The following is a 44,562-nucleotide window of genomic DNA, read 5'->3' on the forward strand; positions in this document are numbered from 1 at the left end:
CTCGTCCGCCGGTTTGATTCCCAATACGGGTTTTTTGTTCTTCATTAGCTGCTTTAGCTAATAACAATTGACAGGAACCCTCTCCCACAGGTTTTACTATCACCCAGCGTTTCGAAGGACTCATGATGGTGTCCTCCACTAAATCAAAACCGAGCTTTTGCGTATAAAAAGCAATGGCTTCATCATAATCATCTACTACCAACGAAATTTGTGCAATCCTTTGATTCATTAGCTTAGTTTTCGTCTCTTCCAACGAAATTAAATGGAGATATTAATAACAATTCAGCTTTAATAGCATCTGAAACGGCTAATCCATGAATAAACTGTTGGAATACTGCTTGATCTATCTTACCATGATGACGAGTAAGCTCTTTTAGAGCTTCATAAGGTTTTGGATAAGATTCCCGGCGTAAAACTGTTTGTATGGCTTCCGCAATCACCACCCAATTTTCCTCTAAATCTTGATGTATTTTAGCTTCATTCAGCTCCAATTTTCCTAGCCCCCTTTGTAGCGAAGTTAAGGAAATAAGGATATGAGCTAATGGAGTTCCTACATTTCTTAGAACGGTAGAATCGGTCAAATCTCTTTGCAAGCGTGAAATAGGCAATTTAGCTGATAAAAATTCCAATAAAGCATTGGCAATAGCAAGGTTACCTTCCGCATTTTCAAAGTCAATGGGATTCACCTTGTGAGGCATGGCAGAAGAACCAATTTCACCAGCTTTGATCTTTTGCTTGAAATAGCCCATGGAAACATAGGACCAAACATCACGAGCCAAATCCACCAAGATGGTATTTAGGCGCTTTAATCCATCAAAATAAGCCGCTAAATTATCGTAATGTTCAATTTGAGTGGTGTATTTACTACGTTGTATTCCAAATTTATTTTCCAATAAATTAGCCCCGAAAGCTGGCCAATGAATCTTAGGAAATGCTACATGATGCGCATTAAAATTACCTGTTGCACCACCAAATTTCCCTGTAAAAGGCACTTGAGTTAAAAGATCCAATTGCCTTTCTAGGCGTTCAACAAATACTTGGATTTCTTTCCCCAAACGCGTTGGAGAAGCCGGCTGCCCATGGGTATGTGCCAACATAGGAATGTCCTTCCAATCGCTTGCTACTTGAGCCAATTGCTCTTTAACTCGTAAATAAGCAGGTAAAATAACGGCCCGATGGGCTTCCAAAATGGAAACAGGAATCGCGGTATTATTAATATCTTGAGAAGTTAAACCAAAGTGAATAAACTCCAAGTATTCGGTTAAGTCGCCAAATTGAGTAAAACTAGCAATCTGGTCTTTAATAAAGTATTCAACCGCCTTCACATCGTGATTGGTTTCTTTTTCTTTTTCTTTAATCCAAAGTGCGTCATGCTCTGAAAAATTTTGGTATAGAGCACGTAATGCAGGGATGGCTGCCGCAGGAAAACTTAGTAGTGGAGCCAAAGGAATTTCGCATAAAGCAATGAAATATTCGATTTCAACTCGAACACGGTATTGAATTAATCCAAATTCAGAAAAATAAGGAGATAAGACTTCCGTTTGTTTTCGGTAACGACCATCTACAGGAGAGATAGCACTTAAGCGATTTAATTCCATGGGATTTTTTGTAAAGCGTAAAGGTACAAAAATGTGCGTAAAACCTGATTATCCTAAAACAATTGGGCGCATGATTCCCCAAAAGAAATATAAATTGTAACTTGAAAACAAAAAACAGCATGTTAAGCCCTAGATACCTTTCCTTATTATTGGCCTTTGTGATTGCTGGGGTTTGTACCTCCTTCCTTTCTTTTTTACCCAACACAGACTTTACCATACTTTTTATTAGTTTCATTAGCTCCTTTATCTTTGGAAGTGCCGTCATTTATTTTGCCTTAGACAATCTAGTCTTTAAAGAAGTCAATAAATTATACGACCGTATCAAACAAATTAAAAAGAAGAATTTTTCTGTCATTCCGCGCAAACTATTAATAGAAAAAGAAAACCCCATCGAGTTGTTAAAGGAAGAGTTGAACTCCTATGTGACTACTAAAGAAGATGAAGTTAAGGAACTAAAGAAGGCTGCTAAATACCGACAGGAATTCTTAGCTGATGTTTCACACGAATTAAAAACACCCATTTTTGCAGCACAAGGATTTGTTCATACTTTATTGGACAATCCAGATGAAGAACCAGAAATTAGAAAACGATTTTTAGAAAAGGCCGCTAAAAGCTTGGATGGACTGGATATCCTAGTAAAAGATTTATTAACCGTATCTCAAATTGAAACAGGGGCCATCAAAATTGATAAAAGAGCCCTTGATTTAAAGCCTTTGGTCATAGAGATCTTTGAACAATTAGAAGCCAAAGCCAAATCAAAAAACGTCGAATTAAAGCTAATTGGTCACAATGGCCCCGTACTTGTAAAAGCTGACTATCAACGAATTAGTCAAGTATTGGTTAATTTAATTGATAATGGAATTAAATATGGCCACCAAGATGGTAAGGTAAGCGTCCATTTGGAAGAGAAGAAAAAAGCATTTTTAATTATGGTGAAGGATAATGGGCCAGGCATACCGGCAGAACACCTTCCTCGTTTATTTGAAAGATTTTATCGGGTAGATAAAAGTCGGGCAAAAATGAGCGGGGGATCTGGCTTAGGTTTATCGATTGTGAAACACATCATCCAAGCTCATAACAGTAAGATCGCCGTTTTCTCCAAAATAGATAAAGGAACGTCTTTTCAGTTCAAATTAGAAAAGGCCTAAAAATCTTAACGCTGTCAAGGTTTAGAACCTTGACAGCGTTGGCGGTTTAACAATTTTTTAGGCAATTTGGTTTCTCTTTTTTAACCAGTTACTTGATAATAAAAACAGCCCTAGGTTTTCACCTAAGGCCGCTTTAAATGGATATCATTTACTGCTTTTACATCGAACCTTCTTTCAATCGTTCCGCATTTTCAGCAATTCGTAATTGCTCAATAAATTCAGCTATTTCACCATCCATCACCACGGGTAAATTATACACCGTTAAACCGATACGGTGATCCGTTACACGACCCTGAGGATAATTATAGGTTCTGATTTTATCTGATCGATCACCTGAACCTACCATTGATTTTCTATTTCCAGCAATCTCGGCATTTCTTTTATCTAACTCAATCTCATATAACCTAGAACGTAACACCGTCATGGCCTTATCGAAGTTTTTAATTTGAGATCTTTCATCTTGGCATTGCACCACCAAACCTGAAGGTATGTGCGTTACACGTACGGCTGAATAGGTCGTATTTACCGACTGGCCACCTGCACCAGAAGAACAGAATGTGTCTTTACGAATATCATTCATATTAATCTGAACATCCACTTCATCAGCTTCTGGCATCACCGCTACTGTGGCAGCTGAAGTGTGAATTCTTCCTGCAGATTCCGTAGCAGGAACCCGCTGAACGCGATGAACTCCTGATTCAAACTTTAATTTGGCATAGACATCCTCTCCTTGAACGGAAACAATAATCTCTTTAAACCCTCCTGCTGTACCTTCCGTAAAATCCATAATTTGAAAAGCCCAACCCATCTTCTCCGCATACCGCTGATACATGCGGAACAAATCCCCTGCAAAAATTGACGCCTCATCCCCACCAGTTCCACCACGTATTTCCAGAATACAGTCTTTAGAATCATTCGGGTCTTTAGGAATTAACATTTCCTTCAACTCCTCTTGCTTTTCCTTTTCTTGTGGAACTAAAGTCTCCAATTCCGCTTTAGCCATATCTCTAAAATCCTCATCCTTTTCCGTAGCTATAACGTCTTTTGCTTCTTCAATGGATTTTAATAAATTTTGATAGGCCATATATTGATCTACAATCTTCTGTAAATCCTTGTATTCTTTACTTAAAGTTTTGAATTTCTTTAAATCAGAAACGATTTCAGGCATGGCAATTTGTTGCTCTACCTCTAAAAATCTTTCCCTAATAGCCTCCAGCTGCTCCAACATACTCGTATAATATTTTTAAAATTCCCCGCAAAGATAACAATTAAATTCATTGCCCTTTCTGCTTGGATGGAATACCTTTGTACATCAAATCAATCTCATGAAAAAATCGCTCTTTTTATCTTGCTTAGTTTCTATCATACTTTTGTTTCAATCATGTGATTTCTCCAAACGCATTGATACGACAGCAGCGGTCAAGGAAATGAAAAGCCGACAAGTGAAACGGATTCTTCCGCAGGACATTACCAATAAAGCTGATACCTGGGGGCAAGAAATCCAAGCCGTGATAGATAACCCATCGAATACATTGAGTTTGGATAGTATTTCTAAACAATTTCAGATTCGGATTCAATCAGGAAAGGCCTTATCTCTAAAACAACAAAATAAGGATAAGAAGATTCAAGAGGTCTTGGATGCCTTGGATTATAGCTTATCCTTAAAACAAGAAATCCCTCCGAGTATCCAGAAAAACACGACTGGGGATAGCTTATTCTATATATTTATCAATAAAAAACAAGAAGTGATTCTATTGGGATTTAGTAAATCTCAAATTGTCATGAACATTGATAAACCTTTAATTAAGTAGTCTTTACAATTTGTTGGACCATATTTCGATAAACTTCTTGCAGCTCCACAGTCGACAAAAAACCTTGTTGTTCAAACATCAAACGCCCATCTTGTAAAGCATTGGCTTCAATTTGATTGGATACTGGTAAATTCTTGAAATACGACTGTACATAGTTTTGAATCAAACCCTGGAGCAGGGATGTATCTAGTTCAATAGAGTGTAACAAACGACTCGCTTCTGCCCAAAGCTGTTGTGTAAATATACCTGCCAAAAGCATGGATAGGTAAATTTTTTTACGCTCTTCCCCATTCACCAAATACATGGCATCTGTAATATCACGAGCCAGCTGAACCAATACCTGTTCGGTTTCTTCCACCATCACTTCTAGGCAAATGGGCATGTGACCCAAATTGATTTTTCTTCCACTTTGCAAATGTTGTACCGGAAAAAAAATGGCAATTTGATTCGTACTTTCTCTGGCTGGATCATACCAAATAGAGGCTTCAGCCAGTAAGACTGTTCCTGATACCAATAATAAGGTGGCGTATTTAGGAAGTATTAATTCCTTCAAAACAGTCGAATAAGCATTATCTGGGACACAGAAAAAGAAGACAGTGGATTTAGATTCGGAGAAATCTAAATGCTCCTGCACTTTGGCATTGTATAAATAACTGACTAAATCTTTGGCTTTAGCTGGGTCTCGACTAAAAACTTCTTGAACACTATGTCCCGCATTTTCCAGTGCCTGCGTCAAATGCCAGGCCACATGACCAGAACCAATAAAAGAAATATTCATGTTTAAACGATTTGCTCCATTTTAGATCCGACAAATGGAATCCATTGTTGATCCAAAATTCCAGAAAAATTACGCAAAAACATAACAAAGGATGGTTTAAATGGTCGCCTCCTCAATGTCATCCCTGCCTCTTCTGGCGTATGATCTCCTTTTTTTGAATTACAATATTTGCAAGCTGTTGTTAAATTATCCCACGAAGTCCTCCCTTGCCGGGATTTAGGCATCACATGGTCAAGAGTTAAATGATCTTTTGAACCACAATATTGACACATATTGTCGTCCCGTTTAAAAATATTTTGCCTACTTAACATCACTCCCTTGTAAGGAAAATAAACATAACGATTCAAGCGAATCACTGAGGGAAAAGGGAAGGTTTGTGAAATAGAATGAAGTTTTTCGGTAGTCGATTCGGCCACCAATTCCGCCTTATTGAGGTAGACCAAGAGAAAGGCCTTGGGCATGGAACAAATGGTTAATGCACTATAATCTTGGTTTAAAACTAAAACTTTCCGACTCATAGGACAAAAGATTAAAGGTGAATAAGCTCCTACACATCCCTTGTCTTTAAAGTTAAGAAAAAAACTCTTTGAAGCAATATTTTGTAGATTTGTAAAAAATTAAATCTTATTATGTCGAGCCTTCTTAAAAAGATACAGGAACTAGCTGAGCAACAGGCTCATGCGAATATCGCCGCACGCCGTCATTTGCATTCCCACCCCGAACTCTCCTTTCACGAATTCGAGACTCAGGTGTATGTGGAAAAACAATTGCATGAACTAGGAATTCCGACACAGCGTGTAGCCAATACTGGAGTAATCGCCATGATTGAAGGGAAAAACCCTCATAAAAAAGTGGTTGCTTTACGGGCCGACATGGATGCATTGCCCATCCAAGAAACCAATGATGTTCCGTATAAATCTCAGAACCCAGGTGTGATGCATGCTTGTGGACATGACGTGCATACTTCTTCTTTACTTGGAACGGCTCGCATCCTGCAATCTGTCAAAGAGGAGTTTGAAGGAACCATTAAATTACTCTTCCAACCTGCCGAAGAAAAAGCGCCTGGTGGAGCCAGCATCATGATTCAAGAAGGTGCTTTACAAAATCCGAGTCCGACAGGTATTTTGGGTCAACACGTAGCCACCAATATCCCAGTTGGAAAAGTTGGATTTAGAGAAGGTATGTACATGGCTAGTGCGGATGAATTGTATTTAACCGTAAAAGGTAAAGGAGGACATGGTGCTATGCCAGATCAATGCATTGACCCTATTTTGATCGCTTCTCATATCATCATTGCGATGCAACAAATCATCTCAAGAAATAAAAATCCAAGATTACCTTCCGTACTGAGCTTTGGGAAGTTCATTGCTGAAGGAGCAACCAATGTCATTCCCAATGAAGTGAAAATTGAAGGAACTTTCCGAGCAATGGATGAAGAATGGAGGGCGGATGGTCTGGCAAAAATGAAAAAGCTTGCGGAAGGAATCGCCGAATCCATGGGTGGTTCCTGTGATTTTTTTGTTCTAAAAGGCTATCCATTTCTAAAAAACAACCCCGAATTAACTCTTCGCATGAAAGAAGCCGCCATTGTCTATATGGGAGAAGATAACGTAATTGACTTAGATATTTGGATGGCGGCAGAAGATTTCGCCTTTTACACCCATCACGTAGATGCTTGCTTTTATCGATTAGGAACAAGAAACGATGACAAAGGAATAGTCAATGGTGTTCATACGCCCAATTTCAATATTGACGAAAAGGCACTTCATGTAGGGCCTGGTTTAATGGCTTGGTTGGCCATTCAGGAGTTAAGCTTAGCTTAATTTTCAATAGGAAATGATAAAGGATCTGGGTATTGAAACGAATAATTCAATGCCTGAATTAGTTTATCCGAGCTGACCACTTTAATTGCGTCTTTATCATTGAGGTATTCCAAAGGTAGGGCCAATCCTCGTCGATCGCATTCTGATTTGACTACATCAGATTTGATGGGATGCTGAGGAGCTACTACATTATAAATGCCTTTGAGTTGACTTTTTATGCTTTGGCTGATAATTTCAAGCACGTCCGTTCGATGTACATAATTTACTGGATGGTTGGCTGCAGGAACATGCTTACCTGCATAATATTTGGCCACATAACGTTCCCCTCCCATTAATCCACCCAACCTTAGCATGAGTAATGGACTTTGAATCCTATGTAAGATTTCCTCCGTCTGTGTCACTAAATTATATTCCAATACAGATTCTTCCGTTACCAGATTATTTTCTGCTTGATATACCGAAGTAGAAGAAAGGAAAATTACTTGTTGATAGCTTTTTTGATTCAACAAACAAACAAAATCCCTTAACACATCTAGGTAAAAATGATCTCCATTTACTTTTCGACGAGGGGGAATGGTCCAGATAATTGTCTTTGCATTCAAGATTGATTCCCAGGCTTCATGGGCTAAATTCACTTCTGCCCGCCATTGAATTAATTTAATGTGGGGATTTTGAATTTTTCCAGTTTGAGAAGACTGGCTTATTTGTACGGAATAACCCTGTTTAGCTAGTTTTTCTGCCAAAGGGATACCAACCCAACCACCTCCAAGAATAGAAATATCAAACATATACGTTTATGTGGGAACAAAATCCACTTGTTAGCCGTTAATTCAGCAAATTAACGAGGATTATCATGGGATAAACACCGCTTATCCAAATTATTTTTGATTTTCTCAAGCTTTGATTGTATTTGCCACTCTAAATTAAGCCATGAATAAATTAGTATTTATCCCCATCATGAGTTTGGTCATACTTGTCATTGATTATTATGTATGGCAGGCGTTCAAAACGGGCTTTCAACAACAGAATCAATCTACTCAGCAAATCATTCGATGGGTGTATTGGAGTATTTCTGCAAGCATCATTTTAGGAATCATCGGATATAATTTTCTTCCATTGGAATATTGGAACAAAACGATTCGTACTTTCTTTATGGCGAGCGTGATGATTACAATTGTTTCCAAACTATTTGTCGTTATATTTTTGTTCATTGAAGACATTACTCGCATCATTCGTTGGGCTTTTGCCAACAAAAATCTGGATATCATTCCGGGTGAACCTGCACCTGGCCAGATTAGTCGAAGTGAGTTTTTATCCAAAACAGCTTTGGTGGTAGGCGCTGTACCCGCGGCTACTTTTACGTTTGGAATACTTTCAGGAGCACATGATTACCGTGTGGAAAAGATTAGCTTAAAAATACCCAACTTACCTAAGGCATTTGATGGTCTACGGATTGCACAGCTTTCTGACATCCATTCGGGTAGTTTTTACAATAAAAGAGCAGTGCAAGGTGGAGTGGATATGGTAATGAAAGAAAAGGCCGACTTACTCTTTTTTACGGGAGATTTGGTGAACAATGAGGCTACCGAAGTGGAAGATTATTTCCAAATGTTTTCCAAATTACATGCTCCTATGGGAGTTTACAGCACGTTAGGAAACCATGATTATGGAGATTATGTCAAGTGGAAGACGCCACAGGCGAAGAAACAAAACCTTCAAGATTTGATGAAAGCACATGAATTAATGGGCTGGAATTTGATGATGGATGAAAATAAAATCATCGAAGAGTCAGGTGAGAAATTGGCTTTGATTGGGGTTCAGAACATCGGCGTGGGTCGTTTCCCTTGGTATGGAAATTTGGCTAAAGCACATCAAGGTACAGAGGAGGCAAGCACCAAACTATTACTTTCTCACGACCCCACACATTGGAATGCCGAGGTTACAACAAAATACCCTGATATAGATGTGGCATTTGCTGGACACACCCATGGTACGCAGTTTGGTGTCAAAGTAGGTAATTTCAAATGGTCTCCTGCTCAATATGTGTATAAGCAATGGGCAGGTTTGTACCAAGAAGGAAAACAACAATTATATGTTAACCGGGGCTTTGGGTATATAGGTTATCCGGGGCGCGTGGGGATGCCACCTGAGATTTCGGTGTTTACTTTAACAAGAGGGTAATCGACTAATTCATCCCAACAAAGGGAGGAATCTATGTAAGATAAATGCTTGGCGAGATAGGCGTTCATTACCTTAAAACCTAAGGTTAAAGGACTGGTTTTGGCTTAAAAACAATTTTTTATCCGATTCTATACCCTTAACAAATAAAAAACACTTGGCATTTTAACAAAAATGACCTAATTTTGTGTCCCCAAAACGATGGTTTCGTGGCCGAGTGGCTAGGCAGAGGTCTGCAAAACCTTCTACAGCGGTTCGAATCCGCTCGAAACCTCCAAAAACCTCCCAGATTGGGAGGTTTTTTTATGCAAAATCGATTATATACAATTTATTATCAAAATATTTAAATTTCAAGATTGGCTTATTTTGAAAAATTCTAAATAGAAGGGTAAAGCTTAAAAATTCCTGAAATTGAATGGCAAATAAATTGTTTCCTAAAAATTCGAATTGTAGTTTTGCGGACTGAATAAATAGGAGATTTTCAAACATGAATCGCAAAAATTTTACGCTCGTTAAGTTCCTTTTCTCTTTTCTGTTTTTGTTTGCATCAGCATATGCGACTTTAGCGCAAGACGCTGCAGAGGGGGAAACATTGTTTAAAAACAACTGTGCTGCTTGCCATAGTAGCTCGGATGAAGTACTTGTAGGACCAGGTTTAAAAGGTATTGGAGAACGCAGACCGATCGAATGGATCGTGAAATGGGTTCATAACCCACAGGCAGTTATTGCTTCTGGAGACAAATATGCCAATGAATTGTACAACAAGTTCAATAAGGTGGCTATGACACCATATCCTAACATCTCTGAAAGTCAAATCAAGAGCATTGTCGCTTATATAGATGCGTCTAACGCCGCTCCAGCCGCTCCGGCCGCTGGTGCTGCTCCAGCAGGTGCTGCTGCGCCAGCTGCTGCTAGTTCAGGCGGAATGATGGAAGTATTATTGGTTGGATTATTGGTAATCATGGTTTTTGTATTGATTGCTTTACTGTCTATAGTTAGCACTTTAAGCAAATTAAGCGGTGGAGAGGTTGATTCAGAAGCTCCTTTGATGAAAAGAATTGCTGAAAACGCGAAGAAATTAGCGGCTAATTCAGCTGTTAAAACAGGTATCATCATTTTCGCTTTATTATTAGGTGGTAAAGCAACCATTGATGCGGCCTACGGTGTAGGTATCCATCAAGGATATGCTCCAGAGCAACCAATTAAATTCTCTCACAAATTACACGCAGGTCAGTATCAAATCAATTGTAATTACTGCCATACAGGTGTTTATGAAGGCAAAGGTGCTAACGTCCCTTCCGCCAACATTTGTATGAATTGCCACAATACCATCAAAAGAGAATCACCAGAAATTCAAAAAATTTATCAAGCACTTGAAAATGACGAGCCAATTCAGTGGGTTCGTGTACATAACCTTCCTGACTTAGCTTATTTCAATCACTCACAACATACCAATGTGGGTAATTTGGAGTGTAAGAACTGCCATGGAGATATTGAAAAAATGGAAGTAGTAGAGCAACGTTCTACATTAACCATGGGATGGTGTATTGATTGCCACCGAAATACGGACGTTAATGCTAAAGGAAATGCCTATTACGATAAGTTGGTTGAAGTTCACAACAAGGACAGCAAAACACCCCTTAAAGTACAAAACATTGGCGGTTTAGAATGTTCTAAGTGCCACTATTAATAGTATACGCGTCATAAAAGATTCAATTTTAGTCTGAATAAGAAAGATTATATGGAAAATTCGAACAAGAGGTATTGGAAAGGGATTGAGGAGTTAACCAATGAACCATCGTTTGTAAAAAATATCCACAACGAATTTGGCAATATGCCATCGGAGAACGATTCTAAAGGGGAAGCCCTCGTGGATGGTTCGGGAACACATCGTCGTGATTTTCTCAAAATGTTGGGATTCGGTGTTGCAGCCGTTTCATTAGCTGCATGCGAGGCTCCAGTAAAGAAAACCATTCCTTACTTGAACAAACCAGTTGATGTAGAACCTACCATTGCGAACTGGTATGCTTCAACGTATACAGATGGTGGTGAATACGCTTCTATCTTAGTTAAAACAAGAGAAGGTCGTCCAATCAAAATTGAAGGAAATAAACTTTCTGCTGTTTCTAAAGGAGTTCTTTCTGGTAGAGCACATGCTTCCGTATTAAGTCTTTATGACAACGAGAAATTAAAAGGTCCACAAATTGGTGCAAAAGCTGCTGATTGGGCTCAATTAGATAAAGAATTCACAGCTAAATTAGCGTCAGTAGCAGCTAAAGGAGGACAAATCAGAATTGTATCCAATACGATTCTTTCTCCAAGCACGAAAAAAGTAATTACTGAATTCACAGCAAAATACCCAACTACACAACATGTCGTGTACGATGCAAACCCCGCTTATGGTTTAACACAAGCACACGGTGGCATCTTACCTAGTATCGATTTCAGCAAAGCAAAAACCATTGTTTCTGTTGGTGCTGATTTCTTAGGTACATGGGTGGCTCCTACCGAGTTTGCGGCACAATGGGCTGAAACTCGACGTGTAGGTTCTGCAAAAGATGGTAAAAAAGAAATGTCTCGCCATTATCAGTTTGAGACGATCTTATCCAATACAGGTGCAAATGCCGACTACCGTGCTGCTTACAAGCCTTCACAAGAAGGTTTAGTGGTTATTAGTTTATACAACGCAGTAGCAAAATTAACTGGCGCAGCTGCCTTAGCAGGAGCATCCGTTAAATTAGATCACTTAGATAAAGCTGCTAAAGATTTAGTAGCTTCCAAAGGAGCATCTATTGTAGTAGCGGGTTCTAATGACCCAGAAGTACAAAAAGTAGTGGTTGCCATCAATGCCTTAGTTGGCGCTTATGGTTCAACCATCAACACAGGAATAGCTGTTCATTACCGCCAAGGTAATGATATGGCGATGGCTAATTTCATTAAAGAAGCTGGTGCAGGAAAAATTGCAGCTGTTATTTTCTATAATGCCAATCCAGTATATAATCACCCAATGGGTGCAGCTTTAGCAGCTGCTTTACCTAAGGTTGAAGTGAGTTTAGCGACCAACGATCGTGCCGATGAAACAGCTTCCTTGTGCCAGTTCATTGCTCCTGATTCTCATTATTTAGAATCATGGAATGACGCAGAGCCTAAAACAGGATTCTACTCATTAACTCAACCAACCATCTCAACTATATTCAAAACGCGTCAAGCACAATCAAGTTTATTAACTTGGGCTGGTTTGAACGGGGATTATGCTGCCTATTTAGAGCGTAATTGGGAATCCAATATCTTGAAATCAGGTGCTGTACAATGGAAAAACGCCTTACACGATGGCGTATTTCAACCGAATGCAGTAACTGTATCTACTGCTGTACCTACCGTAGATGCTAATGCAGCAGCAGCGGCTATATCAAAAGCTTATTCAGCTAATTCAACTGGATTAGAAATTTCAGTATATGAAAAAGTAGGTTTAGGTACAGGTTCACAAGCAAACAACCCTTGGTTACAAGAATTCCCTGAACCAATATCTAAAGCATGCTGGGATAATTATGCATCCATTTCACAGCCAACGGCAACTAAATTAAACTTGAAACAAGGTGATGTAGTTAAAGTAGCAGGAAAAGGTTATGAAGTAACATTACCTGTATTAGTTCAACCAGGTCAGGCTCAAGATACAGTAGCTATTGCGATTGGATATGGTAGAACAAAAGCTGGAAAATCAGCAGATGGAGTAGGTGTTAATGCCTATCCATTTATATCAGAAATCAATGGTGCTTGCGTAGGTACTTGTACTACAGGAGTTACGATCAGCACAACAGGAGAAAGTAAAGACATTGCTCAAACGCAAACTCACCACACGGTGATGGCGCGTCAGGCAGTTGTTCAAGAAACAGTTTTAGGAGAATTTGTTAAGAATCCTCAATCGGGACGTTTCAACCCAACTGTTGCCACATCAGAAGGCAAGAAAAATGCCACAGATTTAACACTTTGGAATGGTCACCAATACAACAACCACGCATGGGGTATGGTGATTGACTTAAATACATGTACGGGTTGTTCAGCTTGCGTAATTTCATGTTCGGCTGAGAACAACGTGCCGGTAGTGGGTCGCCAAGAGGTTATTAACCGACGTGAAATGCACTGGATGCGTATTGACCGGTATTATTCATCTGATGCTGAGGTAGAAGATTTGAAAGGATTAGAAGTTGCTTCAGATAATCCTGAGGTGGTATTCCAACCAATGCTTTGCCAGCACTGTAACAATGCTCCATGTGAGACTGTTTGTCCGGTATTAGCTACGACCCACTCAACAGAGGGTTTAAATCAAATGACTTATAACCGTTGTATTGGTACTCGTTACTGTGCTAACAACTGTCCTTATAAAGTTCGTCGTTTCAACTGGTTCCGTTACTACCAAACAGATGAATATGATTTCCACTTCAATAATGACTTAGGTCGTATGGTGATCAACCCAGACGTAACGGTTCGTTCACGTGGGGTAATGGAAAAATGTTCGATGTGCGTTCAACGTATCCAAGAAGGTAAGTTGACTGCGAAGAAAGAAAAGAGAAGACCAGTCGATGGAGAGATCCAGGTTGCTTGTGCTCAATCTTGTCCTACCAATGCGATTACCTTTGGTGACATGAACGATCCTGCTTCTGAAATTTCTAAATTATTAGCTGTTGAGAAAGAAGGAAGAGCTTACGGAGTAATCGAAGAGATTAACGTAAAGCCAAACATATCTTACTTAATGAAGGTTCGTAACAAGGACGTTAAAAAAGAAGCATAATTTTTCAATCGTATTAAAAAGTAAATAAAAATATGTCGCACGTTGTATCACCCATAAGAGAGAAACTAGTTACTGGTGGCAAATCTTATTCCGATGTTACCCACGATATTTGCAAGCAGGTAGAAGGGGAACCCACCAAAGAATGGAAATGGGCCTTCGGTATATCTTCTATTGTATTTATCTATGGAGCTTACTGTCTATTCTATACCTGGTGGCAAGGTATTGGTGTTTGGGGTTTAAATAAAACAGTAGGTTGGGCATGGGATATTACCAACTTCGTATGGTGGGTTGGTATTGGTCACGCCGGTACATTGATTTCCGCCGTATTATTATTATTCCGTCAAAAATGGAGAACATCCATTAACCGTTCAGCGGAAGCAATGACTATTTTTGCCGTACTTTGTGCTGCATCTTTCATCTTGGCTCACATGGGTCGCCCTTGGTTAGCTCATTGGGCTTTACCACTTCCAAATGCATTCGGTTCTCTTTGGGTTAATTTTAACTCACCGTTGGTTTGGGACGTATTTGCTATCTCGACGTATTTATCTGTTTCTTTATTATTCTGGTACATGGGTTTAGTACCTGATTTGGCTTCTATCCGTGACCGTGCTACCACTAAAGGACGCAAATTTTGGTATGGTTTGTTCAGCTTAGGTTGGACTGGATCTTCGAAGACTTGGGCTCGTTATGAATACATGTCTTTGATTTTGGCAGGTATCTCTACCCCCTTAGTACTTTCTGTACACACCATTGTATCCATGGACTTTGCTACTTCCGTAATTCCAGGATGGCACACGACAATCTTCCCTCCATATTTCGTGGCAGGTGCGATTTTCTCAGGATTTGCCATGGTTCAAACACTCTTGTTAATTACACGTGTGGTATTCAAATTAGAAGATTATATTACGATTGAACATATCGAAATGATGAACATTGTTATCACGGTAACAGGTTCTGTCGTAGGTATTGCTTATTTAACTGAATTCTTCATTGCGTGGTACTCTGGAGTAGAATATGAAAGCTACGCCTTCATTAACCGCGCTACTGGTCCATATTGGTGGGCCTATTGGATGATGATGACATGTAATGTAATCTCTCCACAATTATTCTGGTCAAAAGCAATCCGTACCAATTTAATGGTGAGTTTCATCTTATCAATCGTAGTAAACGTAGGTATGTGGTTTGAGCGTTTTGTGATTATCGTAACATCTTTACATAGAGATTACTTGCCATCTTCTTGGGCCATGTTCTCTCCAACCATGTATGATATTGGTGATTACATTTTCTCTTTTGGTTTATTCTTTACACTATTCTTCTTGTTCGCTAAATATTTACCTGTCGTTAATATGGCTGAGGTAAAAGCGGTCATGAAAGGTGTATCAAGTAATTTCCCTGAAAAGAAAAAAGCAACGAAAAAAACCGAAGAATAATTTATTAGCAATTCGAAATTAAAACAATATGAGTTCGACAACTAACTACATTTTAGGTGTATACGATGATGAGGATGAGGTGTTACACGCAGTTAGCGAGGTAAAATCGAGAGGCATCAAAATTGAAGACGTATTCACTCCTTTTCCGATTCACGGATTGGATCGTGCTGTAGGGCATGAGCGTACACGCTTACCTATTGCAGCCTTCATGTTTGGTGTATTAGGATTAACCTGTACTTTAGCATTAATAAGCTACACTATGGTTTTTGATTGGCCTATGATCATTGGAGGTAAGGACTTCTTTGCGTTACCGAACTGGATTCCTGTCTCTTTTGAAGGAACCGTATTGTTTACCGCATTTGGATTGGTTACTACTTTTTGTATTTCCAATAACCTATATCCAGGTAACCAACCGGATTTATTAGATCTTAGAATCACGGACGACAAATTTGTTATGGCAATCAATGTTGACAAAAACAAAAAAGTAAGTGCCGATGATATCAAGAAAGCCTTGAAAGATTCAGGTGCGATTGAAGTAAATGTTAAATAATTAACCAAGAACAATTGTTCACGAAGAAGCATAACAAAATGTTGAATCCAAGATACCAATTCGTTTTATTTGCTGGTTTAGCCCTAGGCTTATTGTCCTCTTGTAGTGACGACCACAATGATACAGGAACAGAATTTGCTCCAAACATGTACCATTCCGTTGCTTATGAGCCAATGACTCAAACTGATGGCGATACCAATACCATCAATCCTCATGGCATGAACATGCGTCAACCAGTAGCAGGTACGGTAGCAAGAAGCAAATACACAGGAAGCGATTCCTTACAAAAAGAATTCTTACATCAAGATTTGATTTCAAGAACTATTCCAAACGATAGCATTACCTATTCAGCTGCAGCTTTGAAAAATCCATTAGCTGCTACTCCTGAAAATATCGAAGCAGGAAAATTACAATATGAAAGATATTGCCAGCACTGTCACGGTGAAACAGGTAAAGGAGATGGTTTGGTAGCTAAAATGTACAAAGGGGTTCCCGTATATTCTAGTGACGCACTAAAAACCTTGAACGATGGCCATATCTACCACGTGATTACACATGGTAAAGGAAGAATGTGGCCTCATGGCTCACAAATCACTTCAGCCAATCGTTGGAAAATTGTACTTTATGTACATGAATTGCAAAAACAATAGTTCAATTATTAAAAATTAAAATACCAGATAAAATGGCGGGACACTCACATTTTTCCCCAGCAAACGTTGAAGAGCATTTTGAATTCACTTCTGAAGGCAAAAAAAGAGTTATTTATGCTTTCATTGCCGGAGTAGTAGCTTTAGTGCTTGGAATATATCTTTTATCCAAAGGTGAGGCTGGTGGCCACGAAGTTGCCAATGCAGGACATGAAGCTGTAAAAGCAGGTCACGAAGCTGCCTCAGAACATCTTTCAGGCGGAGCGGTATCCCATCAACCTGCTACAGAAGAACATTATGATTGGACAAATCGTATTTGGGCTAACGTATGGTTAAATGCTGTTTTCTTTACTGGTATTGCCATCATTGGTATGTTCTTTGTTTCATTACAATACTTAACTAAGTCTGGTTGGTCATCCGTAATGAAGCGTGTACCTGAAGCATTCCCTAAGTTTTTATACATCACGCTCCCTATTCTATTATTAGTATTCTTCTTCAAAGGAGATACTATTTTCCATTGGATGCACCATGGAGTTACTGAAGTAGGCAGTGAAAACTACGACAAAATCATTGCTGGTAAATCAGGCTATTTGAACAAAACATTTTTCTTGGTTCGTTTAGTTGGATTCTTTGCCCTATGGATAGGTCTATGGATCGTTCTTCGCAAGAAATCACTAGAGGAGGATTTAATTGGAGGTACTGATTTATTTACTCAAATGGTACGTATATCTACTGCTTTTATTGTTGTATTCGGAGCTTCTAGTTCTATGTTTGCTTGGGATTGGGTTATGTCAATAGATACCCACTGGTTTTCAACTATGTTTGGATGGTACATGTTCTCTTCTTGGCATGTTACAGGTCTAGCTGTAATTACTTTAACGATCTTATTATTAAAAGACAAAGGATATATGGCCTATGTAAATGAAAACCATTTACACGATTTAGGTAAGTTGATGTTCGCTTTCTCGATCTTCTGGACTTACGTTTGGTTTGAGCAATTCTTGTTGATCTATTATGCCAATATGCCTGAAGAAATCATCTATTTCTTAGAGCGTTGGGAAGGTCACAACAAAATTTATAAAACTTCAGAAATTTTGATGGTTTTCTTAAACTTCTTCTTCCCTTTCCTAGTTCTTATGACACGTGATGCTAAAAGAACTCGCATTTTCTTGAAAATCGCTGCATTCTTAATCATCGTTGGACATTACATAGATTTTTACCAAATGATTATGCCAGGCGTTTTAGGAGGTCATGCAGGTTACGGTTTAGTTGAGTTTGGAATGGTTACTATTTTTGCTTCTGCGTTTATTTACATCGTTAGTGATGAGTTAACAAAGGCTTCACTGATAGCAAAAAACCACCCATTCTTACCAGAAGCAGTTCACCACGATATTTAATATTTAAAAGCAAGATTCTAACAAATAAAACATATGAATTACCTAGTTGGTCTTTTATCCGTTGTATTCTTCATCTTAGCGATTACAGTAATCAGCAAGAGTTTGAAGCTTAACAAAAACCTGAGTGGTGAAAATGAGTCAGATTCTGCTCTTGATTCACATAATAATACCAATGCCGTTGGATTCTTACTCTTCTGGCTTTTTGGAACAATTGCTGGTGTTTGGTCATTCTTACATTCACAACCTGATTTCCTTCCAGAAGCAGCTTCCGCTCATGGAGTAAAAACAGATTCCATGTTCTGGATTTCGATGGCAGTTGTAACATTTGCCTTTTTTATAACCAACTCTTTGTTGTTCTTTTTTGCATTTCAATATCGCAACGATAAAAATAGAAAAGCAACGTTTTACCCAGTAAACCATAAGCTTGAAATTATCTGGACAATTATCCCAGCTATTGTCATGGCTATCTTGGTATTCACAGGATGGAGAACTTGGAGAGATATTACCTCTCAAGCACCCAGTAATGCCGTAGTGATTGAATTAACAGGTCACCAATTTGGTTGGTATGTACGTTATGCGGGCAATGATGATAGCCAATTGGGGAACATCAACTATAAATTAATTGACGAAACCAATAGCTTGGGTTTAGATTTTACCGATAAAAACACATTTGACGATTTTACTGCTAGTGAATTACACCTTCCAAAAGGTGTACCTGTCTTGTTGAAAATCAGAGCTCAAGATGTATTGCACTCGGTATATTTACCTTTCCAACGTGTTAAAATGGATGCTGTACCAGGTATGCCAACCAAATTCTGGTTCACTCCCACTATATCTACTGACGAAATGCGTGTCAAGTTAGGTAAGAAAGATTTCAATTTTAAATTAAACTGTACGGAAATTTGCGGACGTGGTCACTTCGGTATGGCCATCACCGTTTTTGTGGATGAGCCTGCAGATTACAAAAAATGGGTATCGGAACAAAAACCATTCTTAACCATGAATCCGGCGTACTTATCAAAAGTACCTGAGAATTTAAAAGCGAAAGCAAGTAAATATATTCCAGCTGAGCCAATCGAAACAGATAGCACTGCTGTCGAAGCTGTTAGTGTCAAATAATTAGAAAGAATTTAGCAAAAATAATACCTATGTCAACAGCCGTATCAACTACTGAAGAAGTACACGCTCATGGACACGATCATGGTCATGATCACGAGCATGAACATCATGAACTTGGTTTTATCCGTAAGTACATCTTTTCAGAAGATCATAAGACGATTGCAAAACAATATTTAATTTCAGGTATCCTATGGGCATTCATTGGAGGATCATTATCGATCATCTTCCGTTTGCAATTAGGTTTCCCAGATATGAGCTTAGAATGGTTAAGACCTATTTTAGGTGAGTGGATTGATGAGTCAGGAAAATTAGATAAAGAATTCTATTTAGCCTTAGTAACCATGCACGGAACGATCATGGTGTTCTTTGTATTGACAGCAGGTCTATCGGGTACTTTCTCTAACTTTTTGATTCCATTGCAAATTGGTGCACGTGACATGGCTTCTGGCTTTATCAATATGTTATCCTATTGGTTCTTTGCCTTGTCGTCTGTAATCATGTTCTCCTCATTATTCATTGAAACTGGTCCAGCTTCTGGAGGTTGGGTGATTTATCCTCCATTAAGCGCATTACCACAAGCTATGCCGGGTTCTGGATTAGGTATGACTTTATGGCTAACCAGTATGGCCTTATTTATTGTGTCACAATTAATGGGTGGTATCAACTACATTTGTACCATCATTAACTTGAGAACACGTGGTATGACATTCACCAAAATGCCATTAACCATCTGGTCATTCTTCTTTACAGCAGTACTAGGATTACTATCATTCCCTGTATTATTATCTGCAGCTTTATTATTGATTTTTGACCGTAGCTTCGGTACGTCTTTCTATTTATCAGAAATATATATCCAAGGTCAAGCGCTTCCTAACATGGGAGGTAGTCCAATCTTATACCAACACTTATTCTGGTTCCTAGGTCACCCAGAGGTATATATCGTATTATTACCTGCCCTAGGTATGACTTCAGAGGTGATTGCAACCAACGCACGTAAACCAATTTTCGGTTACCGTGCCATGATTGGTTCCATGATGGGTATTACGGTGTTGGCCTTTATCGTATGGGCCCACCATATGTTCGTAACAGGTATGAATCCATTCCTTGGTTCCGTATTTATGTTCTTAACCTTGATCATTGCTGTTCCTTCAGCAGTTAAAGGATTTAACTACATCACAACACTTTGGAAAGGAAATATCGTATTTACTCCGGCCATGTTATTCTCCATTGGTCTTGTATCACTATTTATTTCAGGTGGTGTGACAGGTATCATTTTAGGTAACTCGGCTTTGGACATCAACTTACATGATACCTATTTCGTGGTAGCTCACTTCCACTTAGTAATGGGTGCGGCCTCTTTCTTTGGTTTAATGGCTGGTGTTTACCACTGGTTCCCTAAGATGTTTGGTCGTATGATGAATAAGTCGGCTGGTTACATTCACTTCTGGTTTACATTTGTAGGTGTATATTTAGTATTCTTCCCCATGCACTACACAGGTATTGCAGGATTCCCAAGACGTTACTATTCATTTACCGCAATTGGAAATGATGGAGAAGCTGCATTCGCCGATTTAAATGCTTTCATCTCGATTGCTGCGATTATTACTTTCACAGCTCAAGCCATTTTCTTTGTTAACTTCTTCTATTCCATTTTCAAAGGAAAGCGTGCTACACAAAACCCTTGGAAATCAAATACATTAGAGTGGACAACACCGATTGTACCTGGACATGGTAACTGGGAAGGAGAAATTCCTGCCGTGTATCGTTGGCCATATGATTATAGCAAACCTGGCTCTGAGGCAGATTTTATCCCTCAAAATATCCCTCACTCTGCAACTCCTGAATCCAATCTTCCTGAAGAGAATGATGAGATTGCAAAAGAGAAGGAAATTGAAAGTTTATTAGCGGCTCAGAACGAGAGTTACAACCGATAAAAACCAATAACTTAAAAGATGCATCGAAATGATTCTCATTTGGATGCATCTTTTTTTTTCACCCCACAAACATGACATTCCAAAAATTTGGCTTTGTTACTTTACTTTGTATCTACCTCTTAATTTTAGCTGGAGGAATCGTTCGAAGTACGGGATCAGGAATGGGTTGCCCAGATTGGCCAAAATGTTTTGGGAGATTCATCCCTCCAACGAAAGAATCCGAGTTACCTCTCCATTATGAAATAACCTATAAGGAAAAATTACATGGTGAAGTATTATTTAACCCAACCAAAACTTGGATTGAATACATCAACCGTCTCATAGGAGCATTAACGGGTCTCTTCGTTTTAATAACCACCATATTAGCATTCAAATCAGGGAAGAAAGAATTTATACTTTCATTTCTAGCCCTATTGCTTGTTTTAGGCAATGCCGTATTGGGTAAATATGTAGTAGATTCATTCCTATTGCCTGGCGTAGTCACCTTGCATATGCTATTGAGTATTGGCGTATTATTTCTGCTATTTAAGGCCTTACACGTCAAACAAAGCTCCATCCAAATTCCTACTTCGGTTCGAACCATGATATTGATTAATTTAGTGATCATTCTTGTGCAAATTATTTTAGGCACCCAAGTAAGAGAAGAAATGGATCATGTGATTGTTCAATACGGAGAAAATGCCAAATCAGAATGGATCGGTCATCTAGGTAATATCTACATTATTCACCGAACTTTTTCTTGGATAGTACTCATTAGCCATTTGATCCTTTGGAATAAAATAAATAAATCAAAAATCAGCTCGTTAAAAAACTATAGTACCTACTTGTTAGTTTTTCTAAGTATATCCTTAATTACTGGAATATTAATGGCTTATGTCAACTTACCTTTAGGCAGCCAAGCCATCCATTTAACCATTTCACTAGTGATTCTTGGATTACACATGAACACGTGGATTAAAACAAGCACTCACGCATAAGATGTCAATAATTAAACCATATATAGCCCTGCTAAAATCCAGACTATCCATCACGGTAGCATTCTCTGGTACATTTGGCTATTTATTGGCTCCTATTGAACATACGACCTTTCATATTATTTTAATATCCTTAGCTGGCTTTCTTCTCACGGGAGCGGCCAACATCGTCAATCAATTAAAAGAAATTGATTACGATAAGTTGATGAAAAGAACGGCAAAAAGACCATTGCCCACAGCAGTCTTGCAACCTCAGCAAGCCAAAATTTATGGAATTATCCTTTTATTTATTTCATTAGGTTTACTTAGCTATTTATCATGGAAAGCCGCTATTATTGGGTTCATTTCCTATATTTTGTATGGCTTTGTATATACCCCATTAAAGCGAGTAGGGCCTATTTCCGTATTTGCAGGAGCTATACCTGGAGCCTTCCCTCCTATGATTGGCTGGCTAGCTGCTACACATGAATTTGGATGGGAACCAGGTATTTTATTTGCCATTCAGTTCTTTTGGCAATTCCCTCACTTTTGGGCAATAGCTTGGGTTGCCGATTCTGATTACAAAAAAGCAGGATTTAAAATGCTCCCCAATGATGGAAAAAAAGACATGAAAACGGCTTTCACCATCATGATTTACACCATATTTTTAGTACCATTAGGACTCGTTCCTTATTTACTGCATATGACAGGAATACAGTCGGCTATCATAGCCGTCATAGCCGGTAGTTTATTCCTCTGCCAAACTTTCTACTTGATGATGCGCCCAACAGATAAAGCAGCTCGTTGGATGATGTTTGGATCATTTTTCTATTTACTCGTAGTGCAAATTGCCTTTTTATTTGATAAAATTTAATAACATGAACGCAGAAACCAATTCCATAGAAGCCAAAGCGACCCGCTCTGTGAATCCCAAAATATTCACGATGTGGTTGTTCATCGTATCGATTATTATGTTATTTGCTGCTTTTACCAGTGCCTATCTTGTACGGAAAGCAGAAGGAAACTGGGTAGAGTTTCAATTGCCTAATTTATTTTGGATTAGTAGTGTTGTCTTACTACTTAGCAGTGCATCCATGCATTTTGCATTATTAGCCGCAAAAAAAGACCAATTTAATGCGTTAAGAATAAGTATTTCTATTACTTTTGTGCTCGGATTATTGTTTTTAATTTTACAATATTTCGGATGGGTACAATTAGTCGAAATGAACGTTTATTTCGTCGGGAATCCATCAGGGTCATTTGTCTACGTTTTATCTGGTCTTCACGGTCTACATTTAATCTCCGGATTGATTGTACTAATTGTAGCACTAGTTGCTGCATTCCGTATGAAAATCAATGCCAAAGCCCTTACTCAAATTAAAATTTGTTCCACTTACTGGCATTTTTTAGATGCATTGTGGATTTATTTATTTTTATTTTTAGTGTTTAACAATTAAGCTATTACCTCATGTCAGTTGCACACGCTGCCCCTACTGTTCCTGAAAATTTAACTTGGACAGGTGGTTCTGAACCTCTTAAAGCTAGTTATGGAAAACTCATGATGTGGTTTTTCCTACTTTCTGACACCTTTACATTCTCGGCACTCTTGGTGACTTATGGAATGATTCGTTTCAGTCAACCCGCTTGGAAAGGAAGTCCAAGTGATTTCTATTTTTCAACACAACACTGGCCAATCCCAGAAAAAGTGTTTGAAGCAGTTCCATTTTTACACGGCATATCATTACCCTTGGTATTCGTAGGTATTATGACCTTCATTTTGATTGCATCTTCCGTAACCATGGTATTAGCTGTTGAAGCTGGTCACCGCGGTGATCGCAAAGATGTAGAAAAATGGATGTTATGGACTATCGTAGGTGGTTTTACTTTCTTAGGCTCACAAGCTTGGGAGTGGGGTCACTTCATCCACGGACCAGAAGATTTGTCTTTAGCAGCTAAACAATTGGTAGATGGTGTCATGACCCCTATCGAAGGAGCCAATTTAGTGCGTAATCCTTATGGACCTCCAGCTTTTGCGGATTTGTTCTTTTTCATTACGGGTTTCCACGGGACACACGTATTTTCAGGAGTTATCCTAAACATTTTGATTTTCTTCAATGCTGCAACTGGTGTTTATGAGCGTAGAGGTCATTATGAAATGGTTGAAAAAGTAGGTTTATACTGGCACTTTGTAGACCTTGTTTGGGTATTCGTATTTACCTTCTTTTATCTTGTTTAATATTTAATTCCCTAACATATGGCTTCGCACGTTACTGCACACGAAACCTCAGAAAAAGAAATTCCAGCTCCTCAAACTGGCGCTATTTGGAAAACTTTTTGGATTCTTTTAATTCTTACAGCAATTGAATTCGTTATTGCTTTTACATTGCCAGCTAACACTTTACGTGTAGCTATCTTTTCCGGTATGACAATCGTTAAAGCTTTTTATATCGTAGGTGAGTTCATGCACTTAAGACATGAAGTGAAAACGCTTATCTGGGCAGTTTTAATCCCTACTGTATTCGTTGTTTGGTTACTTGTAGCCTTGATCTACGAAGGTGGTCATTTGTATTAGTAGACCCTAAACTCTTATTGGCGCATGACTAAAAAGACAGGCATTTTATTAACCATTTTAATAGTGCCTGTCTTATTTTATATAGGCTTGCACGAATTTGGCAATAATCATTTTCAATTACCTCGATACATTCCAGAAATAGATTCCACTACAGGTGAAGTCAAAATGGAAAAACGTATGAATCCACGTTGGAATGAATCCGACATGGATACCGTATTCTTCCGAATACCCTCTTTTCAGCTTACCGATCAAAAAGGCGCTCCTTTTTCTTCTAAAGTTCTAGATAATCAGATTTATGTGGCGAGCTTTTTCTTTACTCGCTGTACCACAATTTGTCCTAAAATCACGACTCAAATAAGTAGATTACAAGATACTTTTAGCCAAGACAAAGACATCAAGCTAGTATCCATTTCAGTAGACCCCCATTTTGATACACCTGAAAAGTTAGCAGAATATGCGAATCGATTTGAAGCCAAACCCGATAAATGGTATTTTTTAACGGGCGACAAAAAAACAATTTATCCCTTAGCGTTAAAAGGGTTTCATGTTCCATTGGCAGATGCTTCTGAATATGATCAAGCTATTAAAAATCCAGATGAAACATTTATCCACTCTGAGAGGTTAATACTGATAGATAAAGAGAAGCATATTCGAGGTTTCTACGATGGGACAGATAAAAAGGAGGTAGACCGCCTTATGATGGAAATCAAAGTTTTAAAACAGATTTATGCGAGTGAAAAATAATATGACAGCTTATAAAATTGAAAACACACCTAGAAATAATCAGATAGTTAATATTTTGTCCTTGGTAATTCCCATTGCTGTTGCGATGTTAAATGCCATTCAAACGAAGCTAGCCTTAGGCACATGGACAAAAATACTTCCCCACGTGAATGGTGTATTAAATGCCACTTGTTCGATCATATTGATTTTGGGTTTTATCGCCATCAAAAACAAAAACATCGAAATGCATCGCAAATTAATGGGGGTAGCTTTTGTATTAGGTAGTCTTTTTTTAGTATCCTATGTAAGCTATCATATTTCCAATGAGCCAACCAAGTTTGGGGGTACGGGCTGGTTAAGACCAACTTATTACATATTACTTTTTTCTCACATTTTACTTTCCATTGGCGTTGTTCGCTTAGTGTTAAAGGCCATTTTCTATGCCATTACAGATCAAATTGATTCTCATAAAAAATTAGTCAAATGGGCTTTCCCTATTTGGTTATATGTTAGTGTTACAGGTGTATTGGTGTATTTGTTAATTGCTCCGTATTATGTATAAAAAATTCATTCCCCTGCTTTTAATTTTGTTGTTAGTACTTGTGCAATTTGATAGTGTTGCTCAATGCGCCATGTGCCGCACTACCGTAGAAAGTACCATTTCCAATGGCCGATCCAACATAGCAACTGGCTTAAATACCGGAATTTTATATTTATTAAGTGCCCCATATTTGTTGGTGGGTGCTATCGCCTTTTTATGGTTCCGTCAAAGCAAAAAAGAACAACAAGAACGCATAGCTAGATTTAAGATCCGACAAAAGGTAAGTCAGATACTTGGACAATAATTAATCCCAAATAGGATATTGAGTCAATTTAATAGCCTCTCCAAAAAATAGTTGAGTGGACTTTTCAAAGGAGTCTGTGTAGTCTGAAACGAAAAACTGTCGAGAACCTATTTCTCCAGTTTGTATCGACAAATCATGTTTCTCCAAAATATGTTTAATTTCTTGTGCCACAATTTGAGAAGTATCAATGACAGGAATTTGGCCATGATAAAATTGATCTATCTGCGCTTTGATCAGCGGATAATGCGTGCAAGCTAAAATTAAACCTTCGATATTCTTGAGCACATCTTGTTCCAAATATTCTCGAATGATCTGTTCTGAAATGGTATTATTAAAGAAACCTTCTTCAATCATGGGAGCCAATAAAGGTGTCGCTAAGGATTGAATATGGATATCTTTACCCAAAGCTTCTGCCTTCCGAGCATAAATTCCTGAATTCACTGTTTGCTTAGTACCAATCAAACCCAAGGTTTTGCCTGCCCACTGTTGATCCAAATATTGAATGACAGGATCTATCACATTGACCACAACAGCTTTTGTCCCTACATAGGTTTTCACCAAATCATAAGCCGCTGCCGAGGCTGAATTACAAGCAATCAATATTAACTTACAATTTTTCTCTAAAAGTAAATTACAAATCTTAACCGAATACGCTTGAATGGCCGTAGCGGATTTGTCCCCATAAGGTAAGTGAGCTGTATCACCAAAATAAATGATGGGTTCTTGTGGAATCAATTCTGTAATGGCATGAGCTAGGGTAAGGCCCCCAATTCCACTATCAAAAATCCCAATGGGTGCAGAGTTTGGCATATGTATTAAATCTGCGTAAAGAAAGGAATTTTGAAAATCTTTTCAAACCCGTGCAACCATTTATGTTTAATGCACATCTTTACATTCAAATAAGTTCTATAATCATTGAGTAAAACTTTACTACCCTTCAAGAGCGAACAAGAGTTAATTCAGGCTTGCCAAAAACAAGACCGAAGAGCTCAACAAATTATCTACCAGGTAAACGCTGGAAAGATGATGGCAGTGTGTAAGCGCTATTTAGGTGTAGGTCCAGATGCGGAAGATGCATTAATGGAAGGTTTCATGAAGGTCTTTAGTAAAATAGACAACTTCCAAGGCCAAGGGAGTTTTGAGGGGTGGATTCGAAAAATCATGGTAAATGAATCACTTATGAAAATTCGAAAAACAGCCAATCGCTATGATCAAGACATTAATGAAACATATGATATTGCCCATCCCGAAGATGCTTTAATGCATTTGGGAGTAGAGGAAATTCAAAATTTAATTTTGGAATTACCTCCAGGTTACCGGACGATATTTAATTTATATGCCATAGAAGGCTATTCTCATGTTGAAATTAGCGATATGTTACAAATATCAGAAGGTACATCAAAGTCACAGCTTTCAAGAGCTAGACAAATATTACAGAGTAAATTAAAGGAATTACAAGCATGAAAAAATCATCGGTTGACAACTGGGATTCCCTTGAAAAAAAATGGCAGGAAAAACTAGACTCTCACGAAGAGGAAGTTCCAGCCGCTATTTGGAATCAAATTGAAAAAAAGCTTGACGAGAAAAAAGGAAGGGCAGTCCCTTTCATCATTCATCGCCGACAATGGTCGTGGGCTGCTGTTTTATTCATATCCTTTGGAATAGGCTGGTGGCAATTATCCAATCCAGATGCTTTAGTGGATGAATCTAAAATAGCCAACCACATACAAACTGAAATCCATGCGCCAGTCCAACATTTACCAAATTCGAATACGCCAGAAATAGTTGAAAGTAATAAGTCGACTAATCCAATTACCGTAAATCATGTAGAACCCATAGTAAGCCATCGTTCACATACTTCTTCCATTCAAGAGACAAGAAGTACAGTAGCATCGAGTTCTGAAATAGAAGAAAGTAATCCCAATACCAATCCTATTATTCTAGCTGATAATAGGGCATTTGAAAAAGAAAAACCTGCTTCATTGGCAAAGGAAGAAAGTGTCGAAATGTTAATTGACATTCAACCAAGCCAAGCGAACAATCAAGAGAAAGAAAATAGCTATGTTCCGGAGCCTAGCAAAAAAAGAAATTCCTTGTTTGCTCGTGTAGTGAAACAATTAAGACAGGCCATCGATGGTGAACCTGTAGATTGGCAAACTTTAAAGCAGGGAGACCCCAAACTAGAAAACAGTATTCATCAGGTGGTGAATACCTATATCAAAACCGAACAAGTAGTACAAAGAACATTTCAATTTTAAGTTTATGAAAAAATTATTCATCTTAGGATTCATCCTACTTAGCACAGGTCTATTTGCTAGACCAAATCAAGATTCCTTATTATTAAAAATTGATAAGCGTAATCAGGAAATTATTGGCAAACCCAATAATTCAAAAAAATCGTTGAAAGAAGAATTGCAAGCCATTTTTTCAAAAAATGGATTAGTCCTGGAGGATAGTTTGTGGCAAAGTATCCGCAAGGCCGTTCAAGCTGATAATGAGAAAGATACTTCCATTGTTGTTAGCATAGGAGGGAAAAATGTAAATATCAAATTACATCAAGCTGGATTTAATGGCACTAAAAGCGTATCGGTAGCCAAGGCAAACTCAGCAGGCTCCCCCGGCTCTAACAACAAACAAGTGGAAGTTGGACTCAAGGGCATTCATGTCAAGGAAGGTAATGAAGAAGTTCATGTAGGTTGGAATGGCGTGCAGGTAAAAGAAGGGGATGAAGTCACACGGGTAATCTGGGGCAAAGACTCTACTAAAATACAGGCCAAAGATCGAAATTTCTACCAACGAAAAGGCTTAAATCTATATTTGGGCTTAAATGGAACCAGTGGTAATTTGCCTGCTATGAGTATTGCCCAGTTTCCTGCTCCCTTGTTGTCTACCGACTTTGGATTAAAACCAATGGGCTCAAGATATGTAGGTTTAGAAATTTCTAGATCGATCCGATTGGCTTCAAATGCAAAATCTAGGTTTAATTTAGGATATGGTTTACAATTTGATTGGTATAATTTCATGTTCGATCATAATCGAATCATTCAAAAAGGGACTGATGCAGTTATTTTTCAACCGATTATTGATGGCAATGGAGGGGAAACGGTGTTATCAAAAAACAAAATGACTGTTAGCTATTTAACCATACCGATTATGCCACATTGGACATATTCTAAAGAATCCGCTGTACAAATGATTGGTTTAGGTGGCTATGTCTCCTATCGATTAGACAGTTATACGAAAGCAATTGAAGATAAAACAGATAATTTACACAAGACCACATCCAATTTATTTGTCAATCAAATACGCTATGGTGTTCGAGCGGAGTTTGCACTGAAACATTTCCCTGATTTATTTTTCTCATATGATTTAAGTCCCTTATTTGAGAAAGGAAAAGGACCCGATGTACAGGCATTTAGCTTTGGTTTCCGATTATTGTAAAATTAATTTAGAAATATTTCACCAAGGTGTTTGTGGATACCAAAATTTGAGCTACTTTTGCGAACTATTTCAGTAAAACGTTTGACTGAAATAAGAAAGAGGGGGATATACCAGAGCGGCCAAATGGGGCAGACTGTAAATCTGCTGGCGAATGCCTACGGTGGTTCGAATCCATCTGTCCCCACCATTCGCACACAGGAAAGTACCATGTTTTTGTGTTGTTAAGTACCAGCGGGAGTAGCTCATTTGGTAGAGCGATAGCCTTCCAAGCTATAGGTGGCGGGTTCGAGCCCCGTCTCCCGCTCAATAAATGTCGTTCTATGAGGAAGCTCATAGACGATTTTTATATTGGTAGGGCCCAGAATACCTACTATTGGCCCTAGGGTAAAGGCCTTTGTAGCTCAGTGGTAGAGCACTTCCTTGGTAAGGAAGAGGTCGGCAGTTCAATCCTGCTCAAAGGCTCTAAAATACCAAAATACTCGCAAGAGTAGCTTCAATTAGCACATTTTGAAACTTTTTATAACTAAATTAAGAACTAAATAATCATGGCAAAAGAGAATTTTGACCGAAGTAAACCCCACGTAAACATTGGTACTATTGGCCACGTTGACCACGGTAAAACTACCTTGACTGCTGCTATCACAAAAGTTCTTTCTGAAAAAGGTCTAGCTGAGAAGAAAGATTTCTCTTCCATTGACTCTGCTCCAGAAGAGAAAGAGCGTGGTATCACAATCAACACTGCTCACGTTGAGTATTCAACAGTTAACCGTCACTATGCTCACGTTGACTGTCCAGGTCACGCTGACTACGTGAAAAACATGGTTACAGGTGCAGCCCAAATGGACGGCGCTATTCTAGTAGTTGCGGCTACAGACGGTCCAATGCCACAAACTCGTGAGCACATCCTTTTGGCACGCCAAGTTGGTGTACCTCAATTGGTTGTTTTCATGAACAAAGTGGACATGGTGGATGATCCTGAATTATTAGAATTAGTAGAAATGGAGATTCGCGAGCTTCTTTCATTCTACGAATTTGATGGTGATAACATTCCAGTAATCCAAGGTTCTGCTTTGGGTGGTTTGAATGGAGATCCTAAGTGGGTAGCTACAATCGATGCTTTGATGGATGCCGTTGATAGCTGGATTCCACTTCCTAAGCGTGACGTAGATAAGCCATTCTTGATGCCAGTTGAAGACGTATTCTCGATCACAGGTCGTGGTACAGTGGCAACAGGTCGTATCGAGACAGGTATTATTAACTCAGGTGAGACAGTAGATATCTTAGGTATGGGAGCTGAAAACTTGAAATCAGTAGTAACTGGTGTTGAGATGTTCCGTAAGATTTTGGATCGTGGTGAAGCTGGAGATAACGTAGGTTTATTGTTACGTGGTATTGAGAAAACTGATATCCGTCGTGGTATGGTTATCTGTAAGCCAGGTTCTGTTAAGCCGCACACTAAATTCAAAGCTGAGGTTTATATCTTGTCTAAAGAGGAAGGTGGTCGTCACACTCCATTCTTTAACAAATACCGTCCGCAGTTCTATTTCCGTACAACAGACGTAACAGGAGAAATCATGTTGCCAGCTGGTGTGGAGATGTGTATGCCAGGTGATAACTTGACAATTGAAGTTACATTATTGAATCCTGTAGCTATGGATAAAGGTCTTCGTTTCGCGATTCGTGAAGGAGGTCGTACTGTAGGTGCTGGTCAGGTAACTGAAATCTTAGACTAATTAATTAGTTGATATCAAAAAAGAGCGGTTTATCCCGCTCTTTTTTTTTGCCTAATATTTTTAGATTTTAGATTTTTAGATTTGACAACTTTTAAAAATCTGTAGTCAAACCTAAATACTAACGAATGACACATGAAATAAATTATGCTATGAAAAAAATCCTTGCGTTATTATCACTTATCTTATTAAGTCATTTGGCCATGAGCCAAGAATACTATGAAGTAAGAACATACCAAATGAAGTTTAGAGGGAATTTGGGAGTGGTTGAAAAATATATTTCCACTGCACTCATTCCTGCATTAAACAAGTATGGCGTATCTAAAGTGGGTGTTTTCAAAGATTTAGGGAAACCCGAACCAGCTATTTTAGTTGTCACAATCCCTTTTTCTTCCCTAGAATCATATGCTGGATATAAAGCTGCCTTAGAAAAAGATGAAGCATATCAACAAGCAAGTAAAGCATACTTTGATATGGTAGGCTTGGATAAACCATTATTTGAAAAAATATCCACTTATTTTGCCAAAGGTTTTAAAGGTCATCCCTCTCTAACGTTGCCAACAAAAAATGAAGGTCGGATTTATGAATGGAGAACCTACGAATCATATAATGAAGATGCTTTACGTAGAAAAATTGCGATGTTTGACGATGCAGAACTTCAAGTTTTTGAAAACGTAGGATTACATCGGGTTTTCTTTGGAGAAGTTTTGGCTGGAGAGAATACACCCTGCTTAACCTACATGATCAGCTTTGAAAATATGGCTGAACGCGATAAAAATTGGGCAAAGTTTTCTGCCGATCCAGAATGGAAACGTATTTCGAATGATCCCAAATATGCCAATAGTCACTCCAGAACAGTTCGACGATTCTTGGAACCAACGGCATATTCTCAGTGGTAATTGCTTTTAATTAATCAGGGGTTTGCGAATTAGGAAAATTTGCCTAATTTTGCAGTCCTCCTACGGGCATAGTATAATGGTAGTATGCAGGTCTCCAAAACCTTTGGTCAGGGTTCGAATCCTTGTGCCCGTGCCATGTAATAATTTTTAAAGCCGAATAATCGGTGAAAATATGAGCAACTTTACATCATTAATTAAGGAATCTTGGGTAGAAGTAACTGAAAACGTTACTTGGCCTAAATTTTCCGAACTTCAAGCAAGTTCTATATTGGTTTTAGTGGCCTCTCTAATTTTTGCCATCTTGGTAGGATTAGTTGATTTGGCATTCAAATCTGGATTGGATTTATTTTATAGTTCATTTTAACAGGGCTTAACCCGATCCTTAACACGAAAATAGCCATGGCAGAGACTAAATGGTATGTTTTGAGAGCAATTTCAGGACAAGAGAAAAAAGTGAAAACGTATATGGAGAACGAAATCGCACGTCAAGGCGTAGCGGATGCTGTTCCTCAAATATTGATTCCTACCGAAAAGATTTATGAAATCAGAAAAGGGAAAAAGGTGATTCGCGAGAAAAATCTATTCCCTGGATACATCATGATTGAGGCGGATTTGGCAGGTGAGGTGAGTCACATTTTAACTTCTACACCGGGTGTCATTGGTTTTCTTCAAACGATGAATGAGGAAATTGAAGAAACTAAAATTGAAGGTGGAAAGACGAAAAAAGTGAAAGTCGTGGTAAAAAAGCCCATGCCATTGAGTCAATCTGAAGTGAATCGTATTTTAGGTAAGGTAGATGAGTCGGCCGCTGTAGAAGACTTTGCTTCGGTATCCTTCATCAAAGGCGAAACGGTGCGAGTTATTGACGGGCCATTTGCGACTTTTGAAGGAACAGTGGAAGAGATTCACGAGAACAGTAAGAAATTATCCGTGATGGTGAAAATCTTTGGAAGAAATACTCCTTTGGAATTAAATTATTCTCAAGTAGAGAAATAAAGTAAAATTATGTTGGATTGAGAAACCCTAACCTTTTGGTTGGGGTTTTTTATTTTATTTCACTTTGCTATACTTGTGCGAAAAATCAGATGAAATCATCTACTAACCACTATACATATGCCAGAAATCACGATTACCAAGCTAGGTTCAATACTGCGCGCTCAAGGTATTTCAATCAAAAATGCTCGAACCCAAGAATTTCTAAGTAGAAACCAAGAGAAACAAGATACTTTTCATTTACCTCCAGGAAACCATGTTTTAAAAATAGGCTTTCGCTTCAATCCATTCCAATATCCCTCCTCCCGATTTTCCATCAATGTACCTGAGGGCAAACATGTATATTTTGATCTTAAAGAAAAAGTAATTGCCCATTACCTTATTGCACTATTATCGATCTTCACCATACTTGTAATTGGGGCCATAATAGAGTTTGCATTGAAAAGAAACAGCATATTCATGGGAAATCTAGTCGTCTCCATACCCTTATTATGCTACGACCAAATCAAGATTTTAACTTGCTTGCCTCAATTCAAACTTTTAGGCAATGGATATCTAGAATTATACCATGGCTGGGAATATTAATTTGAATTAATATCAATTCGCTTTGGTATATCAAATAAATCTCCTAATTTTGCAGTCCGTTTAAAAAGCGGCATTCTATTCGATTGATTATCAAACGGATGAATGGATTGGAAGGTTTGTTACGCTGGAAGATCAAAACGAGGTACATCAGATAAGGAAGCTTCCACCCTTATTGGCAGATAAACCTCAATAATTCACTTAAAAACGATGTTTTAATATGGCAAAAGAAATAGCTGGTTACGTTAAGCTTCAATGCAAAGGTGGCCAAGCCAATCCTTCACCGCCCATCGGTCCTGCATTAGGTTCGAAAGGATTAAATATCATGGAGTTCTGTAAGCAGTTCAATGCTAGAACTCAAGATAAAAACGGCGTAGTATTGCCGGTCCTAATTACTTATTACGCAGATAAATCGTTTGATTTCGTTGTAAAAACGCCTCCTGCGCCAATTTTGTTATTGGAAGCAGCTAAGGTAAAATCAGGTTCGGCTCAGCCAAACTTGAAAAAAGTAGGATCTGTTTCTTGGGATCAAGTGCGAGTAATCGCTGAGACTAAGATGCCAGACTTAAACTGTTTTACAATTGAAGCAGCAATGAGTATGATTGCTGGAACGGCCCGATCAATGGGTATTACTGTTTCTGGAGAGAAACCGTTCTGATTGTAATAATCAGAATTTAACATTTTAATAAAAAGGTAATGGCAAAACTTACGAAGAAAAAAAAGGAAGCCCTTTCTAAATATGACGCGACGTTAGAGTATTCTCTAAATAAAGCGGCTGAAATTTTGAAGGAAATTTCCTATACAAAATTCGACGCCTCGGTGGACATTGATGTTCGCTTAGGAGTAGATCCCCGCAAAGCCGACCAAATGGTTCGTGGTGTGGTTGCCCTACCTCATGGAACAGGAAAAGACGTACGAGTTCTCGTATTGTGTACTCCTGATAAAGTAGAGGAAGCAAAAGCAGCCGGTGCTGACCATGTAGGATTAGATGATTATATTTCAAAAATCGAAGGAGGCTGGACCGATATCGATGTAATCATCACAATGCCTACGGTTATGGCCAAATTAGGTCGCTTGGGTCGTGTGTTAGGTCCACGTGGACTTATGCCTAATCCAAAGTCTGGTACAGTAACTTTGGAAGTAGGAAAAGCAGTAAATGAAGTGAAAGCTGGTAAAATTGACTTTAAAGTTGATAAAACAGGTATCATCCATACCTCAATCGGTAAGGTTTCATTTGATGCTAGCAAAATTGCTGAAAATGCGCAAGAAGTAATCAATACCTTGATGAAATTGAAGCCATCTTCTGCAAAAGGTACATATGTTAAATCGATCAATATATCTTCTACTATGTCTCCGGGCATTGTTATTGATAAGGCGACAGTAACTGGATTGTAATCATGACAAGAGAAGAAAAAAATCAGATTATTGATGAGTTAAGCGAAAAGTTCGCGGTAACTCCGTACTTCTACATTGCAAGTACAGCCGGTTTAACAGTAGCTCAAGCTACAGAATTCCGTAGAATGTGCTTTTCAAGAGGTTTAGAATACAAAGTATTCAAAAACACCTTGATCGCAAAAGCATTAGAGAAAACGGGAAATGACTATTCTGCATTCAACGAAGGTGTATTGAAAGGTATGTCTGGAATCATTTTCTCCCCAGAAAATGCTAAAGTTCCAGCTAAATTGATCAAAGACTTCCGTAAAGAGGCAGGAAAGGATAAAATTGCATTCAAAGGCGCTTCTATTGAAGGGGGTTTATACATTGGTGAAGACCAATTAGCAGCACTTGAAAATATCAAGTCGAAAAACGAGATGATTGGAGAGGTTATTGGCCTATTGCAATCGCCTGCTAAAAACGTTATCTCTGCTCTTACAAGCGGCGAGAAGAAATTAGCTGGTATCGTGAAGACTTTAGGAGAGCGTCCTGAATAATTACCCGATATTACCGGGGTTTTACCCCACAAAATAATTAATTCTTAACAATTAAATTTTCAAAAAATGGCAGATTTAAAAGCGTTCGCTGAACAATTAGTGAACTTAACTGTAAAAGAAGTAAATGAATTAGCTGCTATCCTTAAGGATGAGTACGGTATTGAGCCAGCTGCTGCTGGTGCTGTTTTAGTTGCAGGTCCTGCTGCTGGTGCTGGTGACGGTGCTGATGCTCCTGCAGAGAAAACATCTTTCGATGTAGTCTTGAAAGCTGCTGGTCCTAACAAATTAGCAATCGTTAAATTAGTAAAAGACTTAACTGGTTTAGGTTTGAAAGAAGCGAAAGATGTAGTTGATGCTGCACCGAAAGCTGTTAAAGAAGGTGTATCTAAAGACGAAGCTGAAGGTTTGAAAAAAACTTTAGAAGAAGCTGGTGCTGAAGTTGAATTGAAATAATTCACACACTGATTTTAGAAAAAAGGGGATGGCAACATTCCCTTTTTTTTGCTTTATTTGAATTCTAATTGCCATTACCTAATTTATTCCACATGCGTGATTTGATCCAATTACTTCCCGATGCCATAGCAAACCAAATTGCTGCCGGAGAAGTGGTACAAAGGCCCGCATCCGTAGTCAAAGAGCTCATGGAAAATGCCATTGATGCTCAAGCTACTTATATCCAACTCATCATCAAAGATGCTGGAAAAGGAATTATCCAGGTTATCGATAATGGAACAGGGATGTCAGAAACAGACGCAAGAATGTGTTTTGAAAGACATGCCACATCTAAAATTAGAAAAGCAGAAGACTTATTCAGTATCAAAACCATGGGCTTTCGAGGTGAAGCCATGGCCTCCATCGCCTCTGTGGCACAAGTGGAATTAAAAACCAAAAGAGAACAAGATGAGCTGGGCACTTTAGTCCGAATGGAAGCCTCTGTTCTAAAAGTCCAAGAAAATATCCAACAACCGATTGGCACTTCGATCACCGTTAAAAACTTATTTTATAATATACCGGCTCGAAGAAATTTTCTAAAGTCTAATCCGGTAGAAATTCGACATATCCTGGATGAATTTCAGCATGTCGCACTAGCACACCCCCATATTCGTTTTTCCTTTGTTCAAAATGAACAAGAAACCTATCTATTACCCGCTGAAAAACTAGGTAAAAGAATTGTTGATCTATTTGGGAAAGGCTATCGAGAACAATTAGCATCTTGCGAAGAAGACACCTCCTATGTCAGCATTAAAGGCTATGTAGGTAAACCTGAACATGCCAAAAAAACACGAGGAGAACAATTTTTCTTTGTCAATGATCGATACATCAAAAATGCTTACCTAAATCATGCCGTAATGAGCGCCTATGAACGCTTATTACCTGAAGGTTCATTTCCATTCTATGTTTTGTTTTTAAGCATCGATCCTAGTCATATTGACATCAATGTCCATCCAACCAAAACGGAGATCAAATTCGACGACGAAAGGTCCATCTATGCCATTGTTCAGGCAGCTGTAAGAAAGACCTTGAGTATACATAACCTAATACCTTCTCTGGATTTTGATACCAATGTAAATTTTAACATTCCTCACAACCCAGCTGGACAAGCCGCTTCAAATAGAAGTGGAGATTTTTCATCTGCTTCAGGAAATACACATTCCAATAAAAATGTGCAAGATGCTTGGAAAAAACTATATGAAGGCTTACAAGACAATATTCAGGCATTTGAACAACAAGCTCCAGCTATAAAAGCTCCATTATTTGAACAACATTCATACAGCTCTGAAACCATTTTACAAAGTCGGGCCAACCAAAGAGAAAATACCGAATTCAATACTTCCAATTTTCAGGTTATTCAAATACTGCAGAAATATCTCGCTTTAAGTTGGTCAAATGGCCTTATTCTTATCGATCAAAAAAGAGCCTATCAACGCATTCTGTATGACCAATTTATGGATCATTTGCAGAGAAAAAATGGAGCATCCCAGCAATTACTTTTTCCTAAATTATTACATATTAGTCCAGCCGACCAATTAATATTAGAAGAAATCAAAGAGGATCTTCTATATCTAGGCTTTCAATTAGCCCTGGAAGATGGAGCCAAGTATTGGGTCAAAGGAATACCAGCTGGTTTAGGAGAAGAAGATGGCCAATCCTTGCTAGAAGGAATATTAGAACAAGTCAAACATGAAGCCAGTGATCTTAGCAAACACCGGAATGAAAAAATTGCTCAAGCAATGTCTAATAGATCGGCCATCAGATACCAACAAAAAAAATTGAGTAACGAAGAAATGAATGCTTTGGTGGAACAATTATTTGCAAGTAGCAATCCTAATTCCTCCCCGAATGGTGAGCAAATTAGCCGCGCCCTTCACCTTCAAGAAATTATCAATTTACTGAACTAATCATCTATTTTTTATATTTCGGTTTTGAGGGATTAAATTGCTTCTTTGCCATTTTTGCTACGGCATAGACCATATTGGCTACCGTGGCTGGCACCATAGTAATCAAACCTGTCCCTTGTTTAAAATCTGGATTTTGGTTTAAAAAATCATTGACATACTTATTCTTATGTCGCAATGTCTCAAAATTCAAACTCGTTTCTTCCATTTTAAATGGGGTATTCCTAACGCGACTATATCTTTCTATTTCAAAAAGATCGTAAATCTTATTAATGGTGGACGTTTGAGAAGGTAAGTTATTCTCATAACGCAGGAAGTTTTTAGTATATTCCCTAATAACCGAATAAATAATGGGGTTGATTGGATTGGAATAAAAAACCACCTTTTTCGACAAATTTTTTAACTTGATGAAGATCATTTCCCATAGAAAATCATGATAGGGCATTTTAACGATATGTCGATAATTTCTTTCTACCGATAAGGTTAATCGAATGATCACTAAATCTTCATGTGTCAATATGGTAAAATAGCAGAATCCCACCATTTTATCTTTTACCATAAAACTCCAGATAAAAACTTCATCAGGAACAGGATAACAAAATGACCCGCCTAATGCTTCTTCTAAAGTAAGATTGGGACCAATGGTATGTGTTAAAATAGCATAAATGCCCGAAAACAAGTCTGAATGAATATCAATATCCTGTTTTTTTATGTGGTACTTTACAACCCTCATAGAACTAATTAAAAAAGTACCCTTTTAAATAAAATTAAGTCCTAAAGAAACATAATTTTTTAAAATAATCATCCTTAAGAATGTTATCAATCTACTAAATCACTACTTAGTCAAACTTGAAGAAAATTATTTGGCTAATTCAACCGCTCGATCTCTAGCAGCAAAAATACCTTTTTTTAAACCTTCTCCAACTTCTTTTTCACCAAAGGTCTTTAATGCAGCTTCAGTGGTTCCCCCTTTGGAAGCTACAGCCTGAATTAATTCATCCAACGACTTGTCGCTGGTTTGCATCAGGTGATAAGATCCTAGCATTGTTTGCTTCACTAATAAGGCTGACATGGCAGGGTCGAATCCCATGGCTACACCAGCATCAATCATATTTTTTATTAAATAAAAGAAATAGGCTGGCCCACTACCACTCAATCCAGTCACAGCATCCAATAAACTTTCTTCTTCTAAAAATACAGCTCGACCTGTTGAGTTGATTAAATTCTCTGCCAATCGAATATCCGACAATCCTACTTCTGGTGCTGAAGCAAATGCTGTCATTCCCATACCTAATAATGCAGGGGTATTAGGCATAGCCCGAATAATTAATGGGTAAGATAAACTTGCTTGAATTTTCTTTATAGGAATACCTGCCATGATAGAAAGCACCAATTGGCCAGGTCGTAAATATTGTTTCAACTCTTCCGACACAGAAGGATAATCTTGTGGTTTTACGGATAAGATAACCAAATTAACAGATGATATTTTCTCAGAAATAGTATCTACAACAATTCCGGCCTTTTGTTCTTGTAAAATATCGCCTCTTTCCTTATTTTTTTCAATGAGTAATAAGTCTTCCTTTTTGACCAAATTATATTGAATAAAAGAATTGGCAAAAGCCATTCCCATATTTCCGCAACCAATAATGGCAATTTTCATCTGTTATTTTCCTTTAAATAAATTTTCTAAAAATTGATCTAAGCTTGCCCCTCTAAGTCCTTTGGCCATAATTTTACCTTCCCTATCCAACATAAATGTCATAGGAATAGCTGAAACTTGATAAGCTTGAGCGGCCACAGAATTCCAATATTGCAAATCAGAAACATGTTTCCAGGTTAACTGATCCGTATCTATGGCCTTTAGCCAAGCACTTTTGTCTTGATCTAAACTAACCCCAAAAATTTCAAAACCCTTGTCTTTAAAGCGTGCATAGGTTTTAATGACATTGGGGTTTTCCCGTCGACATGGGCCACACCAACTTGCCCAAAAATCAATCAAAACATATTTCCCGCGCAAAGAGGAAAGAGCTACTTTTTCTCCATTGGGTGAGGGTAAACTAATTTCTGGCGCTTCGGAGCCTATACTGACACCTTTCAAACGTTTTAGATTTTCCAAAAATGGCTTTATCTGAACATGATTAGGTCTGGCAGCTTTAAATTTTTCAGCTATGATTTCCAAAGTTGCCATCTCTGTTTCTACCGGTAAAAAATTCGTTGTCCAAAGTGCTACCAAGTTTGCTCCCATTTGTGGGATTAAGGCTTTAATTTGACTAAGAGCTGCATTTTGTGACGTTTCAAATTCCTTTTGAATTCGGGTTTGGGAAGCTGGTGTTTTTTGAATTTCGGCATTCCAAGCAATGACCTTTTTTTCAAGGCCCTTGGATATAGCCATCACTTGGTTCATCATCTTGATGTTAATCGATTCTCCGACAACACGATAGGTACCTGGTTTATCCGGTAAATTCACGCCATCGGCTTCTATTTGAACTTGCTCATTTCCTTCTAATATGACCATGACCTTTTGAGGATTGGCTATATCATAAAAATTAATGAGATAAAATCCTCCATCATCCAACACCTTACCCCGAAAAACTACGCTGTTATTTTGATCAGGACTTAAAGAATCTATTTTGATAGCTTGCCCACGAGCATTTAGAAATTCTAAATATACTTTTCTTTGGGGTACTATTTGCTTGACCTTGACTTGAACGGTATATTCTTGAGCCTGTAAAGCAAATGACATAAGGAAAAATGCAAGCATGCAGATACGGTTCATAGCTAATTATTATTGAGCCAAAGCCTCTTGGACTAATTGATTAACAAGTTTTGGGTCGGCTTTGCCTTTTGATTTTTTCATAACCTCCCCTATAAACAAAGCGATTAACCCTTTTTTTCCCTTATGATATTCTTTTACTTTATCTGGAAAAGCACTAATTACTTCTTGAACGAATTGTAATAGCTCTTCATTGTTATCTGCCAAAGCCCATCCATATTCATCGACTAATTGTTTGGGCGTTTTAGTAGTATCATGAATGCAAAGTGGGAATAATTGATGTGCCGCTAAATTATGTGTGATGGTCCCTAGTTCAACTAAGTCGACAATCTCTGCCAAATTTTTAGGACTAATTTTCAAATCTTGAATGTGTACTACGTGTTCATTCATATGGGATTTTACAGGGCCCATTAACCAATTAGATAAAGCTTTATGGGCCTTGGTATGTGTTGCGGCCTCCTTAAAATACAAAGCCATTTCTTTTGTATCCGCTAAAAAGTGTGCGTCATATGCCGGTAATCCAAACTGTTCTATTAATTCTTTTTCTTGCTCCCAAGGTAATAGAGGCATGGTATTTTTAACTTCATTGATCCAATCTTGGCTAATGTGCAAAGGAGCTAAATCTGGTTCGGGGAAATAACGATAATCATTCATCGTTTCTTTAACTCGCATACTCGAAGTTTTACCAGTATGGGCGTCAAATGTACGTGTTTCCTGAATAATGATTTCACCTGCATCTAACATCGCTGCTTGCCGGGTGCATTCAAATTCAATGGCGCGCTGAATGTTGCGAATGGAATTCATGTTTTTGATTTCCACTTTGGTTCCTAACTTATCTGCACCAATAGGTCTCAATGAAATATTGACATCGGCACGTAAGGACCCTTCTTCCATATTACCATCACAAATGCCTAAATAGCGAACCAATTTGCGAACTTCGGAAACGAGAGCAAAAGCTTCTTCAGAAGAATGCAAGGTGGGATCCGTCACCATTTCAATTAATGGAGTTCCGGCTCGATTATAATCAATAAAACTATATGGATTATCGCCCTCATGCAGAGATTTACCGGCATCTTCTTCCAAATGAATGTGGTGAAAAGAAATGTATTTCTCTTCTGACTTTAACTTAACCTTTATTTTCCCACCTAAGCAAATAGGCGTTTTATCTTGGGTAATCTGATAACCCTTTGGAAGATCAGGATAAAAATAATTTTTACGGTCAAAATATTGCCATTCATTTATTTCAGACCCGATGGCTATTCCCATTTTAATGGCGTATTCAACCACTTTTTTGTTTAAAAAGGGCAAAGTTCCAGGATGACCTAAGCTGATGGGAGAAATTAATGTATTTGCCTCTCTACCAAATCGGACAGCATCGCTCGCGAAAATTTTGGAATCCGTTTGCAGCTGTGCATGGATTTCAAGCCCAATAACCGGTTGATAAATAGTAGATTGAAATGTACTCACAGATTTGAAAAATTAGATCATCAATAGTCTGTAAAGATACAAAAAAGGATAGGAAAGCTAGGCTTGGCGCTTGATTTTACAAGTACACGCCACTTTATGTTGATAATTAACCCAATAAGCGACTGAAATAAAAATCCCTAAGAGTAAGCCAAATGCCCACTCAAAGGGATTTTTACCCAAACTCACTTCAACTACCTTGACTAAAACAGCTAGAGCGAGGTAGATCATCGGTAAAAATTTACGATGTTTTTTGTAATCTTGAAAAAGTAAAATGATGGCCAATAAAAAACTAGTGGATACTAAAATCCATTCAAACGTCGATGTAAAAGCGAAACTACTTGCAATATATGGGGCAAAAAACAAAAAGATAGGCAATGTCATGCAATGAATAGCACAGGCTATCGAGAAAAATAAACCCATCTTTTCTATTGGCAAGAAATGTCTATATCTTTTCATTATTTAGATATTATACTAATTATTTAATCTCTAATTTAAACTCTAAATCAATATCTGTTGATCCAATTTCTTCATCGCCTGTTTTAGTTCTTTTTCCATTAGCAGGAGGTTGGTGTTTTAAAATTACGTGCAATTTACCAATTCCTTTCCCTTGGGTTTTACCTGTATTTTTAAGTCCAATGGGTAGATTATTTTTATCCTTGTCTTTCGCTTTTAGTGAGAATAAAGAGGCTGGTGTAATTTTATATACAAACAAGTGAGCTTCAGCATCTTCTTCAATTTTCTCGGTCACATCAACACGTGGTTTTCTGGAATCATCGTAAACTTTTACTTCCATTTCATAATTTTCATTGGCATCGAGCACGATGGATTCAAATTTATCGGGTGGAGTGATGGAATTAGCATCTAGATCTTGAAAGGAAAAAGTTTTAGTAACATTTTTACTATCAGTAAATTCGAGCTGAACTGTGGTAATGAGTTCATTATCATCAGTAGGTTCTATTTCAGGATCTTTTTTACAGGAAAATAAGGTTAAACTAAAAATTAATACATAGAATAAGTTCTTTTTCATAGGAGGACTATTTTGCAATACTGTTGCAAATATACAAAGAAGATTTATTATTGCAACGATGTTGCAATATATATTGTAACATTTAACTAGTTATATATCAAATTTTACATGCTTCATTGATAATATCCTTTCTGCTTGGCGGAACCGTGATTCACACCGCTTACGGCAGTTAGAATGTAGCATGAAAATAAATTGTAAATGATGAAGTATAAATTATGAATGGATTTGGCTACATTCTAATCACTAATAACTAATCCCTATACAGGTTAATCCCAACGAAAGATGGGAACGAAGCATGAGCGAAGCGGCAGGCGCATCTTTGACCTCGTGCGTAGGCTAAAGCTAAGCGTCAAAGATTAAAGCCGTATGCGGAGTGAACATCGGTTCCGCGCATGCGGAATTCGTATTGGATTAACCGTATTTCCTCTGTTTTTTTTGTTTCTTTTTTTTATAAAAAAAAGAAAGACCATGAAAAGGTTTATTCCAACAATGCAGCACTAATAAATGGTAAATGGTGAAGTATAAATTATGAATGGATTTGGCTACATTCTAATCACTAATAACTAATCCTTATACAGGTTAATCCCAACGAAAGATGGGAACGAAGCATGAGCGAAGCGGCAGGCGCATCTTTGACCTCGTGCGTATGCTAAAGCTAAGCGTCAAAGATAAAGCCGTATGCGGAGTGAACATCGGTTCCGCGCATGCGGAATTCGTATTGGATTAACCGTATTTCCTCTGTTTTTTTTGTTTCTTTTTTTTATGAAAAAAAGAAAGACCATGAAAAGGTTTATTCCAACAATGCAGCACTAATAAATGGTAAATGATGAAGTATAAATTATGAATGGATGTCGGATTCACATTCGAAACTCTAATAACTAACCACTAATTCTACATTCTACATTCAGCAAAAAAAAAGCCCACTAGAATCTAGCGGGCTTGGGGATAATAATAACTTGGAGCTTACTTACTTTCCCGGGTTTGATCCCAGTATCATCAGCGGTGCGGGGCTTAACTTCTCTGTTCGA

46 protein-coding genes and 5 tRNA genes (1 of these 51 cut by a window edge) are annotated in these 44,562 nt (G+C 38.2%); 38 read left to right on the forward strand and 13 right to left on the reverse strand.

Annotated elements, in window-relative coordinates; all coding sequences use genetic code 11:
- Together U0R11_RS02160 and purB are read right to left on the reverse strand one after the other, a co-directional pair.
- Positions 1–229, reverse strand: partial view of a VOC family protein gene (locus tag U0R11_RS02160; protein WP_406749585.1) — the 5' portion only. The gene continues 164 nt to the left of window position 1, outside the view; 229 of the gene's 393 nt are visible here — the first part of the coding sequence; the start codon lies at positions 227–229; its stop codon lies beyond the left edge, outside the window.
- Positions 230–233: 4 nt separating this feature from the next.
- The gene (purB, locus tag U0R11_RS02165) at positions 234–1,598 is read right to left on the reverse strand and encodes an adenylosuccinate lyase (RefSeq protein WP_406749586.1); all 1,365 of its coding nucleotides are present in this window, start codon (positions 1,596–1,598) and stop codon (positions 234–236) included.
- A 119-nt stretch (positions 1,599–1,717) separates the two neighbouring features.
- On the opposite strand from purB, the gene U0R11_RS02170 reads away from it, so the two are divergent.
- On the forward strand, positions 1,718–2,746 hold the full coding sequence (locus tag U0R11_RS02170) for a sensor histidine kinase (RefSeq protein WP_406749587.1): 1,029 nt from the start codon (positions 1,718–1,720) through the stop codon (positions 2,744–2,746).
- Positions 2,747–2,903: 157 nt separating this feature from the next.
- On the opposite strand, the gene prfA is transcribed toward U0R11_RS02170, so the two are convergent.
- Complete coding sequence (gene prfA / locus U0R11_RS02175) at positions 2,904–3,974, reverse strand: peptide chain release factor 1 (protein WP_406749588.1); 1,071 nt, start codon at positions 3,972–3,974, stop codon at positions 2,904–2,906.
- 97 nt (positions 3,975–4,071) lie between these two features.
- Between prfA and U0R11_RS02180 the strand changes: the two genes are divergently transcribed.
- The gene (locus tag U0R11_RS02180) at positions 4,072–4,557 is read left to right on the forward strand and encodes a hypothetical protein (RefSeq protein ID WP_406749589.1); all 486 of its coding nucleotides are present in this window, start codon (positions 4,072–4,074) and stop codon (positions 4,555–4,557) included.
- Here U0R11_RS02180 and U0R11_RS02185 read toward each other — a convergent pair.
- Together U0R11_RS02185 and U0R11_RS02190 are read right to left on the reverse strand one after the other, a co-directional pair.
- A complete protein-coding gene (locus U0R11_RS02185; RefSeq protein WP_406749590.1) occupies positions 4,550–5,335 on the reverse strand; it encodes a DUF2520 domain-containing protein in 786 nt (261 codons plus the stop codon). The genes U0R11_RS02180 and U0R11_RS02185 overlap by 8 nt on opposite strands.
- Positions 5,336–5,337: 2 nt before the next feature.
- Positions 5,338–5,853 carry an HNH endonuclease gene (locus U0R11_RS02190; RefSeq protein WP_166375008.1) on the reverse strand — a complete coding sequence of 172 codons (516 nt, stop codon included), beginning with the start codon at positions 5,851–5,853 and terminating at the stop codon, positions 5,338–5,340.
- Between the two features lie 111 nt (positions 5,854–5,964).
- Between U0R11_RS02190 and U0R11_RS02195 the strand changes: the two genes are divergently transcribed.
- A complete protein-coding gene (locus U0R11_RS02195) occupies positions 5,965–7,158 on the forward strand; it encodes a M20 metallopeptidase family protein (RefSeq protein WP_406749591.1) in 1,194 nt (397 codons plus the stop codon).
- Here U0R11_RS02195 and U0R11_RS02200 read toward each other — a convergent pair.
- Positions 7,155–7,946 carry a Rossmann-fold NAD(P)-binding domain-containing protein gene (locus U0R11_RS02200; protein WP_406749592.1) on the reverse strand — a complete coding sequence of 264 codons (792 nt, stop codon included), beginning with the start codon at positions 7,944–7,946 and terminating at the stop codon, positions 7,155–7,157. The genes U0R11_RS02195 and U0R11_RS02200 overlap by 4 nt on opposite strands.
- Before the next feature lie 142 nt (positions 7,947–8,088).
- Here U0R11_RS02200 and U0R11_RS02205 point away from each other — a divergent pair, with 142 nt between their 5' ends.
- From U0R11_RS02205 to U0R11_RS02290, 18 genes are all read left to right on the forward strand, one after another.
- A complete protein-coding gene (locus tag U0R11_RS02205; protein WP_406749593.1) occupies positions 8,089–9,339 on the forward strand; it encodes a metallophosphoesterase in 1,251 nt (416 codons plus the stop codon).
- 200 nt (positions 9,340–9,539) lie between these two features.
- Positions 9,540–9,613: transfer RNA gene (locus U0R11_RS02210), tRNA-Cys, on the forward strand.
- 210 nt (positions 9,614–9,823) lie between these two features.
- Positions 9,824–11,026, forward strand: coding sequence for a cytochrome c3 family protein (locus tag U0R11_RS02215; protein WP_406749594.1), 1,203 nt, complete (start codon positions 9,824–9,826; stop codon positions 11,024–11,026).
- A gap of 51 nt (positions 11,027–11,077) precedes the next feature.
- Positions 11,078–14,125, forward strand: coding sequence for a TAT-variant-translocated molybdopterin oxidoreductase (locus tag U0R11_RS02220; protein WP_406749595.1), 3,048 nt, complete (start codon positions 11,078–11,080; stop codon positions 14,123–14,125).
- 32 nt (positions 14,126–14,157) lie between these two features.
- Positions 14,158–15,555, forward strand: coding sequence for an NrfD/PsrC family molybdoenzyme membrane anchor subunit (nrfD, locus tag U0R11_RS02225; RefSeq protein ID WP_406749596.1), 1,398 nt, complete (start codon positions 14,158–14,160; stop codon positions 15,553–15,555).
- Positions 15,556–15,583: 28 nt separating this feature from the next.
- Positions 15,584–16,105, forward strand: a complete 522-nt coding sequence (locus tag U0R11_RS02230) for a DUF3341 domain-containing protein (protein ID WP_406749597.1) — start codon at positions 15,584–15,586, stop codon at positions 16,103–16,105.
- Positions 16,106–16,143: 38 nt separating this feature from the next.
- Positions 16,144–16,755 carry a c-type cytochrome gene (locus tag U0R11_RS02235; RefSeq protein ID WP_166229875.1) on the forward strand — a complete coding sequence of 204 codons (612 nt, stop codon included), beginning with the start codon at positions 16,144–16,146 and terminating at the stop codon, positions 16,753–16,755.
- Between the two features lie 32 nt (positions 16,756–16,787).
- A complete protein-coding gene (locus U0R11_RS02240) occupies positions 16,788–18,149 on the forward strand; it encodes a quinol:cytochrome C oxidoreductase (protein ID WP_406749598.1) in 1,362 nt (453 codons plus the stop codon).
- Between the two features lie 33 nt (positions 18,150–18,182).
- Positions 18,183–19,268: a cytochrome c oxidase subunit II gene (locus tag U0R11_RS02245; RefSeq protein WP_406749599.1), complete on the forward strand. Its 1,086-nt coding sequence runs from the start codon at positions 18,183–18,185 to the stop codon at positions 19,266–19,268.
- Between the two features lie 29 nt (positions 19,269–19,297).
- Complete coding sequence (locus tag U0R11_RS02250) at positions 19,298–21,202, forward strand: cytochrome c oxidase subunit I (protein WP_406749600.1); 1,905 nt, start codon at positions 19,298–19,300, stop codon at positions 21,200–21,202.
- 71 nt (positions 21,203–21,273) lie between these two features.
- The gene (locus U0R11_RS02255; RefSeq protein ID WP_406749601.1) at positions 21,274–22,179 is read left to right on the forward strand and encodes a COX15/CtaA family protein; all 906 of its coding nucleotides are present in this window, start codon (positions 21,274–21,276) and stop codon (positions 22,177–22,179) included.
- Position 22,180: 1 nt separating this feature from the next.
- Entirely contained in the window at positions 22,181–23,029 is an 849-nt protein-coding gene (gene cyoE, locus U0R11_RS02260; protein ID WP_406749602.1) for a heme o synthase, read from the forward strand.
- A gap of 4 nt (positions 23,030–23,033) precedes the next feature.
- The gene (locus U0R11_RS02265; protein ID WP_406749603.1) at positions 23,034–23,612 is read left to right on the forward strand and encodes a cytochrome c oxidase subunit 3; all 579 of its coding nucleotides are present in this window, start codon (positions 23,034–23,036) and stop codon (positions 23,610–23,612) included.
- 11 nt (positions 23,613–23,623) lie between these two features.
- Positions 23,624–24,391, forward strand: a complete 768-nt coding sequence (locus U0R11_RS02270; protein ID WP_166229861.1) for a cytochrome c oxidase subunit 3 — start codon at positions 23,624–23,626, stop codon at positions 24,389–24,391.
- Positions 24,392–24,409: 18 nt separating this feature from the next.
- Positions 24,410–24,727: a cytochrome C oxidase subunit IV family protein gene (locus U0R11_RS02275; protein WP_406749604.1), complete on the forward strand. Its 318-nt coding sequence runs from the start codon at positions 24,410–24,412 to the stop codon at positions 24,725–24,727.
- 24 nt (positions 24,728–24,751) lie between these two features.
- A complete protein-coding gene (locus U0R11_RS02280) occupies positions 24,752–25,471 on the forward strand; it encodes an SCO family protein (RefSeq protein ID WP_406749605.1) in 720 nt (239 codons plus the stop codon).
- A gap of 1 nt (position 25,472) precedes the next feature.
- Positions 25,473–26,012, forward strand: coding sequence for a DUF420 domain-containing protein (locus U0R11_RS02285; RefSeq protein ID WP_406749606.1), 540 nt, complete (start codon positions 25,473–25,475; stop codon positions 26,010–26,012).
- Between the two features lie 25 nt (positions 26,013–26,037).
- Positions 26,038–26,295, forward strand: coding sequence for a hypothetical protein (locus U0R11_RS02290; RefSeq protein WP_406749607.1), 258 nt, complete (start codon positions 26,038–26,040; stop codon positions 26,293–26,295).
- On the opposite strand, the gene murI is transcribed toward U0R11_RS02290, so the two are convergent.
- Complete coding sequence (gene murI, locus U0R11_RS02295) at positions 26,296–27,105, reverse strand: glutamate racemase (RefSeq protein ID WP_406749608.1); 810 nt, start codon at positions 27,103–27,105, stop codon at positions 26,296–26,298. It abuts the gene before it with no gap.
- Between the two features lie 105 nt (positions 27,106–27,210).
- Between murI and U0R11_RS02300 the strand changes: the two genes are divergently transcribed.
- The 17 genes from U0R11_RS02300 to mutL all read left to right on the forward strand — a co-directional run bounded on the left by U0R11_RS02300 (position 27,211) and on the right by mutL (position 38,270).
- Positions 27,211–27,759 (forward strand): RNA polymerase sigma factor, encoded by a 549-nt coding sequence (locus U0R11_RS02300; protein WP_406749609.1) that lies wholly within the window; start codon positions 27,211–27,213, stop codon positions 27,757–27,759.
- Positions 27,756–28,553 carry a hypothetical protein gene (locus U0R11_RS02305; protein WP_406749610.1) on the forward strand — a complete coding sequence of 266 codons (798 nt, stop codon included), beginning with the start codon at positions 27,756–27,758 and terminating at the stop codon, positions 28,551–28,553. The genes U0R11_RS02300 and U0R11_RS02305 overlap by 4 nt, the downstream gene beginning before the upstream one ends.
- A gap of 4 nt (positions 28,554–28,557) precedes the next feature.
- A complete protein-coding gene (locus U0R11_RS02310) occupies positions 28,558–29,736 on the forward strand; it encodes an outer membrane beta-barrel protein (RefSeq protein WP_406749611.1) in 1,179 nt (392 codons plus the stop codon).
- A gap of 101 nt (positions 29,737–29,837) precedes the next feature.
- Positions 29,838–29,923, forward strand: a tRNA-Tyr gene (locus tag U0R11_RS02315).
- Between the two features lie 44 nt (positions 29,924–29,967).
- Positions 29,968–30,040 (forward strand) — tRNA-Gly (locus U0R11_RS02320).
- Between the two features lie 86 nt (positions 30,041–30,126).
- Positions 30,127–30,198 (forward strand) — tRNA-Thr (locus tag U0R11_RS02325).
- Between the two features lie 83 nt (positions 30,199–30,281).
- Complete coding sequence (tuf, locus tag U0R11_RS02330) at positions 30,282–31,469, forward strand: elongation factor Tu (RefSeq protein WP_406749612.1); 1,188 nt, start codon at positions 30,282–30,284, stop codon at positions 31,467–31,469.
- A 149-nt stretch (positions 31,470–31,618) separates the two neighbouring features.
- Entirely contained in the window at positions 31,619–32,365 is a 747-nt protein-coding gene (locus tag U0R11_RS02335) for an NIPSNAP family protein (RefSeq protein WP_406749613.1), read from the forward strand.
- A gap of 62 nt (positions 32,366–32,427) precedes the next feature.
- Positions 32,428–32,501, forward strand: a tRNA-Trp gene (locus tag U0R11_RS02340).
- Between the two features lie 36 nt (positions 32,502–32,537).
- Entirely contained in the window at positions 32,538–32,729 is a 192-nt protein-coding gene (secE, locus tag U0R11_RS02345) for a preprotein translocase subunit SecE (protein ID WP_166375032.1), read from the forward strand.
- A gap of 35 nt (positions 32,730–32,764) precedes the next feature.
- The gene (gene nusG / locus U0R11_RS02350) at positions 32,765–33,361 is read left to right on the forward strand and encodes a transcription termination/antitermination protein NusG (protein ID WP_166375033.1); all 597 of its coding nucleotides are present in this window, start codon (positions 32,765–32,767) and stop codon (positions 33,359–33,361) included.
- 117 nt (positions 33,362–33,478) lie between these two features.
- Entirely contained in the window at positions 33,479–33,943 is a 465-nt protein-coding gene (locus tag U0R11_RS02355; RefSeq protein WP_406749614.1) for a hypothetical protein, read from the forward strand.
- A gap of 217 nt (positions 33,944–34,160) precedes the next feature.
- Positions 34,161–34,598, forward strand: coding sequence for a 50S ribosomal protein L11 (gene rplK, locus U0R11_RS02360; protein ID WP_109321960.1), 438 nt, complete (start codon positions 34,161–34,163; stop codon positions 34,596–34,598).
- A gap of 38 nt (positions 34,599–34,636) precedes the next feature.
- On the forward strand, positions 34,637–35,335 hold the full coding sequence (gene rplA, locus U0R11_RS02365; RefSeq protein WP_109321959.1) for a 50S ribosomal protein L1: 699 nt from the start codon (positions 34,637–34,639) through the stop codon (positions 35,333–35,335).
- A 2-nt stretch (positions 35,336–35,337) separates the two neighbouring features.
- Entirely contained in the window at positions 35,338–35,871 is a 534-nt protein-coding gene (gene rplJ / locus U0R11_RS02370) for a 50S ribosomal protein L10 (RefSeq protein WP_406749615.1), read from the forward strand.
- A 66-nt stretch (positions 35,872–35,937) separates the two neighbouring features.
- The gene (gene rplL, locus U0R11_RS02375; RefSeq protein WP_406749616.1) at positions 35,938–36,324 is read left to right on the forward strand and encodes a 50S ribosomal protein L7/L12; all 387 of its coding nucleotides are present in this window, start codon (positions 35,938–35,940) and stop codon (positions 36,322–36,324) included.
- A gap of 92 nt (positions 36,325–36,416) precedes the next feature.
- Positions 36,417–38,270 (forward strand): DNA mismatch repair endonuclease MutL, encoded by a 1,854-nt coding sequence (gene mutL / locus U0R11_RS02380; RefSeq protein ID WP_406749617.1) that lies wholly within the window; start codon positions 36,417–36,419, stop codon positions 38,268–38,270.
- Between the two features lie 4 nt (positions 38,271–38,274).
- Here the strand turns inward: mutL and U0R11_RS02385 are convergent, their stop codons facing one another.
- The 6 genes from U0R11_RS02385 to U0R11_RS02410 all read right to left on the reverse strand — a co-directional run bounded on the left by U0R11_RS02385 (position 38,275) and on the right by U0R11_RS02410 (position 43,534).
- Entirely contained in the window at positions 38,275–39,000 is a 726-nt protein-coding gene (locus tag U0R11_RS02385) for a hypothetical protein (RefSeq protein WP_406749618.1), read from the reverse strand.
- A gap of 126 nt (positions 39,001–39,126) precedes the next feature.
- A complete protein-coding gene (gene proC, locus U0R11_RS02390; RefSeq protein WP_406749619.1) occupies positions 39,127–39,927 on the reverse strand; it encodes a pyrroline-5-carboxylate reductase in 801 nt (266 codons plus the stop codon).
- 3 nt (positions 39,928–39,930) lie between these two features.
- A complete protein-coding gene (locus tag U0R11_RS02395) occupies positions 39,931–41,043 on the reverse strand; it encodes a peroxiredoxin family protein (protein ID WP_406749620.1) in 1,113 nt (370 codons plus the stop codon).
- 9 nt (positions 41,044–41,052) lie between these two features.
- Positions 41,053–42,507: an Asp-tRNA(Asn)/Glu-tRNA(Gln) amidotransferase subunit GatB gene (gene gatB, locus U0R11_RS02400; RefSeq protein WP_406749621.1), complete on the reverse strand. Its 1,455-nt coding sequence runs from the start codon at positions 42,505–42,507 to the stop codon at positions 41,053–41,055.
- A gap of 57 nt (positions 42,508–42,564) precedes the next feature.
- Complete coding sequence (locus tag U0R11_RS02405) at positions 42,565–42,963, reverse strand: MerC domain-containing protein (RefSeq protein WP_406749622.1); 399 nt, start codon at positions 42,961–42,963, stop codon at positions 42,565–42,567.
- A gap of 19 nt (positions 42,964–42,982) precedes the next feature.
- On the reverse strand, positions 42,983–43,534 hold the full coding sequence (locus U0R11_RS02410; RefSeq protein WP_406749623.1) for a hypothetical protein: 552 nt from the start codon (positions 43,532–43,534) through the stop codon (positions 42,983–42,985).
- Between the last annotated feature and the right edge of the window lie 1,028 nt (positions 43,535–44,562).

Source organism: Aquirufa salirivi (genome assembly GCF_045310485.1).
Taxonomy (GTDB): Bacteria; Bacteroidota; Bacteroidia; order Cytophagales; family Spirosomataceae; genus Aquirufa; species Aquirufa salirivi.

Bases quoted from the DNA above. Each gene is read 5' to 3' on its own strand.
- purB (WP_406749586.1), bottom strand. From the start codon at position 1,598: ATGGAATTAAATCGCTTAAGTGCTATCTCTCCTGTAGATGGTCGTTAC.
- U0R11_RS02170 (WP_406749587.1), top strand. From the start codon at position 1,718: ATGTTAAGCCCTAGATACCTTTCCTTATTATTGGCCTTTGTGATTGCT.
- prfA (WP_406749588.1), bottom strand. From the start codon at position 3,974: ATGTTGGAGCAGCTGGAGGCTATTAGGGAAAGATTTTTAGAGGTAGAG.
- U0R11_RS02180 (WP_406749589.1), top strand. From the start codon at position 4,072: ATGAAAAAATCGCTCTTTTTATCTTGCTTAGTTTCTATCATACTTTTG.
- U0R11_RS02185 (WP_406749590.1), bottom strand. From the start codon at position 5,335: ATGAATATTTCTTTTATTGGTTCTGGTCATGTGGCCTGGCATTTGACG.
- U0R11_RS02190 (WP_166375008.1), bottom strand. From the start codon at position 5,853: ATGAGTCGGAAAGTTTTAGTTTTAAACCAAGATTATAGTGCATTAACC.
- U0R11_RS02195 (WP_406749591.1), top strand. From the start codon at position 5,965: ATGTCGAGCCTTCTTAAAAAGATACAGGAACTAGCTGAGCAACAGGCT.
- U0R11_RS02200 (WP_406749592.1), bottom strand. From the start codon at position 7,946: ATGTTTGATATTTCTATTCTTGGAGGTGGTTGGGTTGGTATCCCTTTG.
- U0R11_RS02205 (WP_406749593.1), top strand. From the start codon at position 8,089: ATGAATAAATTAGTATTTATCCCCATCATGAGTTTGGTCATACTTGTC.
- U0R11_RS02215 (WP_406749594.1), top strand. From the start codon at position 9,824: ATGAATCGCAAAAATTTTACGCTCGTTAAGTTCCTTTTCTCTTTTCTG.
- U0R11_RS02220 (WP_406749595.1), top strand. From the start codon at position 11,078: ATGGAAAATTCGAACAAGAGGTATTGGAAAGGGATTGAGGAGTTAACC.
- nrfD (WP_406749596.1), top strand. From the start codon at position 14,158: ATGTCGCACGTTGTATCACCCATAAGAGAGAAACTAGTTACTGGTGGC.
- U0R11_RS02230 (WP_406749597.1), top strand. From the start codon at position 15,584: ATGAGTTCGACAACTAACTACATTTTAGGTGTATACGATGATGAGGAT.
- U0R11_RS02235 (WP_166229875.1), top strand. From the start codon at position 16,144: ATGTTGAATCCAAGATACCAATTCGTTTTATTTGCTGGTTTAGCCCTA.
- U0R11_RS02240 (WP_406749598.1), top strand. From the start codon at position 16,788: ATGGCGGGACACTCACATTTTTCCCCAGCAAACGTTGAAGAGCATTTT.
- U0R11_RS02245 (WP_406749599.1), top strand. From the start codon at position 18,183: ATGAATTACCTAGTTGGTCTTTTATCCGTTGTATTCTTCATCTTAGCG.
- U0R11_RS02250 (WP_406749600.1), top strand. From the start codon at position 19,298: ATGTCAACAGCCGTATCAACTACTGAAGAAGTACACGCTCATGGACAC.
- U0R11_RS02255 (WP_406749601.1), top strand. From the start codon at position 21,274: ATGACATTCCAAAAATTTGGCTTTGTTACTTTACTTTGTATCTACCTC.
- cyoE (WP_406749602.1), top strand. From the start codon at position 22,181: ATGTCAATAATTAAACCATATATAGCCCTGCTAAAATCCAGACTATCC.
- U0R11_RS02265 (WP_406749603.1), top strand. From the start codon at position 23,034: ATGAACGCAGAAACCAATTCCATAGAAGCCAAAGCGACCCGCTCTGTG.
- U0R11_RS02270 (WP_166229861.1), top strand. From the start codon at position 23,624: ATGTCAGTTGCACACGCTGCCCCTACTGTTCCTGAAAATTTAACTTGG.
- U0R11_RS02275 (WP_406749604.1), top strand. From the start codon at position 24,410: ATGGCTTCGCACGTTACTGCACACGAAACCTCAGAAAAAGAAATTCCA.
- U0R11_RS02280 (WP_406749605.1), top strand. From the start codon at position 24,752: ATGACTAAAAAGACAGGCATTTTATTAACCATTTTAATAGTGCCTGTC.
- U0R11_RS02285 (WP_406749606.1), top strand. From the start codon at position 25,473: ATGACAGCTTATAAAATTGAAAACACACCTAGAAATAATCAGATAGTT.
- murI (WP_406749608.1), bottom strand. From the start codon at position 27,105: ATGCCAAACTCTGCACCCATTGGGATTTTTGATAGTGGAATTGGGGGC.
- U0R11_RS02305 (WP_406749610.1), top strand. From the start codon at position 27,756: ATGAAAAAATCATCGGTTGACAACTGGGATTCCCTTGAAAAAAAATGG.
- U0R11_RS02310 (WP_406749611.1), top strand. From the start codon at position 28,558: ATGAAAAAATTATTCATCTTAGGATTCATCCTACTTAGCACAGGTCTA.
- tuf (WP_406749612.1), top strand. From the start codon at position 30,282: ATGGCAAAAGAGAATTTTGACCGAAGTAAACCCCACGTAAACATTGGT.
- U0R11_RS02335 (WP_406749613.1), top strand. From the start codon at position 31,619: ATGAAAAAAATCCTTGCGTTATTATCACTTATCTTATTAAGTCATTTG.
- secE (WP_166375032.1), top strand. From the start codon at position 32,538: ATGAGCAACTTTACATCATTAATTAAGGAATCTTGGGTAGAAGTAACT.
- nusG (WP_166375033.1), top strand. From the start codon at position 32,765: ATGGCAGAGACTAAATGGTATGTTTTGAGAGCAATTTCAGGACAAGAG.
- U0R11_RS02355 (WP_406749614.1), top strand. From the start codon at position 33,479: ATGCCAGAAATCACGATTACCAAGCTAGGTTCAATACTGCGCGCTCAA.
- rplK (WP_109321960.1), top strand. From the start codon at position 34,161: ATGGCAAAAGAAATAGCTGGTTACGTTAAGCTTCAATGCAAAGGTGGC.
- rplA (WP_109321959.1), top strand. From the start codon at position 34,637: ATGGCAAAACTTACGAAGAAAAAAAAGGAAGCCCTTTCTAAATATGAC.
- rplJ (WP_406749615.1), top strand. From the start codon at position 35,338: ATGACAAGAGAAGAAAAAAATCAGATTATTGATGAGTTAAGCGAAAAG.
- rplL (WP_406749616.1), top strand. From the start codon at position 35,938: ATGGCAGATTTAAAAGCGTTCGCTGAACAATTAGTGAACTTAACTGTA.
- mutL (WP_406749617.1), top strand. From the start codon at position 36,417: ATGCGTGATTTGATCCAATTACTTCCCGATGCCATAGCAAACCAAATT.
- U0R11_RS02385 (WP_406749618.1), bottom strand. From the start codon at position 39,000: ATGAGGGTTGTAAAGTACCACATAAAAAAACAGGATATTGATATTCAT.
- proC (WP_406749619.1), bottom strand. From the start codon at position 39,927: ATGAAAATTGCCATTATTGGTTGCGGAAATATGGGAATGGCTTTTGCC.
- U0R11_RS02395 (WP_406749620.1), bottom strand. From the start codon at position 41,043: ATGAACCGTATCTGCATGCTTGCATTTTTCCTTATGTCATTTGCTTTA.
- U0R11_RS02405 (WP_406749622.1), bottom strand. From the start codon at position 42,963: ATGAAAAGATATAGACATTTCTTGCCAATAGAAAAGATGGGTTTATTT.
- U0R11_RS02410 (WP_406749623.1), bottom strand. From the start codon at position 43,534: ATGAAAAAGAACTTATTCTATGTATTAATTTTTAGTTTAACCTTATTT.